At 64.0% G+C, this 55,166-nt stretch carries 60 protein-coding genes and 1 pseudogene (1 of these 61 running past the window's edge); 28 read left to right on the plus strand and 33 right to left on the minus strand.

Translation table 11 applies throughout. The features are described 5' to 3' along the window. Window positions 1-311, plus strand: a 311-nt coding sequence (locus tag MTX35_RS22715) for a cytochrome c biogenesis protein ResB (RefSeq protein WP_243597143.1), incomplete at its 5' end; no start/stop codon positions are given. Between the two features lie 4 nt (window positions 312-315). After that, a complete protein-coding gene (ccsB, locus tag MTX35_RS22720) occupies window positions 316-1,278 on the plus strand; it encodes a c-type cytochrome biogenesis protein CcsB (protein WP_032373342.1) in 963 nt (320 codons plus the stop codon). A gap of 6 nt (window positions 1,279-1,284) precedes the next feature. On the opposite strand, the pseudogene MTX35_RS22725 reads toward ccsB (MTX35_RS22720), so the two are convergent. The 3 genes and pseudogenes from MTX35_RS22725 to MTX35_RS22735 form a co-directional block, all read right to left on the minus strand. Next, window positions 1,285-1,584 (minus strand): annotated as a pseudogene (locus MTX35_RS22725) (DUF3703 domain-containing protein). Between the two features lie 48 nt (window positions 1,585-1,632). Continuing rightward, on the minus strand, window positions 1,633-3,840 hold the full coding sequence (locus tag MTX35_RS22730) for a cation-translocating P-type ATPase (protein WP_032373341.1): 2,208 nt from the start codon (window positions 3,838-3,840) through the stop codon (window positions 1,633-1,635). Continuing rightward, window positions 3,833-4,231, minus strand: coding sequence for a metalloregulator ArsR/SmtB family transcription factor (locus MTX35_RS22735; RefSeq protein ID WP_032373340.1), 399 nt, complete (start codon window positions 4,229-4,231; stop codon window positions 3,833-3,835). Before MTX35_RS22735 ends, MTX35_RS22730 begins: the two co-directional genes overlap by 8 nt. 136 nt (window positions 4,232-4,367) lie before the next feature. Between MTX35_RS22735 and MTX35_RS22740 the strand changes: the two genes are divergently transcribed. The 6 genes from MTX35_RS22740 to MTX35_RS22765 all read left to right on the plus strand — a co-directional run bounded on the left by MTX35_RS22740 (window position 4,368) and on the right by MTX35_RS22765 (window position 9,176). Next, window positions 4,368-5,027, plus strand: coding sequence for a thioredoxin (locus MTX35_RS22740; protein WP_008720127.1), 660 nt, complete (start codon window positions 4,368-4,370; stop codon window positions 5,025-5,027). Then, a complete protein-coding gene (locus MTX35_RS22745) occupies window positions 5,002-5,637 on the plus strand; it encodes a vitamin K epoxide reductase family protein (protein ID WP_008720128.1) in 636 nt (211 codons plus the stop codon). The genes MTX35_RS22740 and MTX35_RS22745 overlap by 26 nt, the downstream gene beginning before the upstream one ends. A gap of 55 nt (window positions 5,638-5,692) precedes the next feature. Beyond that, on the plus strand, window positions 5,693-6,322 hold the full coding sequence (locus tag MTX35_RS22750) for a TlpA disulfide reductase family protein (RefSeq protein WP_008720130.1): 630 nt from the start codon (window positions 5,693-5,695) through the stop codon (window positions 6,320-6,322). Next, complete coding sequence (locus tag MTX35_RS22755) at window positions 6,319-6,951, plus strand: TlpA disulfide reductase family protein (RefSeq protein WP_080733221.1); 633 nt, start codon at window positions 6,319-6,321, stop codon at window positions 6,949-6,951. Before MTX35_RS22750 ends, MTX35_RS22755 begins: the two co-directional genes overlap by 4 nt. Then, the gene (locus MTX35_RS22760) at window positions 6,948-7,835 is read left to right on the plus strand and encodes a cytochrome c biogenesis CcdA family protein (protein WP_032373339.1); all 888 of its coding nucleotides are present in this window, start codon (window positions 6,948-6,950) and stop codon (window positions 7,833-7,835) included. The genes MTX35_RS22755 and MTX35_RS22760 overlap by 4 nt, the downstream gene beginning before the upstream one ends. Window positions 7,836-7,934: 99 nt before the next feature. Continuing rightward, a complete protein-coding gene (locus MTX35_RS22765) occupies window positions 7,935-9,176 on the plus strand; it encodes an Nramp family divalent metal transporter (protein WP_008720147.1) in 1,242 nt (413 codons plus the stop codon). Window positions 9,177-9,281: 105 nt separating this feature from the next. On the opposite strand, the gene MTX35_RS22770 is transcribed toward MTX35_RS22765, so the two are convergent. Next, window positions 9,282-9,728, minus strand: coding sequence for a VOC family protein (locus MTX35_RS22770; RefSeq protein WP_197077431.1), 447 nt, complete (start codon window positions 9,726-9,728; stop codon window positions 9,282-9,284). 215 nt (window positions 9,729-9,943) lie between these two features. Here MTX35_RS22770 and MTX35_RS22775 point away from each other — a divergent pair, with 215 nt between their 5' ends. Continuing rightward, window positions 9,944-10,504 (plus strand): recombinase family protein, encoded by a 561-nt coding sequence (locus MTX35_RS22775; RefSeq protein ID WP_094642704.1) that lies wholly within the window; start codon window positions 9,944-9,946, stop codon window positions 10,502-10,504. Window positions 10,505-10,640: 136 nt separating this feature from the next. Here MTX35_RS22775 and MTX35_RS22780 read toward each other — a convergent pair whose 3' ends face one another. Beyond that, window positions 10,641-11,105 (minus strand): DUF5956 family protein, encoded by a 465-nt coding sequence (locus tag MTX35_RS22780; RefSeq protein ID WP_032373337.1) that lies wholly within the window; start codon window positions 11,103-11,105, stop codon window positions 10,641-10,643. Window positions 11,106-11,180: 75 nt separating this feature from the next. Next, a complete protein-coding gene (locus tag MTX35_RS22785; protein ID WP_032373336.1) occupies window positions 11,181-11,687 on the minus strand; it encodes a hypothetical protein in 507 nt (168 codons plus the stop codon). A 342-nt stretch (window positions 11,688-12,029) separates the two neighbouring features. On the opposite strand from MTX35_RS22785, the gene MTX35_RS22790 reads away from it, so the two are divergent. The 3 genes from MTX35_RS22790 (at window position 12,030) to ccsB (MTX35_RS22800) (ending at window position 16,175) form a co-directional block, all read left to right on the plus strand. After that, a complete protein-coding gene (locus MTX35_RS22790) occupies window positions 12,030-13,127 on the plus strand; it encodes an IS110 family transposase (protein WP_032375655.1) in 1,098 nt (365 codons plus the stop codon). A gap of 419 nt (window positions 13,128-13,546) precedes the next feature. Continuing rightward, window positions 13,547-15,199: a cytochrome c biogenesis protein ResB gene (locus MTX35_RS22795; protein ID WP_052061714.1), complete on the plus strand. Its 1,653-nt coding sequence runs from the start codon at window positions 13,547-13,549 to the stop codon at window positions 15,197-15,199. A gap of 4 nt (window positions 15,200-15,203) precedes the next feature. Then, the gene (ccsB, locus tag MTX35_RS22800) at window positions 15,204-16,175 is read left to right on the plus strand and encodes a c-type cytochrome biogenesis protein CcsB (RefSeq protein WP_032375699.1); all 972 of its coding nucleotides are present in this window, start codon (window positions 15,204-15,206) and stop codon (window positions 16,173-16,175) included. Between the two features lie 9 nt (window positions 16,176-16,184). Here the strand turns inward: ccsB (MTX35_RS22800) and MTX35_RS22805 are convergent, their stop codons facing one another. Continuing rightward, the gene (locus MTX35_RS22805; RefSeq protein ID WP_080733457.1) at window positions 16,185-16,316 is read right to left on the minus strand and encodes a DUF3703 domain-containing protein; all 132 of its coding nucleotides are present in this window, start codon (window positions 16,314-16,316) and stop codon (window positions 16,185-16,187) included. Between the two features lie 154 nt (window positions 16,317-16,470). On the opposite strand from MTX35_RS22805, the gene MTX35_RS22810 reads away from it, so the two are divergent. Both MTX35_RS22810 and MTX35_RS22815 read left to right on the plus strand, forming a co-directional pair. Then, the gene (locus tag MTX35_RS22810) at window positions 16,471-17,103 is read left to right on the plus strand and encodes a TlpA disulfide reductase family protein (RefSeq protein ID WP_080736598.1); all 633 of its coding nucleotides are present in this window, start codon (window positions 16,471-16,473) and stop codon (window positions 17,101-17,103) included. Continuing rightward, window positions 17,100-17,921, plus strand: a complete 822-nt coding sequence (locus tag MTX35_RS22815; protein WP_032375700.1) for a cytochrome c biogenesis CcdA family protein — start codon at window positions 17,100-17,102, stop codon at window positions 17,919-17,921. The genes MTX35_RS22810 and MTX35_RS22815 overlap by 4 nt, the downstream gene beginning before the upstream one ends. A 316-nt stretch (window positions 17,922-18,237) precedes the next feature. On the opposite strand, the gene MTX35_RS22820 is transcribed toward MTX35_RS22815, so the two are convergent. From MTX35_RS22820 to MTX35_RS26110, 3 genes are all read right to left on the minus strand, one after another. Next, window positions 18,238-18,810, minus strand: a complete 573-nt coding sequence (locus tag MTX35_RS22820) for a DUF305 domain-containing protein (RefSeq protein ID WP_306303528.1) — start codon at window positions 18,808-18,810, stop codon at window positions 18,238-18,240. Between the two features lie 190 nt (window positions 18,811-19,000). Then, a complete protein-coding gene (locus MTX35_RS26305; protein ID WP_353852273.1) occupies window positions 19,001-19,519 on the minus strand; it encodes a DUF6153 family protein in 519 nt (172 codons plus the stop codon). Between the two features lie 4 nt (window positions 19,520-19,523). Continuing rightward, window positions 19,524-20,471, minus strand: a complete 948-nt coding sequence (locus MTX35_RS26110; RefSeq protein ID WP_243597144.1) for an NlpC/P60 family protein — start codon at window positions 20,469-20,471, stop codon at window positions 19,524-19,526. A gap of 401 nt (window positions 20,472-20,872) precedes the next feature. On the opposite strand from MTX35_RS26110, the gene MTX35_RS22830 reads away from it, so the two are divergent. Continuing rightward, a complete protein-coding gene (locus tag MTX35_RS22830; RefSeq protein WP_176457804.1) occupies window positions 20,873-21,376 on the plus strand; it encodes a hypothetical protein in 504 nt (167 codons plus the stop codon). A 16-nt stretch (window positions 21,377-21,392) separates the two neighbouring features. On the opposite strand, the gene MTX35_RS22835 is transcribed toward MTX35_RS22830, so the two are convergent. The 6 genes from MTX35_RS22835 to MTX35_RS22860 all read right to left on the minus strand — a co-directional run bounded on the left by MTX35_RS22835 (window position 21,393) and on the right by MTX35_RS22860 (window position 25,639). Further along, the gene (locus tag MTX35_RS22835; protein WP_045841173.1) at window positions 21,393-22,121 is read right to left on the minus strand and encodes a TVP38/TMEM64 family protein; all 729 of its coding nucleotides are present in this window, start codon (window positions 22,119-22,121) and stop codon (window positions 21,393-21,395) included. An 86-nt stretch (window positions 22,122-22,207) separates the two neighbouring features. Further along, window positions 22,208-22,546, minus strand: coding sequence for a metal-sensitive transcriptional regulator (locus MTX35_RS22840; protein WP_032375786.1), 339 nt, complete (start codon window positions 22,544-22,546; stop codon window positions 22,208-22,210). 23 nt (window positions 22,547-22,569) lie between these two features. Continuing rightward, a complete protein-coding gene (locus tag MTX35_RS22845; RefSeq protein WP_155288777.1) occupies window positions 22,570-22,737 on the minus strand; it encodes a hypothetical protein in 168 nt (55 codons plus the stop codon). A 108-nt stretch (window positions 22,738-22,845) separates the two neighbouring features. Continuing rightward, window positions 22,846-25,110, minus strand: coding sequence for a cation-translocating P-type ATPase (locus tag MTX35_RS22850; RefSeq protein ID WP_032375703.1), 2,265 nt, complete (start codon window positions 25,108-25,110; stop codon window positions 22,846-22,848). 29 nt (window positions 25,111-25,139) lie between these two features. Next, entirely contained in the window at window positions 25,140-25,403 is a 264-nt protein-coding gene (locus tag MTX35_RS22855; protein ID WP_032375704.1) for a hypothetical protein, read from the minus strand. A 32-nt stretch (window positions 25,404-25,435) separates the two neighbouring features. Then, a complete protein-coding gene (locus MTX35_RS22860) occupies window positions 25,436-25,639 on the minus strand; it encodes a heavy-metal-associated domain-containing protein (protein ID WP_032375705.1) in 204 nt (67 codons plus the stop codon). Between the two features lie 403 nt (window positions 25,640-26,042). Between MTX35_RS22860 and MTX35_RS22865 the strand changes: the two genes are divergently transcribed. Then, window positions 26,043-26,282: a DUF4396 domain-containing protein gene (locus MTX35_RS22865; RefSeq protein ID WP_032375706.1), complete on the plus strand. Its 240-nt coding sequence runs from the start codon at window positions 26,043-26,045 to the stop codon at window positions 26,280-26,282. Between the two features lie 147 nt (window positions 26,283-26,429). Here the strand turns inward: MTX35_RS22865 and MTX35_RS22870 are convergent, their stop codons facing one another. The 4 genes from MTX35_RS22870 to MTX35_RS22885 all read right to left on the minus strand — a co-directional run bounded on the left by MTX35_RS22870 (window position 26,430) and on the right by MTX35_RS22885 (window position 29,617). Continuing rightward, window positions 26,430-27,719 carry an MFS transporter gene (locus tag MTX35_RS22870; RefSeq protein ID WP_032375707.1) on the minus strand — a complete coding sequence of 430 codons (1,290 nt, stop codon included), beginning with the start codon at window positions 27,717-27,719 and terminating at the stop codon, window positions 26,430-26,432. Further along, complete coding sequence (locus MTX35_RS22875) at window positions 27,716-28,846, minus strand: PLP-dependent cysteine synthase family protein (protein WP_094642698.1); 1,131 nt, start codon at window positions 28,844-28,846, stop codon at window positions 27,716-27,718. Before MTX35_RS22875 ends, MTX35_RS22870 begins: the two co-directional genes overlap by 4 nt. 104 nt (window positions 28,847-28,950) lie before the next feature. Further along, the gene (locus MTX35_RS22880; RefSeq protein WP_243597145.1) at window positions 28,951-29,370 is read right to left on the minus strand and encodes a hypothetical protein; all 420 of its coding nucleotides are present in this window, start codon (window positions 29,368-29,370) and stop codon (window positions 28,951-28,953) included. Window positions 29,371-29,416: 46 nt separating this feature from the next. After that, window positions 29,417-29,617 (minus strand): hypothetical protein, encoded by a 201-nt coding sequence (locus tag MTX35_RS22885; RefSeq protein WP_141215005.1) that lies wholly within the window; start codon window positions 29,615-29,617, stop codon window positions 29,417-29,419. A 242-nt stretch (window positions 29,618-29,859) separates the two neighbouring features. Here MTX35_RS22885 and lnt point away from each other — a divergent pair, with 242 nt between their 5' ends. After that, complete coding sequence (gene lnt / locus MTX35_RS22890) at window positions 29,860-31,455, plus strand: apolipoprotein N-acyltransferase (protein ID WP_373454000.1); 1,596 nt, start codon at window positions 29,860-29,862, stop codon at window positions 31,453-31,455. Between the two features lie 163 nt (window positions 31,456-31,618). Continuing rightward, a complete protein-coding gene (locus MTX35_RS22895; RefSeq protein WP_243597146.1) occupies window positions 31,619-32,404 on the plus strand; it encodes a M23 family metallopeptidase in 786 nt (261 codons plus the stop codon). A gap of 201 nt (window positions 32,405-32,605) precedes the next feature. Here the strand turns inward: MTX35_RS22895 and MTX35_RS22900 are convergent, their stop codons facing one another. Together MTX35_RS22900 and MTX35_RS22905 are read right to left on the minus strand one after the other, a co-directional pair. After that, window positions 32,606-33,370 (minus strand): M23 family metallopeptidase, encoded by a 765-nt coding sequence (locus MTX35_RS22900; RefSeq protein WP_094648452.1) that lies wholly within the window; start codon window positions 33,368-33,370, stop codon window positions 32,606-32,608. Window positions 33,371-33,461: 91 nt separating this feature from the next. Further along, complete coding sequence (locus tag MTX35_RS22905) at window positions 33,462-33,785, minus strand: hypothetical protein (protein ID WP_149408140.1); 324 nt, start codon at window positions 33,783-33,785, stop codon at window positions 33,462-33,464. Between the two features lie 458 nt (window positions 33,786-34,243). On the opposite strand from MTX35_RS22905, the gene MTX35_RS22910 reads away from it, so the two are divergent. The 4 genes from MTX35_RS22910 (at window position 34,244) to MTX35_RS26115 (ending at window position 37,904) form a co-directional block, all read left to right on the plus strand. Then, window positions 34,244-34,870, plus strand: coding sequence for a TlpA disulfide reductase family protein (locus MTX35_RS22910; protein ID WP_032375710.1), 627 nt, complete (start codon window positions 34,244-34,246; stop codon window positions 34,868-34,870). Window positions 34,871-34,967: 97 nt separating this feature from the next. Beyond that, the gene (locus MTX35_RS22915) at window positions 34,968-36,467 is read left to right on the plus strand and encodes a multicopper oxidase family protein (RefSeq protein ID WP_094662170.1); all 1,500 of its coding nucleotides are present in this window, start codon (window positions 34,968-34,970) and stop codon (window positions 36,465-36,467) included. Window positions 36,468-36,588: 121 nt separating this feature from the next. Further along, the gene (locus MTX35_RS22920) at window positions 36,589-36,945 is read left to right on the plus strand and encodes a BlaI/MecI/CopY family transcriptional regulator (protein WP_032375711.1); all 357 of its coding nucleotides are present in this window, start codon (window positions 36,589-36,591) and stop codon (window positions 36,943-36,945) included. After that, window positions 36,942-37,904 (plus strand): M56 family metallopeptidase, encoded by a 963-nt coding sequence (locus MTX35_RS26115; protein ID WP_243597147.1) that lies wholly within the window; start codon window positions 36,942-36,944, stop codon window positions 37,902-37,904. Before MTX35_RS22920 ends, MTX35_RS26115 begins: the two co-directional genes overlap by 4 nt. A 54-nt stretch (window positions 37,905-37,958) precedes the next feature. On the opposite strand, the gene MTX35_RS22930 is transcribed toward MTX35_RS26115, so the two are convergent. From MTX35_RS22930 to MTX35_RS26120, 3 genes are all read right to left on the minus strand, one after another. Beyond that, window positions 37,959-38,222, minus strand: a complete 264-nt coding sequence (locus MTX35_RS22930) for a hypothetical protein (RefSeq protein WP_243597148.1) — start codon at window positions 38,220-38,222, stop codon at window positions 37,959-37,961. Between the two features lie 346 nt (window positions 38,223-38,568). Beyond that, window positions 38,569-38,895, minus strand: a complete 327-nt coding sequence (locus MTX35_RS22935) for a rhodanese-like domain-containing protein (RefSeq protein ID WP_243597149.1) — start codon at window positions 38,893-38,895, stop codon at window positions 38,569-38,571. A 167-nt stretch (window positions 38,896-39,062) separates the two neighbouring features. After that, window positions 39,063-40,358 (minus strand): prolipoprotein diacylglyceryl transferase family protein, encoded by a 1,296-nt coding sequence (locus MTX35_RS26120; protein WP_243597150.1) that lies wholly within the window; start codon window positions 40,356-40,358, stop codon window positions 39,063-39,065. Between the two features lie 296 nt (window positions 40,359-40,654). Between MTX35_RS26120 and MTX35_RS22945 the strand changes: the two genes are divergently transcribed. Both MTX35_RS22945 and MTX35_RS22950 read left to right on the plus strand, forming a co-directional pair. After that, window positions 40,655-40,906, plus strand: a complete 252-nt coding sequence (locus MTX35_RS22945) for a hypothetical protein (RefSeq protein ID WP_032401334.1) — start codon at window positions 40,655-40,657, stop codon at window positions 40,904-40,906. 956 nt (window positions 40,907-41,862) lie between these two features. Then, window positions 41,863-44,058 carry a heavy metal translocating P-type ATPase gene (locus tag MTX35_RS22950; RefSeq protein WP_032401336.1) on the plus strand — a complete coding sequence of 732 codons (2,196 nt, stop codon included), beginning with the start codon at window positions 41,863-41,865 and terminating at the stop codon, window positions 44,056-44,058. A 106-nt stretch (window positions 44,059-44,164) separates the two neighbouring features. Here the strand turns inward: MTX35_RS22950 and MTX35_RS22955 are convergent, their stop codons facing one another. From MTX35_RS22955 to MTX35_RS22990, 8 genes are all read right to left on the minus strand, one after another. Beyond that, window positions 44,165-44,809, minus strand: a complete 645-nt coding sequence (locus MTX35_RS22955) for a DUF305 domain-containing protein (RefSeq protein WP_008720034.1) — start codon at window positions 44,807-44,809, stop codon at window positions 44,165-44,167. An 85-nt stretch (window positions 44,810-44,894) separates the two neighbouring features. Further along, window positions 44,895-45,317, minus strand: coding sequence for a DUF6153 family protein (locus tag MTX35_RS22960; protein ID WP_027494146.1), 423 nt, complete (start codon window positions 45,315-45,317; stop codon window positions 44,895-44,897). A gap of 73 nt (window positions 45,318-45,390) precedes the next feature. Next, window positions 45,391-46,752, minus strand: a complete 1,362-nt coding sequence (locus tag MTX35_RS22965) for a rhodanese-like domain-containing protein (RefSeq protein ID WP_094686195.1) — start codon at window positions 46,750-46,752, stop codon at window positions 45,391-45,393. A 57-nt stretch (window positions 46,753-46,809) separates the two neighbouring features. Then, entirely contained in the window at window positions 46,810-47,079 is a 270-nt protein-coding gene (locus MTX35_RS22970; RefSeq protein ID WP_027494148.1) for a metal-sensitive transcriptional regulator, read from the minus strand. A gap of 79 nt (window positions 47,080-47,158) precedes the next feature. Then, window positions 47,159-47,932, minus strand: coding sequence for a sulfite exporter TauE/SafE family protein (locus MTX35_RS22975; protein WP_179277853.1), 774 nt, complete (start codon window positions 47,930-47,932; stop codon window positions 47,159-47,161). Continuing rightward, on the minus strand, window positions 47,932-48,351 hold the full coding sequence (locus MTX35_RS22980; RefSeq protein ID WP_094686196.1) for a DUF302 domain-containing protein: 420 nt from the start codon (window positions 48,349-48,351) through the stop codon (window positions 47,932-47,934). Before MTX35_RS22980 ends, MTX35_RS22975 begins: the two co-directional genes overlap by 1 nt. A 42-nt stretch (window positions 48,352-48,393) precedes the next feature. Continuing rightward, window positions 48,394-48,645: a YgaP-like transmembrane domain gene (locus MTX35_RS22985; RefSeq protein ID WP_027494151.1), complete on the minus strand. Its 252-nt coding sequence runs from the start codon at window positions 48,643-48,645 to the stop codon at window positions 48,394-48,396. 28 nt (window positions 48,646-48,673) lie between these two features. Beyond that, window positions 48,674-50,830 carry an MMPL family transporter gene (locus MTX35_RS22990; RefSeq protein ID WP_374230349.1) on the minus strand — a complete coding sequence of 719 codons (2,157 nt, stop codon included), beginning with the start codon at window positions 50,828-50,830 and terminating at the stop codon, window positions 48,674-48,676. Between the two features lie 603 nt (window positions 50,831-51,433). On the opposite strand from MTX35_RS22990, the gene MTX35_RS22995 reads away from it, so the two are divergent. The 4 genes from MTX35_RS22995 to MTX35_RS23010 all read left to right on the plus strand — a co-directional run. Then, window positions 51,434-52,054, plus strand: coding sequence for a recombinase family protein (locus MTX35_RS22995; protein WP_032390479.1), 621 nt, complete (start codon window positions 51,434-51,436; stop codon window positions 52,052-52,054). Window positions 52,055-52,512: 458 nt separating this feature from the next. Further along, entirely contained in the window at window positions 52,513-53,451 is a 939-nt protein-coding gene (locus tag MTX35_RS23000) for a DUF2637 domain-containing protein (protein WP_243597151.1), read from the plus strand. A gap of 227 nt (window positions 53,452-53,678) precedes the next feature. Next, window positions 53,679-54,491 (plus strand): hypothetical protein, encoded by an 813-nt coding sequence (locus MTX35_RS23005; RefSeq protein ID WP_243597152.1) that lies wholly within the window; start codon window positions 53,679-53,681, stop codon window positions 54,489-54,491. A gap of 181 nt (window positions 54,492-54,672) precedes the next feature. Continuing rightward, window positions 54,673-55,166, plus strand: the 5' portion of a protein-coding gene (locus tag MTX35_RS23010) for a hypothetical protein (RefSeq protein ID WP_243597153.1). Its footprint extends 319 nt past the window's final position; 494 of the gene's 813 nt are visible here — the first part of the coding sequence; it begins with the start codon at window positions 54,673-54,675; its stop codon lies beyond the right edge, outside the window.

Consider the following 55,166-nt stretch of genomic DNA (forward strand, 5'->3'; position numbering starts at 1 on the left):
ACGGCACCGTCGTCCGGTTCGACGGTGCCAAGGAATTCGCGAACCTCCAGGTCGGATACGACCCCGCGCAGCGGTGGGTGCTCGTGTTCGCGGTCACGATGATGACCGGACTACTGGTGTCCCTGGTCATCACACGTCGCCGTGTCTGGTTCCGGGTCCACCCCGGCGAGCGCGGTCTCTCGCCAGTGGACATGGGTGGCCTGGCTCGCACCGATCACGCCGGCTGGGGACCGGAATTCCAGACCCTTCGGTTGAAGATCTGGCCGCACACGCAGAGCCCGTCCGAGAACCACGACAGAGAAACGGTGTAGCACCATGCCGATCGACGACACCCTCGCCCGGTGGAGCGACATCAGCTTCGAGACCGCCTTCGTGGTCTATCTCCTCGCCGCGATCGCATTCCTCGCACAGCTCGCAACGACCCGTAGCGCGGAACTGCACAATACGGAGCGACTTCGTGCTCGGATCATTGCTGCCACGTCGACGACGCCCGGACGCATTCCCGACGCACCCCGGCGAGTTCCATCCGAACGTTTCGGGCGTAGCGGACTCGGGCTGGTGATGGTGGCACTGACCCTGCATATCGGGTCGATCATCCTTCGCGGGATCGCCACCGGCAGGCCGCCGTGGGGCAACATGTACGAATTCGTCTCGGTCACCTGCGCAGCAGGTGTAGTCGCTGCACTGGTGGTGCTGCGCTCGACGCAGCTACGCACCCTGTGGTTGTTCGTTCTGGTGCCGACGTTGATCCTGCTGTTCGTCGCCGGCACCGTGCTGTACGCCGACGCAGCACCGGTGGTACCGGCACTGCAGTCGTACTGGCTGCCGGTGCACGTCTCCATCGTCTCGCTCGGCAGCGGGGTGTTCCTGATCTCCGGGGTTGCGAGCATACTGTTCCTGATCCGCATGAAGCATCCCGAGGACTCGGGCAGCCGCGTGAGCCGGATCGCAGCCCGCCTGCCCTCCGCGCAGACACTGGACATCGTGGCCTACAAGACCACGATCTTCGCCTTCCCGCTCTTCGGCGTCGGCGTCATCCTCGGCGCTATCTGGGCCGAAGCCGCGTGGGGCCGGTTCTGGGGCTGGGATCCGAAAGAAACGGTCTCCTTCATCACCTGGATCGTCTACGCCTCCTACCTGCACGCCCGCGCCACCAGCGGGTGGCGCAACACCCGCGCAGCATGGATCAACATCGCCGGATTCGTGGCGATGCTGTTCAATCTGTTCATCATCAACATGGTCGTCTCCGGCCTGCACTCCTACGCAGGCCTGAACTGATGACCGCTATCTGCCTCTCAGCGCGTCCGTACGGTCCTGCGGAATGGGCATCGGCGACATCGGTCCCGCCTCGACCCGGCCGGTGTTACCGGCCGGGTATCGCCCCGACCACGATCCTGGAGCAGCGATCACGATCCGGATCACCTGACCCCAGGATTCGCGCCGATCATGTTCTACCGCCGCAGCTTTCACCATCGCGGCGTGGTTGAGAGCATGCAATCACGGATAGTGCTGCGAGAGGATGTGTGTTCGTTCGAGGTGGTGCCAGCGCACCTCTGTTGTCGATGCCGCTGCTGCTGGGGTCATGTCGATCCCGTAGAGCCTGCATGCAGTCCGATCACCGCCCGCAGGTCTCTACCTTCCCTGACCGAGTTCGCTTCGCGCGGGAGTCGATGTGCAGCAGGTACATCCATCCGAGCACCCGGAGCTGCTGCCGTCGTCTGCTCCGATCGCCGAGGGTGACGGTGCGGTGGTGGCGGCCAGTAGGTTCCCAGATGCGAGAGGCGCAGCGTTCCTCGGCGTCGGGGCCGGAGCGCAGCAGGCATCCTCGAAGGCCGCTGCGGGTGCGATCGTGACATTGAGGGCACCGGATGCCGTAGGCGGTGGGACGAACCCGTCCAACGGTGTGGTGCGGGCGGCACGAATCGCATTGGCGATCACCAGGACTTCGGCGAGTTCGTGGACGAGCACCACAGTCGCCAAACCGAGGACGCCGGTGGCAGCCAGTGGGACGAGCACGCCGATGATCGCGATCGACAGGGCGATGTTCTGGACCATGATGCCGCGGGCATGCCGAGCGTGGGCCAGCACCTGCGGTAGATGCCGGAGGTCTTCCCCCATGAGGGCAACATCGGCGGTCTCGATGGCAACGTCGGTTCCCATTGCGCCCATGGCGATACCGACATCTGCGGTCGCCAAGGCGGGAGCGTCGTTGATGCCGTCGCCGACCATGGCAATCTTGCGTCCGGCCGCGATGTCGGCGAGCAGGGCCGCTTTGTCCTCGGGCAGTAGTTCGGCGTGGACGGCGGTGATACCCGCCTGGGTCGCCAGGGCCTGCGCAGTGAGTGCGTTGTCGCCGGTGAGCATCGCAGTGTCGATACCGAGCGCGGTGAGTTGGCGGACAGCCTCGGCGGCCTCGGGCCGCAGTTCGTCGCGGACGGCGATCGCAGCGATCAGGACTCCGGCGCGTTCGACGAGAACGACTGTGGCACCGCTGCTTTGGAGACGAGCGACGTCGGCGCGGAACTCCTCGGAGCTGGGGTGGGTGTCGAACCAGCTCGGTTTCCCGAGCCTGATCGCGGCTCCGTCGAGGGTGCCGGTCAGGCCGTGTCCGGCGATGGCAGTGACATCATCGGCTGCCGCGACGGTCGATACGGAAGCGAGGATGGCGCGGGCGAGTGGATGCTCGCTGCGCGCTTCGAGCGCAGCAGCAACGGCCAGCGCGGCGTCGCGGCCGATTCCCGCAGCGGTGACGACGTCGACGACCTCCGGTCGTCCTGCGGTGAGGGTGCCGGTCTTGTCCACGGCGACGACGCGGATGCGGCCCAGCTCTTCTACTGCTGCACCGCCTTTGATCAATGCCCCGTTGCGGCTCGCAGCCCCGATCGCCGCCACCACCGACAGCGGCACCGAGATGGCCAACGCGCACGGTGATGCCGCGACCAGGACCACCAGTGCGCGTTCGAGCCACAACATGGGGTCACCGAGCACCGCACCGACGCCGGCGACGAGGGCGGCGAGAATCATGATCGAAGGCACGAGGGGACGTGCGATCCGGTCCGCGAGCCGCTGGCCGGCCCCTTTGCGGTCCTGGGCCTGTTCGACGATGCGGACGATGCGCGCAAGCGAACTCTCCGATGCCGGCGCGGTGACGGTGATCTCGATGGCTCCGCCGCCGTTGATGGCACCGGCATGCACCTCGTCGCCGACACCGGCTTCGATGGGCACGGACTCGCCGGTGATCGCGGACACGTCCAGATTCGTCGAACCGCGTGCGATGGTGCCGTCCGTGGCAGCTCGCTCGCCCGGTCGCAGCACCATGGTGTCCCCGATCACGACATCGTCGGGGGGCAGGGCCTGCTCGGTTCCACCGCGCAGGACCGACACTGTCGGCGGCACCAAGGACAGAAGTGCGCGTAGTCCGCGGCGGGTCTTGGTGACCGCGTACTCCTCGAGTCCCTCGGCGACGGAAAACAGGATGCCGAGCATCGCGGCCTCGGGGATCTGGCCCAATGCGATGGCACCGAGGAGCGCGATCGTCATCAGCGTGCCGACACCGATGCGGCCGTGTCGCAGATTTCTCACCGTCGCGGGAACGAAGGTGACGGCCGCGATCGCGGCAGCGATCAGACCGCCGACGGTCGCGACCGCATCGGCACCCGTTCGACCGAGCAACCACGATGCGGCGAGGATGATCGCGGCTACCGATGCGAGTTGCAGCTCGCGGACCTGCCACAACCTCTGGGGTACGTCGGTCGGAGCCGGACCTGCCGTGCCCGTACCGTCGGCGGCCGGTTCGGTGGTCGGCGCAGCGGGGGTCGGTCCGCAGCACGCGTCAGCCATGATCGACCCCGGTGAGATCAGCGGTGGCCGAGGCGGTGGCCAGTGGCTCGGTCAGTATCGAGAGCAGTCGGGCGCCGCGATCGGTGAGCGAATACATGACCAACTTTCCCTCTCTGTTCGATGTGACGGCGTCCGCGGCTTTGAGTTTGCGGAGATGGTGGGAGACCAGCTTCTGGCTCTGTCCCACGATCCACGCAACATCGCAGCCGCACATCTGCCCGCCGGCGTTCAACGCGAGCGCGATGGTCAGTCGGGTGGGGTCACCGAAAGCTCGGGCAGCGTCGGCGACCGGTTCGATATCGCCGAGAGCAGGCAAGGCTGCGCGCACCCTCTCGGCGTGAGGGAGGTCCATACACAACAGATCGCACGAGTCCAAAGGTTCCAAGGCCATGGGCACAATCTAACAATCATGCGATCGTCAGGGAAGACCTTTCGGTCGACGTTCGTACGATTGTTAGTCTCACAACGGGTCGAAACGCCCATATCGGGCCCGTTGATCAGTCCGAACGAGTCGAGAAGGTAGTTGTATGAGCCGAGCGTTGAAGATTTCCCTGTCCCTGGTGGTCGTGTTCGCCGCCGCGTTGGCTGTATTTCTGGTGGTGGACCGATCGGGCACGCCGGATGCTGCCGCCGCCGAGCAGGCCGCCGCCGACCCTGCCTCGATCGCGGTGCGCGAGAACAGTCATCGGTTGAACTCGGTGCCCGACGGCCGGGTCACGTTCGTGGAGTTCCTCGACTTCGAGTGCGAGGCCTGCCGGTCTGTCTACCCAGCGATCGAACAATTGCGTGAGGAGTACGGCGACCGGGTGAGCTTCGTGGCCCGCTACTTTCCCATCGCCTCGCACTTCAATGCCGAACGCGCCGCACGCGCTGTCGAAGCCGCAGCACAGCAGGGCGGCTTCGAGGACATGTATCAGCGCATGTACGAGACGCAGGCGCAGTGGGGCGAACAGCAGGTTCCGCAGGACGAGTTGTTTCGGAGCTTCGCCGTCGAGCAAGGACTCGACATGAGCGCCTTCGATGCCGCTTACACCGACCCTGCGACGCTCGAACGCATCGAGGCCGACGTCGCCGACGGGATCGCGCTCGGCGTCCAGGGCACCCCGACGTTCTTCCTCAACGGCACCAAGATCGAACCCACCACCTACGGAGACCTCACCGATGCCCTCGACGCTGCACTCGGCTGACCGCGCAGCCGCTCTCACCCGACGCAGCGGACCGTTCGCCCGAAGCCTGCCCTGGCTGCTGCTGGTAGGAGGCGTGATCGGACTGGCCGCCGCGTTCGTACTCACGGTAGAGAAGTTCGCCCTTGCGCTCGATCCCGCCTACGCCCCGACCTGCAGTATCAATCCGGTACTCAACTGCGGATCGGTGATGGACACCCCGCAGGCGTCTGCGTTCGGATTTCCCAATTCCCTTCTCGGGATCGCGGGCTTCGCCGTCGTGGCGGCAGTGGGTGCCGCCCTGCTCGCCGGAGCCGTGTTCGCGCAGTGGTTCTGGAGTGCACTGCAGGTCGGTGTCACTGCTGCTGCGGTCTTCGTGCACTGGCTGATCGTGCAGAGCCTCTACGACATCGGCGCGCTGTGCCCGTACTGCATGGCGGTGTGGGCGGTCACCGTACCGATCTTCTGGTACGTCACGCTGCGCAACCTCGACCGCGGGGCTCCGAGTGCGGGCCGGCGGCAGTGGGCGGGAGTGTTGATGCGCAATCACTCGATTGCGCTGACCGTGTGGTTTCTCGTCCTCATCGCCCTGATCGCGCAGCGTTTCTGGTCGTACTGGTCCACGCTCCTATGATCCGCGACGTACCGTTCGCCCCTCTGCCGATCTCTCGAGAAAGAAGGTCACGGCGATGACGCGCGGCTGGTCGATCGTCATGCTCGTCGTTGTCGTTGCATCGATCGTCGCACTGTGGCCCCGCTCCGGTGGCGTCGAGGGCGGCCCATCCGACGTCATCGCCAACAATGTCGCGCCGGTCGGACCCGAACCCACACTGTCCCGCCCGCCGGATGACGCGGCACGAGCAACAGCGCTACCGCTGTGTCCGCAGCCGGTGCCACACGAAGGTGGGCCGCTGGCGGGAGTGATGGCGCGCTGCATCGGCAGTGCCGACGATGTCGATCTCGTCGACGTTCTCGGCAGCGAGGTGACGCTGATCAACCTGTGGGCATCCTGGTGCGGCCCGTGCCGCACCGAGATGCCCGTAGTCGATGCCTACGCCGCAGAACCCGACGCGATCCCAGTCATCGGAATCAACGTCGAGGACCGACCCGCGGACGCGGCCGCGCTGCTCACGCAACTGGGCATCCGCTATCCGAACTACATCGACGGCGGCAGCGTCCAGGACGCGCTCTCGGCACCGCCGGTCCTTCCCCTGAGTTTTCTCGTCCGCCCGGACGGAACGATCGAGCGCATCACCGACCCGACAGTGTTCGAGACGACAGACCAGATCCGCACTGCAATAAAGGACTTCACCTCATGACACGTTTCCTACCCGTGTGGGTCGGTACTCGACGACAAGGCGGCACGCCCACCGCGGCAATCGGATCGATTCTTGCCGTCGTACTACTGATCTCCGGATGCTCCGCTGGTGCCGACGCTGCACCGTCCGGCGGGAGCTTCGACTTCGTCGCGCCCGGTGGCCGAACCGACATCGTCTACGACCCTCCCGAAACACGCGGAACCATAGGCGAGCTCGCCGGCCCCGATCTGATGGAGGAGGGCAAGACGACCGCTCTGGCGGACTACGACGGAAAGGTCGTCGTGATCAATCTCTGGGGTCAATGGTGTGGCCCCTGCCGCGGCGAAGCCGACGACCTCGAAGAGGTCTACGAGGCCACCCGTGAGCGCGGTGTGCAGTTCCTCGGTATCAATGTCCGAGATCCGCAGAAGGACAAAGCGCAGGACTTCGTGGTCGACAACAACGTCACTTACCCTTCGATCTACGACCCCTCGATGCGGACGCTGATCGCCCTCGGCGGGAACTATCCGACCAGCGTCATTCCCTCGACGCTGGTACTCGATCGCCAGCACCGGGTGGCCGCGGTCTTCATGCGAGCCCTGCTCACCGAAGACCTGCTTCCCGTCGTCGAACGGATAGCCGCGGAATGACGACTCTTCTCGCCCAAGACATCGGGTCGACGTTCCAGAACGCGGCATCGAGTGGGCCCCTACTGCTGGCGATCGCGGCATGCATGCTCGCCGGGTTGGTCTCGTTCGCCTCACCGTGCGTGGTGCCGCTGGTGCCGGGATACCTGTCCTACCTGGCAGGCATCGCCGGCGCCGACGCCCAATCAGCCCGCGACGCCCAATCAGCCCGCGGCACCCAATCGGCCTGCGAGGCTCAGTCAGCCGATGCCCGGACACCCAGCACCGCGACCGCCGGTACGTCGTCGACGGGTCTCGTGAATCGCTGGCGTGTGGCCGGTGCAGCGTCGTTGTTCGTCGCCGGGTTCACCATCGTCTTCGTCCTCGCCACAGCCTCGGTCTTCGGAGTCATCGGCACCTTGCGCATCAACGAGCAAGTACTCCAACGCGTGGGCGGGGTCATCACGATCATCATGGGTGCGGCGTTCATCGGGTTGATACCCGCACTGCAACGCGACACCCGATTCGCACCCCGGCAGATCTCGTCCCTTGCAGGAGCGCCGCTGCTCGGTGGGGTGTTCGCGCTCGGCTGGACGCCGTGCCTGGGTCCGACCCTTGCCGGCGTGCTGTCCGTGGCGGCAGGCACCGAAGGTGCAACCGCAGCCCGCGGGGTCACTCTCATCGTCGCGTACTGCCTGGGACTCGGCCTACCGTTCGTCGTTCTTGCGTTCGGTTCGAGTTCGGCGATGCGCGGTGTGGGGTGGCTTCGGAGGAACTCTCAGAGGATCAAGGTGGCGGGCGGTGTCATCATGATCGCCGTCGGCATCGCACTGCTGACCGGGGTGTGGGGGTTGTTCATCGCCTGGATCCGCAACGAATTCGTCAGTGCAGTGATCCTGCCCATCTGATCGTGATGTCGCCGAACCGCCACGCCGCATTGCATTGTTCGGGAGGCCGAACTATATTTTCAGGGTTCTGACATATTGTTGGTGCCGGAGGGTGTGGTCATGTCTGTGCTGCAGCGCCGATCGTCTCGGCCGCCCTCGAGGTTTCGGTCTGGCCTCGTTCTGCTCGGTCCTGCTTTCGTCGCCGCGATCGCCTACGTCGACCCCGGCAATGTCGCCTCCAACGTCAGCGCCGGCGCGCAGTTCGGGTACCTGCTGGTCTGGGTGATCGTCGCCGCGAACGTGATGGCCGGCCTCGTGCAGTTCCTCTCCGCCAAACTCGGCATCGTCACCGGAATGACACTGCCCGAAGTGGTCCGCGAGAAGTCGAGCAAGAGTGTGCGACTGGCATATTGGGGGCAAGCAGAAGTGGTCGCCATGGCGACCGACCTCGCAGAGATCGTCGGCGGTGCGATCGCTCTTTACTTGCTCTTCGACCTGCCGCTCCTGATCGGCGGCCTCATCACCGGAGCCGTATCGATGATCTTGTTGCTGGTCCAGGATCGCCGGGGCCAGCGCCCGTTCGAGTTCGTGATTCTCGGTCTACTCGGTGTCATCGCCGTCGGATTTCTTGCCAGCGTCGTCGTGGAACCGCCATCGTTCACCGCCGCTGCCGCCGGGTTGATTCCGCGGTTCGACGGCGCGGAAAGCGTATTGATAGCCGCCGCTATGCTCGGTGCGACGATCATGCCGCACGCGGTCTATCTGCACTCCGGCCTTGCACGTGACCGGCACGGACACCCCGAGGCAGGGCCTGTCCGGCAGCGGTTGTTGCGGATCACCCGGATCGATGTCGGGTTGGCGATGCTGCTGGCCGGTGCAGTGAACATGTCGATGCTGCTGTTGGCGGCCTCGACGCTGGGAGGCCGAGAGGGCGTCGATTCCATCGAAGGAGCTCACACAGCAGTAGGAGACACTCTGGGGCCGGTGGTAGCGCTGCTGTTCGCGGTGGGCCTGCTGGCCTCGGGCCTGGCATCGACATCGGTCGGGGCATACGCCGGCGCGATGATCATGGACGGCCTACTACGTCAGCGCATTCCGATTCTGGTGCGACGACTGGTGACACTTGTTCCCGCACTGGCAATTCTGGCCGCGGGGGTCGACCCCAGTCGGGCACTGGTCGTCTCACAAGTCGTCCTGTCCTTCGGTATTCCGTTCGCGCTCATTCCCTTGGTGCGGTTCACCTCGGACCGCATCCTGATGGGCGGCGATGTCAATCACCGGATCACGGCATACGCGGCATGGCTCATCGCGGGAATCGTCGTCGCACTCAATGTCGCGTTGATCTATCTGACCGTCGCCTGACTGCGCGCGGGTGGACAAGTCCAGCATGCGCTTATTTCAGGACGATGACCACGCGTAGCGCGTCGACGGACGTCCGGGTCATCGAGTTTCTGCTCGAGGGTGCGGTCAGGGTGCGCCGTTGCCTGCCGTGGTGGGCTCGTGTTGGCTTTTTTCATCGGTATGGAAAGTGATCAGATTGCCGTCGGTGTCGACAGCTGCGAACTCCGTCGTTCCCCAGTCCGTCGAGACGGGACGACCCGCGTCTGCGGGATGGAGCACTCCCGCGCGGGACATCTCGGCGTAAAGGTCGTTGATCTCGTCCACGGCGATGCGGCAGCTGGCTGTGCCGGCAAGGAACGTCTCGGCTCCGCTGCATACCGGCCATGCCGCAGGGTCTGAACGGGTATTCCAGCTGTCGTCGTCGGCGGCCCACAAGTGGATCTCGACGTCGTCGCGGGTAAGTCTCGCGAAAGTCGGGTCGGTGTACCGGGTCGTGAAGCCGAACGCGCGGACGTATATCTCTACAGCGGTGTCGATGTCTCGTACCGGCAGCGCAGGTACCACTTTCGACATGCCCATAGGCAACACTAACGCCGACGAGCCGGAGTAGGAGCCGAACCCACATCAATTGCTGGCGCTCAGTGCATTCGACTTCTGACACAGTGAACGCGACTCCTGAAACTGACAGGATCGATATCGAGACTCAATCGTGATGTGTCTCAGAAACCTGTCTCAAGCTCTGACGCGCCGCCTGTGCCTTGTCGGCCGTTTCTGAGACAGTCATCCTCGTGAGCGCCGTTTTGGGATACATGAGGGTCTCGACCACCGATCAGTCGCTGGATCTACAGAGAGACGCACTGACAGCCGCCGGCTGCTTCCGCATCTGGGAAGAGGTCGCATCCGGAGCAGACAAAGACCGACCTCAGTTGCAGCTGCTCCTCGAGAGCGTGCGCGCCGGCGACGTCGTCGCAGTATGGCGACTCGATCGACTCGGCCGCTCACTGAGCCACCTCATCGAAACCGTCAACCTCATCGAAACCAAAGGTGCAACACTGCGCAGCATCACCGAAGGCATCGACACCTCGACAGTCGGAGGACGCCTGACCTACAACATCTTCGGCTCCCTCGCCGAATTCGAACGAGACCTCGTCAAAGAACGCACCATGGCCGGCCTCGCAGCCGCACGAGCCCGCGGCCGCATCGGTGGCCAACCAGCCAAGATCGACGCCGACAAAGCTCGTCACATCCGCAGAATGCTCGACGACGGCACACCCAAAACCGAAATCGCATCAGTACTCGGAATCGGCCGCGCCACCCTCTACCGGCACCTCAGTTCGCCTGCGGGTTAAGCGATTAGCTCCCATCACGGTGTACGTCCGGCCCCGGGTTCCTTTGGCGAGACACTTCCACCGGGTACACCAAAACGGCGACAGGAGGGGTCGCACGTCCTCTGTCTCTGCCAAGGAAAATTGGCGGCTCGCAAGGTCAGGACCGGAACAAATTTCCGTACAGCTGTGCAATGGATTCGAAGACTTCTACGGGATCCACATAATTGTTCTTGTCTCGTAACGCGTCTTCGAGGGCATCTTCGTTCACGATGTTGTCGGGGACCAGCACGTGCCACTTGTAACCCCGCGGTTGTGGACGAACTCCTGCCGAGGCCAAGTATGCATTGATGTCCTCGTTCTGTGCACGCAAATCTTCTTCAGTGAAGGCCTCGAACCAAACTTCCTGCGGGTCACCGGTTGCCTGGTGACCGCGTGACACTTTCACGGGCGGATGCAGCGCCGCTGGATACGACGTCCGAAAGCATCGGCCCGGACCCGCAGCCCAGGCAGTCAACGCCCCATGACCGTTGGCGACGAGCGGTACGTATCGACCCGTGGGCAGACCTTCAGGTATTTCACCCTCGTCATCCGCGACCGGGTAATCGCCCCAGTATTGAGCCATACCGTCTCCTTTAGGCTGAAACGAACTCTGGCCTCGGCCGCCGAAGCGCCGAGGCCAGAGGCGACGATCAAGATGCTAACCGATCTGGAACGACCCGATGGGGTCCCCGGTCTGTGACAGCAGGGGAATCGTCCGGGGAGCTGGCGTCGCGGCAGCGTCGACTACCGAACCAACCAAATCGTCCGACCTGACGTACCCCAGCTCACCATCGGTACCGATGGCGCTGACCAGGTCAGGGAGTTCAGCATCTGCCTGCGCGGCCTCGCCGGTTCCGTAGCTCTCACCGTCCGGATTTGTTCCTTGTGCGCGCGCAGCGTCGCCGTCTGCGCGAGGTGCAGCCAGGGCAGCGGGGGCAGGGTACTGGAGGGGGTCGGACGGGAAGGTGACGTACTCCGACATGTTTCCACCGGACGGCCACACCGCCACGAATCCATGACTGTTGTAGAAGCCGGGTCCGCAGTCTCGAGTGGACGTAGCGGTCTGAGAACTCGTGTTGAACAGGTTGAACTGGTAGTCCGTCGCCGAGCACAACGCACCCTCCCGGAAGAGGCGGGCTTTGGAGCCGATAACACCCTGCGGCACAGTGCTTCCGAAGGCCGTGTAAACACGCGTCGACGCTTTGGGAACTCCGGCGTTGTTCCTGACTTGTCATTGGTCGACATATTCGAGCGCGAACGGAATCAATGCAGAATGCACCGAATGCGTTCTCTACCAACAGGTCTGCAGCAATCCGCCTCGGTTGCAGACCGGCCGGTTTTACCTACCCTAGCGGCAAAGTTGCCGATTACGCTAGCGCAAGTAATGAAACGGTCAAAAGTATTGAATCGAGTCGAATCATAGACGGTATGGAGGTCTTGGCTGGGGCCCCTCCGCATGTAAGCGTGGGTTGCCGACAGGAGTGGGTCCTGGCCGGTAGAGCCACAGATGTGGGAGGCCCCAGTGAAGAATCATCGTACGAGTGTTGGTTTGGATGTGCACGCACGATCGGTGGTGGCGTGCGGTTTGGATGGCGAGACGGGCGAGTTGTTCGAGCGTCGCATGTCGCCTGATCACAAAGAAATCCTGGAGTGGATTCGTTCGCTGCCAGGACTGGTGCATGTCGTCTACGAGGCGGGCCCGACCGGTTTCGGTCTGGCCCGTTTTCTGTTGGCCGCCGGTGTCGATTGTGTGGTGGCGGCACCGTCGAAAATTCAGCGTCCCCCTGGTGACCGCATCAAGACCGATGCCCGTGATGCCCGGCATTTGGCTCGGTTGCTTCATTTGAGTTCTATTGTGCCGGTTCTGATTCCGAGTACCGAGCAGGAGTCCGCTCGTGATCTGGTGCGAGCAAGGGAGGACTGCCGCGGCGATCTGGTGTCCGCACAGCATCGCCTGACACATGTGCTGCTGCGTCAAGGGATCATCTACAGCGGCGGCAAACCCTGGACCGCAGCCCACGATCTGTGGTTACGTCGCCAGCGGTTCGATTCACGTGCACTGCAGATCACCTACGACACCGCCTACGAGACCGTCATCGCCACCACCGAACGCCGGAATCGTCTCGATACCGCCATCGCGGACATGGCTGCGCATTCGTCGTTCACTCCGGTGGTGACCCGGCTGGGGTGCCTTCGTGGGGTGGCGACGTTGACAGCGTTCGGTTTGGCGACGGAGATCGGTGAGTGGGACCGGTTGACCGGCCGCTCGATCGGTGCGTTCGTCGGGTTGATCCCGACCGAGCATTCTTCCGGTGAATCCCGGTCGCAGGGCGGTGTCAGCAAAACCGGCAATGCTCACGTACGCCGACTGCTGGTCGAGGCTGCCTGGCATCATCGCAAGCCGTATCGGCCGGGGCGTGAACTGGTGGCACGGTGGAAGGCGTCGACTCCCAAAGCCAAAGCGCGAGGACATCAAGCGAACCGGCGGCTGCACGCACGGTGGGAACATTTCGACGAACGCGGTAAACGTGCGGTGGTCGCCAATGCCGGGATCGCACGAGAGCTGGCCGGCTGGTGCTGGTCGTTGGCCACGCTCGAGGAATGACTGAAGCTCCGACGCCGAAGTAGCGATCTGCGTCGGGATAGATGTCCGGAATGAACGGTCGACGACGATGTGGGATGTGGCCGAGCGTCTGGGAGTGACCCGCTAGCCGCCTATGAGCAATCCTCAACTGCGCGTTGGGATCACGCTCGACTCATAGACTTGCGATCCACTCCAGCCGAAACAGTCCGTCCTGCGGTAACCAACCCGCGTATATGAGAGTTGACGACGCGTCGAACACTACGACACGCTCACCTCCCACTCGCATCGATCACCATCCCGGCAACAGGAAGCGGTGGCACACACGACGGTGCGTGCCACCGCTTCACCATGCCGTCGTTGACAGGCCGACCTCCATATGAGGCGACTACCGCACACAACTGCACACGGCCCATCAACTACTATGTTGCATAGTAATTGAGATGCAATCGTCGAAAGGGTGTGGCGGTGTGACAGCTGATCAAACCCCGGCGCTCACATCGCAGGGACGGTTACGCAGAGCAATCGCTGCGGTGCGCAACAGGTGGCGGCAACTGACCTCGATGCGAACGGCACTGGTGCTGCTGTTTTTGCTCGCTATCGCAGCAATCCCAGGCGCCCTGCTGCCACAGCGCAATCTCAACACCCAGGCGGTTGATTCCTACATCGCAGCGCGCCCGGCTCTCGGGGCCGTCATGGACACGCTGGAATTGTTCGACGTATTCGGAAGCTTCTGGTTCACCGCCATCTACGTCCTACTGTTTGTGTCGTTGATCGGCTGCCTGACTCCCCGAATGATCGAACACGGTAAAGCCCTTCGCGCACAGCCAGTTCGCGTACCCCGAAACCTTTCGCGACTACCGCTTCATCATTCGGGCGCTCTCGCCGGTAGCCCGAAAACCGTCATCGACGACATCGCGCCCCACTTGAGAGGGTGGCGTACTGCCGTTAGGCCCGAGCCCGATGGGGCGCTCACCCTCTCCGCCGAGAAGGGCTATACCCGCGAAGCGGGAAACCTACTTTTTCATTTCTCGCTGATCGGTCTGCTCGCGGCCATCGCCATCGGCAAGCTCTTCGGTTACGAAGGATCGGTCATCGTCATCGCCGACAACGGGCCCGGTTTCTGCAACACCTCGCCCGCCATCTACGACTCCTTCCGGGCCGGCAACAGCACCGACGGAACCGGGCTGGAGCCGTTCTGCATCAGAGTCAAGGACTTCAACGCCGACTACCTTGAGAACGGCCAGGCAGAGATGTTCACCTCGAACATCTCCTACCAGTCCGCCGACGACATCGCCGCAGACACCTGGCGCGACTATCAACTCAAAGTCAACGAACCCCTCCGGCTCGGAGATGAACGCATCTACCTCACCGGCCACGGATACGCCCCGGAATTCACCGTGACCTTCCCCGACGGTCAGAGTCGAACCGAGGCCCTGCAGTTCCGGCCCGACGACGCCACCACGTTCCTGAGTAGCGGGGCGTTGCGTTTCGATCCACCCGGCGGGACCTATGCCACCGCCGATGAGCGACGCCGCGGCCAGATCGCCATCGAAGGCCTCTTCGCTCCCACTGCGCAATTCAACGGAACCCTGCTCTCCTCCCGCTTCCCGGACTTGGTCGATCCTGCTGTGGCAGTGGATATCTACAAAGGAGATACCGGCCTCGACACCGGCATACCCCAGTCGATCTTCTCCCTGGACCAGGAGATGATCAACCAGGGCCGACTTGTCAAGCAGGATCGGGTGAACCTGCGTCCCGGTGAATCGACGACCCTCACCGACGGCACCAACATTCGATTCAACGGCGCCAAGGAGTTCGCCAACCTGCAGGTCGGATACGACCCCGCACAGTTGTGGGTGCTCGTGTTCGCGATCACGATGATGACCGGACTGTTGGTCTCGCTGGTGATCAAGCGACGTCGAGTCTGGTTCCGTGTACTCCCGGCCGAAACAGGCCGATCGAGCGTGGAGATGGGCGGGCTCGCCCGTACCGATCACGCCGGATGGGGACCCGAATTCGAGACCCTCCGCACCGAAATCTGGACGCCGCGGACAAAGAACCACTCCGAGACCCTCGATACAGAAACGGTGTAGCGCCATGCCGATCGACGACAACCTCGCCCGCTGGAGCGACATCAGTTTCGAGACCGCCTTCGTGGTCTACCTTCTCGCCGCGATCCTGTTCATCGCACAACTCGCAACGACACGAACAGCGACTCTGAGCCGGGCCTCGAGTCTGCATCCGCAACTGATCGCAGCGACATCATCGACACCGGGATACGTGCCGGTCCCCGAGCGAAGAGCCCCGTCCGAACGCCTGGGCCGCACGGGACTCGCCCTGGTAATGCTCGCACTCACTTTGCATATCGGGTCGATCGTCCTGCGCGGGATCGCCACTGGCCGCCCGCCGTGGGGAAACATGTACGAATTCGTCTCCGTCACATGCGCGGCCGGCATACTTGCCGGACTGATCGTGCTGCGCTCGGAGCAACTGCGCACACTATGGTTGTTCGTCCTCGTGCCGACCTTGATCCTGCTCTTCATTGCCGGAACTGTGCTCTATGCCAACGCGGCGCCCGTCGTACCAGCCTTGCAGTCGTATTGGCTCCCCGTGCACGTCTCCGTCGTCTCGCTCGGCAGCGGGGTGTTCCTGATCTCCGGTGCAGCCAGCACATTGTTCCTGATCCGGATCCGATATCCCAACAACAACGCCGTCCCCGACAGCAGAGTGGGCCGGATCGTCGCTCGTCTCCCCTCGGCGCACTCGCTCGACGTGCTGGCGTACAAGACCACCATCTTCGCGTTTCCCCTGTTCGGAATCGGTGTCATCCTCGGCGCGATCTGGGCCGAGGCCGCGTGGGGTCGGTTCTGGGGCTGGGACCCGAAAGAGACGGTCTCATTCATCGCGTGGATCATCTACGCCGCGTACCTGCACGCCCGGGCCACCAGCGGGTGGCGTGACACCCGGGCCGCGTGGATCAACATCGCCGGATTCGTGGCCATGCTGTTCAACCTGTTCATCATCAACATGGTGGTCTCCGGACTGCATTCGTACGCGGGTTTGAACTGATGTCGCCTGCTAGCCGCCGCCCTGTGCTTCGGCGAGGTCATGCGGCACCGGTCGCGTCAATCCCGCGTCGACCCGGCCGGTGTTGCCGACCGGGTATCGACCGGACCAGGATCCAGGAGCCACGACCACGATCCGAATCAACTGACTGCCTCGTGTCCGTAGTGCATTCCGGAGAGGGAAGTCACAGTGCCCCGAGCTTCGTCACCGGCCAAGACTGGGGCATCGACCGCGTCACCGATCCCACGATGTTCGAGACATCGGCGCAGATCCGTACTGCAGCAAAGGCGTCGACTTCATGAGACTCGGCCGCCCTACGGGGGCTCGCACACGCGAACAGAGCAGTCTGCCCGCCACGGCAACGGCATCCATCCTTGCCGTTGTACTCCTGGTCTCCGGATGTTCCGCAGGCGCCGACGCCGTGCCCTCCGGAGGTAGCTTCGATTTCGTTGCACCCGGTGGTCAAACCGACATCGTCTACGATCCCCCCGAAACGCGCGGAACCATCGGTGAACTCGCCGGACCCGATCTGATGGAGGAAGGTAAGAACACCGCTCTGTCGGACTATGACGGCGAGGTGGTCGTGATCAATCTCTGGGGTCAGTGGTGCGGCCCCTGCCGCGGCGAAGCCGACGACCTCGAAGAGGTCTACGAAGCAACCCGCGAGCGCGGTGTGCAGTTCCTCGGTATCAATGTTCGAGATCCGCAGAAGGACAAAGCGCAGGACTTCGTTGTCGACAACAATGTCTCCTACGCCTCGATCTACGACCCCTCGATGCGGACGCTGATCGCCCTCGGCGGGAACTACCCGACCAGCGTGATTCCCTCGACGCTGGTACTCGATCGAGAGCACCGGGTGGCGGCAGTGTTCATGCGTGCCCTCCTCGCCGAAGACCTGCTCCCTGTCGTCGAACGGATAGCAGACGAATGACTGTTCTTCTTGCCCAAGGCGGCGTTGGCTCGACGTTCCAAAATCTGGCATCGAGCGGACCTCTGGTACTGGCGATCGCCGCATGTATGCTCGCCGGGCTGGTCTCGTTCGCGTCACCGTGCGTGGTGCCCCTGGTGCCGGGCTACCTGTCGTACCTGGCGGGCATCGCAGGTGCCGACGTGCCGTCGCTCGCCGCCGCCTCGACTGGTGAAGCACCGCCGAAGCTGGCAAGCCGCTGGCGCGTGGCAGGTGCAGCGGGGTTGTTCGTCGCCGGCTTCACCATCGTCTTCGTCCTCGCCACCGCCTCGATTTTCGGGGTCATCGGCACCCTGCGCATCAACGAACAGGTGCTTCAGCAGGTCGGCGGTGCCATCACGATCATCATGGGCTTGACGTTCATCGGGTTCATTCCCGCATTCCAACGCGACACTCGATTCGCGCCGCAAACCATCTCGTCTCTTGCTGGAGCGCCGCTGCTCGGTGGCGTGTTCGCGCTCGGCTGGACGCCGTGCCTTGGCCCCACGCTCGCCGGGGTGTTGTCCGTTGCCGCTGGCACTGAAGGCGCAACCGCAGCGCGCGGCGTCACTCTCATCGTCGCCTACTGTCTGGGACTCGGTCTACCGTTCGTGGTCCTCGCGTTCGGCTCGAGTTCGGCGATGCGCGGTGTCGGCTGGCTACGGCGGAACTCGCAGAGAATCAAAGTGGCAGGCGGAGTGATCATGATCGCCGTCGGTGTCGCCCTGCTGACGGGGGTGTGGGGTCTGTTCATTGCCTGGATACGCAATGAATTCGTCAGTTCGGTTGTATTACCCATCTGAGAAGGAAACCGAGCAGCCGCACGTGCAAGACCACGCCTCCCCAACTGCCAGTGCCGGTGGTATCGAACCCACTCTCTGTCGACGGCGCGCCCCCGCCGGGCCGCGACGACCCGATCCGAGAGCCGCCCCCTGTCCCTACCGCGGATCTGCGTGTCCCAAGGACCCCGCAGGCGGGTGCATCAGCAGGGGAGGGCATGTTTCCGGGGCCGTGTTGATCGGTGTGGCAGCTAAAAGGGCCAGGTCCTTCGAAACCGAAGGGCGGGGCTCGGTATTAGCCGAGCCCCGCCCTACGGTTGATAGTTCCCAGAATTGAGAGTTACTGGGCGAGCAAACTTTCCATTGTGGAGATTTCGCTCTGCTGCGCATCGATGATTGTGGAGGCAAGCTCCTTGGCATCAGCATTGGAGCCGTCGGCCAACTCGATCTGAGCCATCTCGATTGCCCCCTTGTGGTGCTCGATCATCATGGTGAGCCACATGGAGTCGAACTCCGCTCCGTTAGCGGCCGACAACATGTCCATGTCTTCCTGGCTCATCATGCCGGTCATGCCACCGCTCCCCATGTCCATACCGCCCATGTCCATTCCGCCCATGTCCATTCCGCCCATGTCGGCGGACGCTGCGGGCTGTCCCCATGCGGTGAGCAGGGCATTCATCTGCTCCATCTCCGGTGCTTGAGCTGCTTCGATGGCCTGGGCCAGCTCGATGACCTGAGCATTCTCGGTTCGGCCGTCGACAAGTGAAGCCATCTCCACCGCTTGTGCATGGTGGGGGTACATCCCTTCGACGAACGTGACATCGGCATCGTTGAATTCGGCCGATGCTTCGGCGGAATTCTCGGAGGACGACGAGGCCGGTGTATCGCTGCTCGACATGCCGGGCATGTTCATTTCGCCGTCGTTACTGCTGCAGCCAGCGAGAACTGCGGCGGCGACAGCGGAAGCCGCCGTTATCGCGATCGTGAAACGGGTAGATCGATTCGAACGCATAACAAACTCCTGAAATTATGGTGGGGTGGTTCGGATCGACAGGCACACTGACCCGTCGACATCTGTGTCTCACACAACGGTGAGTCACCTGTCAGATCCGAAGCACAGACAATTCGGAGAGAGTGAAAATGGTCCAGGGCGGCGGGTGCCCGGTTCGACGACGAACTGCCGACAGCCGCGCAGCGTGGACGAGAGAACCGGCGAAGCCCACAACGATTGCCCGTAAGACGGCCAACGCCGCGACAGCACCGATGATAGCCAGACACAGATGCATGACCGAGCTGTGATCGCCACAGCCGTTCCCGCAGTGTGCTGCGGAACCACTCTCCGATGCTGTCGCAGATGATGCTCCCGAATGCTCGTCGACGGCAGGTGGAGCGCTCACCGTCGAGGTCATCGAGTGTTCGCCGATACTCGTCGCCGTTGCGAACGACATCGGCGCAGAATGCATGAGAAGGACTCCGAACAGCACTATCGAAGCGCAAACAGCACCTAGGAGCCACTTCTGGTTCATAGGTTCCGTGGCTGAAGTCCTCACCGGTTCGATCTTACCGGTCTGCCACACGGGCATCCGGTCTCCTCGCAGTCGCGGCGTCCGGACCGTGGACATCGAATCAGGTGGCGATGGGCCGGTTGATTGCGGTCACTTCATCCCAGGGAACGGGCGCGACTTTGACGACGTCGCCGCCGGTGGGGGCGTTGACGTATTTCCCGTCGCCGATGTAGATCCCGATGTGTCCGATCGGTGAGTAGAGAGAGATGAAGTCACCCGGTTGCACTGATTCGCGGGAGACAGGTGTGCCCGCTCGTGCTTGGTCTGCGGCCACGCGTGGAACGGTCAGTCCCAGTTGTTTGTAGGCGAAGTAGATCAGTCCGGAGCAATCGAAGGACCCCGGCCCGGTAGCTCCCCAGGAATAGGGTTTGCCGAGTTGGTCGAGGACGATGCGCATCGCCTCCGCTGATGTTCCACTCGCAGCCGAGACGGCGGCGGGTAGCTCGGAAGGATTCGTGGTGCCGGGGCTGACGATGGCAGCTCGATCCGCATCGGTGAGGGCGGCGAATTGGTCGGTGATTTTGGCGATCTGATCGGCCAGGTCGGTCTGGCGTTGCTCGAGGTCGCGTTGTGTACGTGCGGCGTCCGCCTCGGCTACCGCAGCGGACGCCTGTGCTTGCCGGGCTTGTTCGAGCTGGTCTCGCGCTTCGTCGTCGATCTGTGTCGAGTCGGCGAGTGCAGCGGCTCGATCGGCGAGGATCCGGTCCAACAACACCATCTGATCGAGTAGTTGCTGTGGGCTGTCCGCGACCAGAACGGCCCCGAGAGGGGATTGCGGTACACCTTTGTACGCGGCGTCGACAGCTGTGGCCAGTGCTCGACGGTTGGCAGATGCGGCCACTTCGGCTTCCCGAGCCGCCGCCGAGGTCTCGTGGGCGAATTGAACTGCGGTACTCAGTTCGCCGCGGCGACGATCGAGGGTGTCCTGCGCGGCGTACATGCTCTCGGTGAGAGTGAAGGCGGTCGCATTGAGTTCAGCGAGTTGTCGTACGGCTTCGGATGCGTTCACCGGGGGTGCAGCAGGGTCCGCCGAAGCTGGAGCATTTACCGAAAATGCCGCGGCAACAACGATGATCGAGGCGATCAGGGTAGCGCGGACACGCCGCGTCGGGCCTGAAAAAGAATGCACAGAAGAAATCCTCTGGGGTCGGTGTGGGTTCCCTGCGTCACCAGCGAAGGAAACGGAGCGCGGCGAGAGCCGCATGGGACTGTGTCCGGCCTCGCCGGTCACCATTGTCGGGTATCGGCAGTCGTAGACGGTTCCTCACGGTCGGCTGAGGCTCGCGTCGACGCTCGACGCCTGTGCCGTATGGGCGGCGAGTCGGCGTCGATTGACGCCGACTCACCGCACCTGCAAACTACTATCATTCATAGTAGATGGTGGGGTGGTATCCGCTGACCGGGAGAGGGATGACGACTGTGACGATGCGTGACTGGCCGGCGCGGCGTTGGGTGGCCGCGTTACTGGGCGCGACGGTGGCCGCGCTGGTCGTGGCGATCCCCACCGGGATCATCCACACTGCGTTCTACGTTCGAATGACCCCGGTGTTGTGGTGGAACTATCCGGTGTGGATTGCCACCGCAGTTCTCAGTGGCCTCATTCTTGCGACATACGTGAGCACTGGGCTGGCGTCGTCGGTTTCTTCCCGTGTAGGGGTCAGTGCGAATGCGTTGTCGTTGTTGGCAGTCGGATGTCCGATATGCAACAAACTGGTAGTGGTGGCGGTCGGGGTGAGCGGTGCTCTGGATCTATGGGCACCCGTGCAGCCCGTAATCGGAGTGATGTCGGTGGGGGTGATGGTGTGGGCTCTTCGACTGCGAATCCGCGGGGAACGCGCGTGCCCTACTTCTCGCGTAGGTCAGGAGTTCGGCAACTCCGCTGGCTTTGGCGGTGCAGGCGCAGCAAAATTGTAGGATTTCTCGCCACGTCCTATCCGCGGTCCGGCAGCAACAGACGACGAAGGCGACCGCTTCTCGATGCGCCATCTGCGGTGTTGGGCTGTGCCTGCGACACCGGCAGGCGGGCGTCGGCCAGCAATCCTGCCACCCCGGCGGCCACGCAGGCCGACGTCACCACTATCAATGCCGGATTCGTTCGCCCGGTCAAAGCGTCCCCGAACAGCACCGCGGCGATCGTACCGGGCAGAATCCCCACGACAGTGGCCGTCGTGTAGGGCAGCAGGCGCACCGCGGAGAGTCCGGAGCAGTAGTTGACCAGGGCGAACGGTGCCGGGGCAATGAGCCGCAAGGACCCGACGGCCAGCCACCCCCGCCGAGCCAACCGGGCATCGATGGACTTGACCGCAGGATTCGTCAGCCGCTCCTGCACCGCGGTGCGCCCGAGCGCGCGCACCAGCAGCAACGCCAGCACAGCGCTGACAGTTGTGGCGGCGATCGTGACGGCGACCCCGGTGGCGGGACCGAACAACAGTCCGGCGCTGAGGGTGAACACCGTGCGCGGTACCGGGGCAATCGTCAACACCGCCTGGGTCAGAAAGAACACCACCACGAACGACGGGCCCATCGACTCCGCCCACTCGCGCACCACAATGATCGACGGGCGGGGTACGAGGGCGGCAGCCACTGCCAGTATTGCCAGCGCTGCCACGGTGGCGAGGACTCGGCGATCGCGCAGAATCGCCGATACGGTTTCGGTCATGACGGTCTCTGCCTGCGCCGCCTCGCCGAGGTTTCCGACAAGCACGCGGGAGTGGACGGCGAGGAATGGCTTCGCACTGCCGGTGCTCAGGAGCGGACGAGCCGTGAGATCGCGTCGGTGGCCTCTTTGATCTTCGCGTCGGCTTGGGGACCGCCGGCGATGGCGGCGTCGACCACGCAGTGGCTGATGTGAGCTTCGAGCAGGCCCATGGCCACCGCCTGCAAGGCTTTGGTCATCGCCGAGACCTGGGTGAGGATGTCGATGCAGTACTTGTCTTCCTCGACCATGCGCTGCAGTCCTCGGGCCTGGCCTTCGATGCGCTTGAGGCGTTTGAGGTAGGCGTCCTTTTCGGTGATGTAGCCGTGCGCGGCGTGATCATGGCCGTCGGTCTCGGCGGGTGCCTGCGCGGCCGCGGGAGTGGCCATGGTGTCCTCCTGGAATCCGAGTGTCATGCCGAGCATCCTCGATTATGCCCGCCCGGGGTATGGCGCGAGAGGGTCGGTCCGTCGAGTCGTCGCTGGGCCGCCGCCGCAGCGCACATCACCGCGCAGCGGGCCACCGCTCGGGTCGCCGGGTGCCGGGTGATCTGCACCAAGGTCGTTGTCACGAAGGACATGGCCCTCTCCTTTCGTAGGCTGCATCGGGGTTGTAGCGGTGGGGTGGGGTGGCGCGCCTGCATGCCACGCCCACCCCAGCCTTTTGGGTGCTTGTTCTACCCGCGCGGTTATCCGGTGAGGGACTTGAACCGGCGCAACCGCAAGCTGTTGCTGACCACGAACACCGACGAGAACGCCATCGCTGCACCGGCCAGCATCGGATTGAGCAGCCCGGCCGCAGCCAAGGGGAGGGCGGCCACGTTGTAGGCGAACGCCCAGAACAAGTTGCCCTTGATGGTGCCCAACGTTCGGCGGGACAGGCGGATAGCATCCGCTGCTGCGCGCAGATCACCGCGCACCAACGTCAGATCGCTGGCTTCGATCGCAACGTCGGTACCGGTGCCCATCGCCAGACCGAGGTCGGCCTGCGCCAACGCGGCGGCGTCGTTCACGCCGTCGCCGACCATCGCCACTACCTTGCCCTGCTCCTGCAGCCTTTTGACGACGTCCACCTTGTCTGCGGGCAGCACCTCCGCGATCACTTCGTGGATGCCGACCTGGTCGGCGATGGCACGCGCGGCGGCTGCGTTGTCGCCGGTGAGCATGATCGGCGTCAAACCCAGGCCCCGCAGCTGCTCGATCGCCTCGGCGGAGGTGGGTTTGACCGCGTCGGCGACGACCAGTACTCCGCGAGCCCGACCGTCCCAACCGACTGCGACGGCGGTCTTGCCCTCGGATTCGGCTGCACGCATCGCACTTTCGAGTTCGTCCGGCAGCTGCTGCGCCCGGTCGGCGAGGAGGCGGGCCCGTCCGACGATCATTGCGTGGTCGTCGACTATGCCCTGCACCCCGAGGCCTTCGATATTTATAAACTGCTCCACCGGTGGCAGGGCTCCGACCTTCTCGCGGGCACCTTTGGCGATGGCCTGGGCGATGGGGTGCTCGGACGAATCTTCGAGTGCACCGGCCAGGCGCAGCACCTGCGCGGTGTCCTCGCCGTCGGCGGTGATCACGTCGAGCAGAGTCATCTTGCCGGTGGTGACGGTGCCGGTCTTGTCGAGTACCACGGTGTCGACACGGCGGGTCGATTCGAGCACTTCGGGACCCTTGATCAGGATGCCGAGCTGAGCGCCGCGGCCGGTGCCGACCATCAGCGCGGTCGGGGTGGCCAGGCCGAGGGCACACGGGCAGGCGATGATCAGGACGGCGACGGCTGCGGTGAACGCGGCCGCGATCCCACCGCCGGTGCCGATCCAGAAGCCGAGTGTCGCCGCGGCAAGGGCGATCACGATCGGGACGAAGACTCCGGAGATCTTGTCGGCCAGACGCTGAGCTTGGGCTTTACCGGTCTGAGCGTCTTCGACGAGTTTCGCCATCTGTGCGAGCTGGGTGTCCGAGCCGATGCGGGTCGCCCGGACCACGATTCGGCCACCGACGTTGACCGTCGCGCCGACGACCAGATCATCGGGTCCTACCTCGACGGGCACGGATTCGCCGGTCAACATCGAATTGTCGACCGCGGAAGAGCCGTCGGCGACCACGCCGTCGGTGGCGATCTTCTCCCCGGGGCGGACGACGAACTCGTCACCGACGATGAGTTGATCGGTGGGGATGCGCTGTTCGACACCCTCGCGCAGGACGGAGACTTCCTTGGCACCGAGCTCGAGCAGGGCACGCAGGGCGGCACCGGCGCGTCGCTTGGAGCGTGCTTCGAAGTAGCGGCCGGCGAGGATGAAGGTGGTGACTCCGGCTGCGGCCTCGAGGTAGATGTTGCCGGCCCCGTCGGAGCGGGAGATGGTCAGCTCGAACGGGTGTGTCATGCCGGCCGTTCCGGCGGTGCCCCAGAACAGGGCATACAACGACCACCCCAGTGCTGCGATGGTGCCCATCGAGATCAGGGTGTCCATCGTTGAGGTGGCGTGCCGCAGATTGGTGAAGGCGGCCTTGTGGAACGGCCATGCCCCCCACACCACCACGGGTGCGGCGAGGGTCAGGGAAAGCCACTGCCAGTTGGTGAACTGCAGTACCGGAACCATGGCCATCGCGATCACCGGCACGCTGAGCACCAGCGATATGAGCAGGCGTTGGCGCAGCGAGGCGGTGGGGTCGATCTCGGCTGGCCCGGCCGCGTCGGGGTCGGTGGAGGAGGCGGCGGGCGCGGGGACCGTGGCGGTGTAGCCGGCCTGCTCGACGGTGCCCACGAGATCCTCGGTCGAGACATCACCGACGTAGTCGACGCGTGCTTTTTCGGTGGCGTAGTTCACCGTCGCGGTGACACCGTCGAGCTTGTTGAGCTTTTTCTCGATCCGGTTCGCGCAGGAGGCGCAGGTCATACCACTGATGTCGAGTTCGACCCGGCCGTCGGCGGTGGGGTGGTGCGTGACGGGATTCATCGTCGCTCCTCTCGGGGTGTGGTGGTGTGTCAGTGTCCGTGCCCGGCGGGCATCGGCTCCGAGGCGGCGGGCACCGCGGCGTATCTGCTGTCGGTGACCATCAATCCTCCAGGTCTCTGATTGGCGACGGGCCCGCCCGCAGTGGACACCGCGGCGGCGTCGTGAGTCGAGGTGTCGTGTGTGTCGGGTGGTGCGGCACCTTCGGGGCCGAAGGCGTCCCCGGCTCCGAAGGCGAGCCCGAAGACCGCGGCTAGGGCGATGGTGAATCCGACGAACTTCGATGATGCGTTCATCGTGCGAATCTCCTGTCCGGGTCTGGTGTCGATCAGGAGGCGAGCTGGTAGCCGGCCTCGTCGACTGCGTGGGCGATGGCCGTCTGCTCGATCGGGGTGTCCGAGTCGATATCGACTCGGCCGCTCGCGAGGTCGACATTCACGGCGGTCACACCGGGGATGCCGCTGATCTCCTCTCGGACCGAGGAGACGCAGTGCCCGCAGGTCATTCCGGTGACGGTGACGGTGGTGTTCATCGATGCCCTTCTTTCTTCGATTCGGAATGTGATCGAGGTCGTCGCGACCCACTTACAGATTTACCATACCCCCCTACGGTATGCAACGAGATGTGCCGCACCGGTGCTACGGCATGACCCTGGGCACTGACCGGAACACCGCCCTCGGATGCGGGAGCGGCACCCAGAATCGAACGTCGCACCAGAGCCTGCATCGGCGGGCGTCCTCGACTCCGGCTACTACGAACGCGGATTACGCGCGCGCAGAGATGCCCACAATCTTCTCGATGATGTCGCTTCCGTCCTTGCCGACGTCGAATCTCGTGCGGACAGAGTGTTCTTTGGGTGATGATCATCGTCATCGCCATACTGGCCACGATCATGCTCTTCGTATACGAGCGTTCGGCCATCACACCGGTAGTCGGTGCGCAGGCAATCCATTCGGCGTTCTGTCCTGGCTGCGGTCGGCGTCGCTGCGTTGACCGTACTGGCGTTCGACCTCGGGATGGGTGGTTGGATGCTGCTGCTGTACTACACCGAGACCATGCCACCGGCCACCGATGCTGCGTTCTGGATGCTCATGCAAATCGGTATCGTCCTCGGGGTGGTCACGGGTTACCCCGTCGTCCGTCGCCTCCAACGTCACCGCAGTACCCCCGCCTGAGGTGTGGGTGGCCCGCATTCGTGTGAATGCGGGCCACCGGTCGGTGGATAGTCGTGAACGGTGCCGCGTCGATACCCTCGTGTTCGGCAATCATCGTCGAGGTCTCGGGTGTGGGCAATGCAGGCCACTTCTCGGCGTGCACTGCCGCTAGCCGGTGGCCGGTACCTCGCCGCTTTCGGTCACCGTGGTCTCGGTGGGGGGTGGGGTGAGCCGGTCGGATCGATCGAGCGCATAGAGAGCGGCCACAGATGCCGCCCCGACCAGGGTCAGTATCGCCCAGATCAGTGCACCCAGATGCGCGTCGCTGAGAAGCCCGAAGACGGCTCCTGTACCCAGGTTGCCGAGCAGGATGCCGACCCCGACGATGGTGTTGTAGAACCCGTAATGGGTGGCCACCAGCTTCCCGCCCGACAGGGTCACCACCGTGTCCATCTCGAACGGAAACACCGCGGCGGTGCCGACCGCCAACAGTGCAGCGGTGAACACCAGGGCACCGGCGGCGGCCCACCCGCCCAGCGCGGCCGGGCTCGGCAGCACGATCAGCGGGAGGAACGCCAGCGCCATGATTGCCATACCGACCACCACGCTTCGCCCCGAACCCCACCTGCGGGACAACCAGGACGTGATCCGGAACTGCCCGGCGATCGCGACCACGCCGGAGACCACGAACAACGAGGTCACCAGAGCGGTGTCGGACCTGCCGTTACCGACTACCACCGCAGCCTGCAGCGGCAGCGCAAGATAGATCTGGAACGAAAGCACGTAGGATCCGATCATCGCCAGCGCGAACAGCACGAAGGGTCGGTTGGCCATCACCACCCGCCAGTCCTCGAGTACCGATGTCGTGGCCCCGGTCGTCTCGGCCCGGTGCGCGGGGAGCGTCCAAATCTGCACGATCGTCAGAACAGCAAAAATCGCGGCCGCTGCCAGTGAGGTGACTCGGAAGTCGAGGGTGGTCAGAGCGAGACCGATCAACGGGCCCAGCAGAATCCCGGCCTGATAGAACACGTTGAACACCGCGAACGCCTCGACCCGCCGTGGCCCTGCGTCGGCGGCCAGATACGCCCGCACGGCCGGGTTGAACAGCGCACCGGCGAACCCGGTCGCGGCCGAGGCGAGCAGGATCGCCGGCAGCGATTCCACGGCCGCGAGCAGTACGAAACCGGCAACTCGCAGCAGGCAGCCGGCGACGATCAGGGGTTTGTATCCGAGGCGGTCGGCGAGGGTGCCGCCGAGCAGGAACATCCCTTGCTGGGAGAAGTTCCGCATCCCCAGCACCAGCCCGACCGCCCACGCCGCCAGGCCCAGGGAACCGGCCAGATACCCGGCCAGGTACGGCATCAGCATGTAGAAACCGACGTTGATGGAGAACTGGTTGACCATCAACACCTGGCTGGGCCGGTCGAAGCTACGGAACTTGGTCAGAAAAGTTTTCATCGAACGCTCTCGGTGGGATCGACGACGGTGGGATCGACGACGGTGGCGCACCGCGTCCACGACGTCACAGTCTCATCGGTGGGGTGGGCGATGGTCGTCGGCTCGGTCGGCGGGTCAACGTCGAGCAGGCCGTGCTCGGTGCAGTAGTCGTCGTTGTAGATGGTGTCGAAGTAGCGCTGCGGTCCGTCGGGGAAGACGGCCGCGACCCGGGTCTCCGGCGGGCTGGTGCGAGCGATCCAGCCGGCCGCGAGGGCGACGGCCCCGACGCTCCAGCCGCCGCTGGCGTGGTGCGTCGCCGCCAGGGTGCGGCACGACCACACCGCTTCGTGCGGGGCCACCCAGTGCACCTCGTCGAAGGCGGGATAGTCGATGTTGTCGGGATAGATGCTCGAACCCAACCCGCGCATGAGCCGAGTGCTGGCGGGTTGCCCGAAGATCGTCGATCCGATGGTGTCGACACCGACCAGTTTCAGGTCGGGGCAGAACTGCCGGAGCACCCGGGCCACCCCGGCGGAGTGCCCTCCGGTGCCCACCGAGCAAACCAAGGTGTCGACGCGTCCGAGCTGGGCGATGAGTTCGTGAGCGAGCGACTCGTACGCCTCGACATTGTCCGGGTTGGTGTACTGATCCGGGCACCACGACCCTGGATGTGTATCGAGGAGCTCACGGACCTTCTCACGCCGGGCCTGCTGCCAGCCGCCGTCGGGGTGCGGTGTGGTGACCAGTTCGACGCGGGCACCGTACGCGGCGAGCATCCGGTGCACGATCGGTTCCAGTCCCGGGTCGGTGACGAGGGTGACGGGGTGGTGATGGGTGATCCCGGCCAGGGCCAAACCCAGGCCGAGGGTTCCGCTGGTGGATTCGATGATCATCGAACCGGGAGCGAGGTCGCCGCGGGCCTTTGCTTTCTCGACCATGTGCAGCGCGGGGCGGTCTTTCATCCCGCCGGGATTGCTGCCTTCGAGTTTCGCCCAGAAACCGCGGCCGGAGTCCGCGAACGGTTCACCGATCCACAGAACGGGCGTGTTGCCGACCATCGTGCTCGGTTCCGGGCAGTTCTTGGCGGTCGCCAACATGTGGCCGGCGGAGGACGGTGGCACGAGTGTGGAGCGAACAGCACTGTTCATGAGTAATCCCTGTATGTGACCTGCGAGGGCGCAGTAAGTGAGTGATGGGCAGCACGAACTGGGCCATGAGAAGAGGAGTCCTCGGATGGCCCGCGGGCTGCTGATCAGCACCTGTTGATACAGAGTTCGTTCAAGACGGTTCGGCCGTGCCGGATCGGAATGGGTAGATCCGGTGGGGCTCGCGGGTTGCGCGGGGCAGACATCGCCACCAACACCACAGCGAAGGCCATCGCTGCGACCGCGGCGATGGTCGATGGGCGGGGCGGGTTGTCGGATCGGGGCATTGCGATGACGGTGTTCGTATCGTGCGCCATGTGGGGCGATCCGACGTCGATGTGCGCGTGGTTCGGGGAGAGTTCCGCGGCGGCCTGAGACGAGGACGAAACGATGTGTACGCCGTCGCTGTGATGGTCCTGTTCCCAGGCGATGCCGCATTGAGCGATGGTGTGAGCCAACAAATACAGGACAGCGGCGACTGCGATAACCGTCCGCAGGCGCGGCGGGCCCAGCGCAGAGATTCTCACAACGCCTCGACGGTAGCAGCCGGAAACTGGGTTGGCCCAAACCCATTCAGGGTGCCCCTGATGTGCCGCCGCCGAATCGGGCGGTCACACCGCCCGCCCGCAGGCACCACATGTTTCTGGTCACGTCGAACACGGCCAGGACGATCGGGGCGGTGATCATGATGGCCGCCAGAGCAGATGCACCCGCATATGTCGGCGTGCTGCGGCGCGGTAGAAGCCAGTCTCCATCCCGGGGTCCAGCACGCATCTTGTGCGAGCCGAGGGTGGTCCGTGCACCGGTCGATGCCCGGCCACGAAGGGCACCGCGAAGGACAAAGGGCACAGCGAAGGTGCGCGGTCGATATCCCGGGGTATGCATCGACGTCGCAGAGGCGCGGTGTCGGCGGGGGAGCCGGTCCGGGCTCACCGCTGTTACTACTATCGTGCATAGTAGCAACCGAGGGTGGTCAGGTGGCGCTATGCCGTACATGAGAAAAGAGCCATGCAGGCATGCTCGATATCGAGTCCAGCGCAACAACAATGAACCGTCACCGACGAACCCGACGTCGTGCGTTCACCGCGATAGCAGGCAGGTCATCGTCCGCGGTATCTGCTGGTGTGCTGTTGTACGCGGGCTTTCCACCTCGGTCGCTGTGGTTCCTCGCGCCGCTGGGTATCGGGGTTCTTGTTCTCGTCATCCGCGGCCGTTCCATCCGGGCGGCATTCTTCTACGGGTATCTGTCGGGGCTTGCGTTCTTTCTGCCCCTTCTGCCCTGGGTGGGCGTCTACGTCGGCGCCCCGCCGTGGCTGGCGCTCGCGGCGATCCAAGCGATAGCAGTGGCACTGTTCTGCGCTGCAGCGGCCGCAGTGTCCGGGTTGCGCTTCGAAGCGCTGTGGATCGCCGCGATCTGGACCGCCACCGAAGGTCTGCGCGCACGGATTCCGTTCGGGGGATTTCCGTGGGGGAGATTAGCTTTCGCCCAAGCAGACGGCCCTCTGCTCTCGCTTGCCGCGTTCGCCGGTGCGCCCGGTGTATCTTTCGCAGTCGCAGTGATCGGCGCGGCACTGGCAAGTGTGGTCCGCCAGGTACGCTCGCCGACGTCGCGATTCGCAGTCGGATCGGTGGCCACTGTAGTGATCGTGCCGGCTCTGGCTTTCGCGCTCACTCCCGCTGGCGACGCAGGCGCAGCGCGTGCGACGGTCGCCGTTGTGCAAGGCAACGTTCCGCGGTTGGGTCTGGACTTCAACTCGCAACGTCGAGCAGTTCTCGACAATCACATCGAGCGAACAAGGCAACTCGGGGACGACATCACCGTCGGCAGTGTGCCCGCTCCCGACCTGGTGATCTGGCCGGAGAATGCATCCGATATCGATCCGCTGCGCAATGCCGACGCCACTGCCGGGATCGACGCTGCAGCGCGGTCGGTCGGGGTGCCGATTCTGGTCGGTGCGGTCCTTGGCAACGACGACGGCACCTCGACGAATACCTCGATCGTGTGGGATCCGGTACTCGGACCGGGGGAGCGACACGACAAACGCAAACTTGTTCCTTTCGGAGAGTATCTCCCGATGCGATCTGTGATGACGGCGTTGTCCTCGTACGCCTCGCAGGCCGGTAACTTCGTTCCCGGGTCGGGCGACGGTGTCGTCGATATCGCCGGAATTCCGACGGCCGTCGCCACGTGTTACGAGGTCGCGTTCGATGACCTGGTCACCGAGTCCGTGCGTGCGGGGGCGCAGCTGATCACGGTCCCCACCAACAATGCGACGTTCGGGCGCACCGACATGACCTACCAGCAGTTGGCGATGTCGCGGCTGCGGGCGGTCGAGCACAACAGGACTGTTCTCGTTGCGGCGACCAGTGGGGTCAGTGCCGTCATCGACCCACAGGGGAAGGTCGCAGATCGTTCGGGCTTGTTCACTGCGCAGACGTTGGTCGCTGATGTTGCCCTGGAAACGAGATCGACGTGGGCGACAAAGCTGGGACCGCTTCCGGAGTACGCCGCGGTCGTTCTTGCTGTCGTGGGGTGTGCTCTCGCATGGAGAAGGCAGCGTTCGCCGGCCGATGGTCTCCGACCGTCGACGTCCGGTGCTACCGCGCTGTGAGGCACGAAACCACTGCGGGGGACATCGAACTACTAACCATGATAGTAATTACCCCACTCGTCGTGTATCTTTTCGTTATCGCGTCGTGATCCGTTCGATACATCAGTGAGGTGCGCACGTCGATGATTACGCCTCGCTCCATTCGATTACCGAGGACTCTGCTGTGGCACAACACCGTATGACCCGCATGACCGACCGACGTCGACAGTTGATGGACTGTGACGTGCAGGGAGTGGCGGTGACGCCGAGAGGGCGGCATCGCGCTCGGGCGCGCGCCACCGAGCGCCGCGGCAGTGTCGCTGTCGGTATTGCGGTGGCAGCGGGCGCTCTGGTCACGGCGGGTGCCCAATATGCGAGTCCCGCACAGGCGCAGGCAGTCCCCGTGCACGAAGCGACACCGATGCAGGACCCGGTGGCCGAATACTTGCCTCAGATCCTCGCCATACCGGAGATCTCCAATATCAACGATGCGATCGAGCAGTTGGCGAAGGGGCAACGAAGGGCAGAGGAGAGCGCTGCGCGTGATGCAGCGGCGCTGCGACCACTCGTCGTTCGTCCGGTCGCCGGGACCCTGACCTCGGATTTCGGTCCACGATGGGGGACTACGCACACCGGGCTCGACATCGCCAACGCTATCGGAACTCCCGTCTACGCGGCAGCCGACGCTACCGTGCTCGACTCCGGTCCTGCAGACGGATTCGGCCTCTGGGTACGTCTTCAACATGACGATGGAACGACAACGGTCTACGGGCACATCGATCAAACCTTGGTGACAGTGGGGCAACGAGTACAAGCCGGTGAGCAGATCGCCACCGTCGGCAATCGTGGCCAATCGACCGGGCCTCACCTGCATTTCGAGGTCGTCGACGCGGCGGGGAGCAAGGTCGATCCTCAGGAGTGGCTCGCCTCTCGGGGTGTCGCGCTGTCCGACGCGGCTGTTCGGTCGTAGGCCCCCGTTTCACCTCTCGGGCTCGCAGTAGGTACGGCGAACTTACCGGAATGCGGGCGATCGTACTGCGCTCCCGCTGAACATGTCGAGGCACCGAGGGTTCAGGTCCGATGGTGAAAACGAGACCGCAGAGACGCATCCGAAGTCAGTGCAACAGTGCGGAATTCGTTCCCATCGGCGGGCCGTGCGGTCGAGGCTCGGCTACGAGTCACGATCCGAACCGGTGATGGTGGCTCCGCGTTCCGCGAGCCAGGGTCTGGGGTCGACCTTGTTGCCGGCGGGTGTGTCGACCTCGAAGTGCAGATGTGGACCGGTGGAGATACCCCGGTTTCCTACCGTCGCAATTTCTTCACCAGCAGTGACGCGTTGACCTACGGTCACGAGGTTGTCGTTGTTGTGCCCGTAGGTCGTTACGGTGCCGTCATCGTGGCGTATACGCACCCAGAGTCCGAAGCCCTGGGCCGGTCCCGCGCTGATCACCTCGCCGTCCGCAACGGCGACGATCGGTGTACCGGTGGAGTTGGCGATGTCGATTCCTTGATGGGCGCGGCCGTCGCCGAAGGTCGAGGTCAACGTTCCTGTTGTCGGCGCACGATACTTTCCGTTGCTCGACCCTGTTGTGCCGGTAGGGGATTGCGGGGCGGCCGACGAATGATCGCCCGCCTCGGGTGTCGTGGTTTCGGGTGTCGTTGTTTCAGATGACGTGCCGGGTGCCGACGTTTCAGGCACAGTGGCGTCGGGTTCGAGCGCGGGCAGTTCGGGCGTCGCCGAGTCGGCCGACTCGGCGGCCGACTCGGGGTCCTGAGTGTCCTGGGTGCCTTGGGCGGTCGGTTGTTCGGTCGAGGGCTCGGCGTTCGACCTGCCGGGTGGGACCGCCGCATGTGCGCGCGACGAGGTGTGCGGGGTGGCCGGATCGTGGGGAGTCTCGGCGGCCGCGAGTGTGGATGCAAGTGTGGCGACGTCCATCGACGACACCAGTCGGGGGAGAACTGTGGGGTCGATGTCGTCGATCGGCGCGAGACAGGGGATCAGTCGCGAAAGGGCTCCCGTTGGTCCGTCAGCTGTATCGGTTGGCTCCGATCGTGCCCACGAGGCAGGAGACGATGCGGCTCTGTGGGCCGGCCAGGTCGTCGAGAGCACCGTTGGCGCGAATCTCGCGTAGTGCGCCGACGACGAGATCGAGGACCTCCTGTTGGACGTGCGGGTCCGATTGGGCCTGCGCGGGGAAGGCAGGCGGCGGCGCAGCCGGATCGGCGTCCGGGGCTGCAGACGCCGTGGGTGCCAGCGCGAGGATGCCTCCCACGAACGCGGTACCGACGAGGATGCGAGTACCCCACCGAGTTCGGTGCGCCATGTACGAGGACGAGGGTAGAGGTCTCATGTCGGTGGTCCTCCTGGACGGCAACTGCATACCTGGCAGTAATTCAGGTCGCCTTCGAGTCAAGGCGACACGCCGCATCACTATTACACTCTTTCCGCACAAGCACCATCAGTCACAGTGAATTACATCGGTAACATTCGCACCCTGCGACCCATTTCGATCGTCGGGTTGTTTCTCGGGAGCCGGGGTTCATGTACGTAATATCTTCTGCGCCAGAAGGACTCGGCGTCGCTGGACGGCCTTCATCGTGCGCCTCGATGGGGGCGGTCGTCTTCGGCGAACGGCCGGAGAGCTGTGTGCTGGCACTGTGAGGCCCGAGGGTGAAGGGGGCCGCGAAAGCGTTGACGGCGTGCAGGATCCACGTTGCTACTATCGAAGATAGTAGATCGTGTAGTATGACGCTGACAGACCGGAAGACATCGTCGAGGTGAACGAGACAGAGGTGCAGGGTGCAGCGGGTGACGACACGCTGGTCCCTACTTGCGATCATCGTCATCGTGACAGTTGTTGGAGCGCTGGCATTGTGGTCTCGAGATCCCTCGACCCAGTCGGTGGGGTCCGCAGGATCGGCACCTCACGTCGAGGACGAGGATCTCCCGTCGGCAGTGATCGCTACCCGTGCTGCCCTCGAGCCGTGCCCGACCTCGTCGCCGGTTCCGTCCCCCGTAACTGGCGAGCTCGTCGGTACGTCCGCACGATGCTTGGGAACGTCGGACTTATCCGATCTGGGGACCTCCCTGGCTGGGCAACCCACATTGCTCAATGTCTGGGCGTCGTGGTGCGGTCCGTGTAGACAGGAGATTCCGGTTCTGGCCCAGTACGCCGCAGAACCGGATGCGGTTCGGGTCGTCGGTCTCAACGTCCAAGACGATGCCGATGCGGCATTGAGCCTGCTCACCGAGCTGGGAGTGCACTATCCCTCGTTCGATCAGGCCGACGCGGCGTTGCAGACACTTGACGCGCCCCCTGTCCTGCCCCTGAGTTTCTTGGTCCAGAGCGATGGAACGATCGAGCGCATCACCTCGACGCCGGTGTTCTACGACCCGAGTCAGGTGCGGGAGGCGGTAACAGCGCTTGTGCGCTGATCTCAGCACGAGCACGAGCACGAGCACCAGCACCAGCAACGCGGCGAGGATCGAACGCCCGCCGGCGGACGGACTTCTACAGAATTGGGAGATGTGTATGACCGGGCAGCGGGCAGGTGCGTTCTCGCTCACGCGCCGCAACTTTCTCGCGCTGAGCGCGGCCGGAACGAGTGCCGTCGTGTTGGGGGCATGCGGCAATGGCTCGTCCGCAACAGCAGTCGTCGGACCGGACTCCGATGTGGTGGGACAGGCCGAGGACGCGCGCCGCTCGGCTACCGGCAGACAAGTCGATATTTCCTTGAGTGCTCAGCCCAGCACGATCGACCTCGGCGGAGTGCAGGTACAGACCTGGACTTTCGGCGACAGACTCCCCGGTGCCGAGATTCGCCTGAGCCGAGGTGATGTGTTGCGCGCACAGCTCGACAACCGCCTCGAGCAGGAGACGACGATCCATTGGCACGGAATCGCCTTGCGCAACGACATGGACGGAGTGCCGGGCCTGACTCAGCCGGCTGTGGCTTCCGGTGACTCGTTCGGCTACGACTTCACCGTGCCCGACGCGGGCACGTACTTCTTTCACCCTCACGTCGGTACCCAACTCGACAGAGGACTGTATGCACCGCTGATCGTCGAGGACCCCGCCGACGGCTCGGACTACGACCTCGAAGCCGTCCTGGTCCTCGACGACTGGCTCGACGGGGTAGCCGGCGACCCCGATCGAGAACTCGAACGGCTGCGCAGCGAGGGCATGTCGATGGGCGGCATGTCGATGAGCGCGCCCACCGCCCAGTCGCCTCTCGGTGGCGACACCGGCGACGTGAGCTACCCGTACTACCTGATCAACGGCAAGATCGGGGCCGATCCCATCGTGCTCGGCGGACGGCCGGGCCAGCGGCTGCGCCTGCGCATCATCAACGCAGCTGCCGACACGGCCTTCCGTTTCGCAGTGGGGGGGCATCCTCTCACTGTTACTCACAGCGACGGATTTCCGGTTCAGCCCGAGCAGGCGCAATGCTTGTTGATAGGGATGGGAGAGCGTTACGACGCAATCATCACCTTGCAGGACGGGGCGTTTCCGATTGTCGCCGCCGCGGAAGGTAAGGACGGGAGCGGGTTCGCTGTGTTGCGTACCGGGCCAGGCGCCGCGCCGCAGTCCTCAGTCCGGCCTGCCGAACTCTCTGCAGCCCCGGTGATGGCTGATCGACTGAGGTCGCTCGATACGGTCCGCTTGTCCGCACGCGAGCCGGATCGCACGTACGACATCGCTCTCGGGATGGAGATGGGCGGGTACACCTGGACGCTCAACGGTGAGACGTACGAGCAGCACACCCCCCTCGACGTTCGCGAAGGCGAAAGAGTACGACTTCGCTTCGTCAACGCCACCACGATGTTTCATCCCATGCATCTGCACGGACACACCTTCGAGGTTGTCAACGGTGCCGGATCAGGCCCCCGGAAGGACACCTCGCTGGTCTTGCCGAACCAAACTGTCGAAGTCGACTTCGACACCGACAATCCCGGCCAGTGGCTTCTGCACTGCCACAACCTCTATCACGGGGAAGCGGGAATGATGACATCGGTGTCCTACCTGGCGTGAGCCTACGGCCGCATTCGTATTCGAGGCATGCAAACCTCTCGGACCAGGGTGCTCGCTACCGAAGGATCACGTAGCTGGCTCGTTCGACGGGATAGAGTGAACACGCGCCTAGGAGGCACTCATGCAGGGTTTGGGAGAGCTCGAAGCTCTGGTGATGGACGTGGTGTGGAATACCAGCGCCGCAGTCCGGGTTCGTGATGTCATCGATCAACTCGAGGACGGTCGAGAACCGGCGTACACCACGATTCAGACGGTGCTCGACAATTTGCACCGTAAAGGCTGGGTACACCGACAACGCAACGGACGGGCATATTGGTACGAAGCCACCCGAAGCAGGGAAGAAGCCGCCTCCGACGCCTTGCGAATACTTCTCGAATCGACCGGCGACCCGACGAGCGTGCTGCTGCACTTCGCCCGCGGCGCTTCCGATGACGAATCGAAGGTGCTCACCCGCGGTCTGAAAGAGCGTCAGAGGTGACTGCCGTACTCCTGTGGGCCCTCGGTGGGCTGTTGGTTGCGGCTGCCGCGCCATTGCTGATGAGGTCGATGATCGACAGAGGTATCGATGCGCACGTCACGCTCTTGACGTGGTCGGCGCTCGTTGTGGGCACCTTGGTCAGCATTGCGGTACCGGTCGTGCTCAGTGCGATCCCCAGTCATGGGGGCGTGACGACCCTGGTCGACATCGCACACCAATGCTGGCTCGCCCTTCAGGGCGACATACCTGCCCGCGTCGAGGCCATCGTCGGGGTTGTCGGGATTGCGATGTTGGGCTGCGGCGCAGTCCGCTGGATCGTCCACCTGAGGCGCGCAGTGTGTGAGCGACGGCGAGTGTACGAGCGGCACATCGATCTGCTGCGCATCATCGCTGGAGGCGTCGGGTTTTCCGGTTCGAATCAACCCGCGTCGACCTTGTGGCTTCCGTTGGACAGTCCTCTCGCGTACAGCGTCGCGGGACGACCGGCGATGGTCGTGGCCAGCGAGGGGCTGCGTACGCAGTTGACGCCTGCTGAAGTCGAGGCGGTCCTCGCACACGAACGTGCACACATCGATGGCCGGCATCATCTGCTCGTAGGCATTGCCGAGTCGGTGGCCTATGCGTTTCCGTGGCTGCCGATCATGCGGCAGTCCCCTGCACTCGTGCGAGCTCTCGTCGAACTCGACGCGGACGCTCGGGCAGCACGCTCGCACGGGCGAGACCCGGTGCGGCGCGCTCTGACTTCTCTTCGCCCGCACCCTGTTCCCCTGCCCGCCCTCGGTATGGTGTCGGACGCGACCGCTGTACGGCTCGAGCGTCTCGCGGTCGAGCGAACGACCCCACGTGCTTCCTTCCGGTGGGCGCGTGCGTTCGCCGCGTGCACCGCCGTCGCCCTGCCTGCGTTACCAGTAGTGGCCCTGCTGGCGGCCATGACGTTGGCGTCCTGCGCGGTGGGATGAGACGAACTGCGGCACTGGCGATCACGTTCGCTTGCCCGCCGTACTCGCCCTCTGCTATCCGGTGCGGGTAGCGATCATCATGAAACCGATGAGTGCGAGGATCATCGCCATCGGATAGCCGACCGCGAGATCCTGCCATCCGGTGCTCGGAAGAAATCGAAGCTGCCCGAGATGGGTGATGACGTGGGTCGACCCGATCACTACACCCGCTGTCAGTACCACCCAGCCCCGACCTTGACGGCGGCGTTCACGCTTGTACTCCTCGGTGTAGAGCGCCCGCGTCCTCCGGCGGCCGCCGTCTCGTTTTTGGCCTGTCATCGCGCGCCTGCACGTCCACACGCTATTGCTCGTGAGCGAGTTGGCCGACGGAGCCGAAGCACCGCCGAGAAGGCATTCCGCAAGCGGCGGCATCCCTGCGCTGGTAGCGCTGAGCGGGACAGCATGCGCGAGAGGTTCTGATTCGGCGGTACGGGGAGGGGGCCCGTTCGACTCCGTTGCGCCCGGTGGCAAACCGATATCGACTACTTCCCGGCAGTAGCGGGACCATCGGCGAATTGTCCGGTCCCGACCTGGTAAACCCTGACCAAGACGATCTCGGCATTCGATTTCATCGGACACGTTCTGGTGATCAACCTCCGGGGTCGGCACTGCGGAAGGTGATTGATCATTCTTCGATGGTTCGTCCGGTGTGTCGCCACGCGAGCATGCCGCCTTGTAGTTCGACGACATCGGTGTAGCCGAGAGCGGCCAGGTCTTTCGCCGCGGTGGCGCTCATTGTCCCGGTACGGCAGTAGATCGCCAGCGGTGTGGTCCGGTCGGGCGGCAACGTCGCGGCCTGTTGTCGGATCTGGTCGAAGGGAAGGCTCGAGTCGGTTCCAGGGAGCTGGCCCTCGTTGGGGGTATGGACGTTGATCGTGACTCGGCCGGGATCGGCGATTGCGGCGGCGAAGTCAGCGGGATCGAGCAGTTCTGCCCGTGTAGCAACGGGCATTGACGCGGTGGGCTCAGTGGCCTCGCCGCCGGTACATCCAGCGAGTGCAAGGACGAGGACAGTCAGTATCGATGCCGGACTACGGAGCGTCGATCGGGACACCGAATGCGGTGCCATCGCATCGAGGTGATCACCGAAAGGCACACGCATAAAAATACGTTCGGTGATCACGAGAGCACCTGCGACGCTGCGAGGACGCCGATGAGGACCGCGCAGCAGATGAGCGAGACAGTGAGTCGGCCTCGACGAGTGTGCGCGTCCACTCGAAACAGAAACAGGCCTTGCCGGACCAATGTGTATGCGGCAATACTCCCCAGGAAGACCAGCCCTCCGACGGGAAGGTCGACCTGAAGTACCGCGGCGAGCGCAACTCCCGCGATCAACAGGGCTGCAGCGGCCTCGTAGAGCTGAACCGGAATCCTCCTCGTCGCCAGGGTGCGATCGGACGAAAACAGGCCCCACCGAGATCGAGTCGGACGCCCCGAACAGCAGCCCGCCAAGAAGCATCCCGGACGACCGATCGCCATGCCGAGAAACAATCCCGGGGTGGTTGCATCCAGGACTGCGCCGACGTCCATACCCCCGAGTGCTCCGCCGATGACCAAGGTGCCGAGCGAAACGAGGAGGAAGCCTTGTATGCACGCTCCTGCGCGGATGAAAGTAGATATCGGTCGACGGTGCAAGATCAAGTACCAAACCTTGGCACCGATATATCCCAAAACGCAACTCAGAGCTGAAATTGCAACAGCAGCAGCAACATTGGCATCCATGCGTGAGAGCAGGAATCCCTGAACAATCAATGCAACCACCGCTCCCGCGGCTACCAACGCCGGCCAACTCCACACCCGCACAGCGGGACCGTATGTCAGTAGCGCAGTGCGCGCGGTGAGCACAGAGTTCTGCTGCCGTTCGCTACTGTCTGCGCCCCCGTCGATGCGTCGCGCACTCACCTCCCACTCCCCGCTGGCAATGCCCTGAATACGGGTGGTCGCGGCGAACCGGCCTCCAGCGGCAGGACGTGATTTCACGACCAGAGTCCGATCGAAACCGACCTTCTCGGTCGATGCATGGCCCTCGACTTCCACCCGCGATCCAGTGAAGCGAATCGCCACGTCGTGGCTGGGCTCGGCATCGGCCCCGCCGACACCCCAGTACGTCACCGCAAGCCCCAGCGGCTCGACCTGGGAAATCTCATCGGTACAACTGGTGGCTGGTGAGCGCTTGGGTGCGTAACTCTGCGGTGCGGGCGCAACAGCTTCAGGCGTGCGGGCACGTGGGCGCTCCGGCGGCGCTGCAGTATCGATCGTCGGTTCTGCGGCCTGGGCCGACGCTCGCGGTGGGGTAGTGGAGGCCGGCGCGAAAGCCCGGGCGACAGTGGGATGGAGTGCACCGCTGCCGGGCGAGTGGCCCCTGCTTCGAAGATAATCGGCGGCGGCGACGCTGACCGCAGAATGTGGGGCCACCGCTGAGAGGGGATGCCTTGGCTGGGGCTCAGTACGTATGGCACCGGGGTGGGGAGCCGGTGGGCCGCCCCCGGATCGTGTCGCCGTGGTTCGTCGTTTGTGCGCTTTCGATCGCGACTTGCTGGATTTCTTTCCCACAGGTTGCCTCCATCATCGCCTGTCCGGGCGACGGCGTCTCGACAGCAGTCAACTACTATGCTCGATAGTAGCTGAACTACTAAGCGTTATAGTAGGAGCTGCGGGATGACCACACTCCGCAGGTCAGCAGGTGGCTGGTGCGAGAGTGAGGAGCAGCAATGATGAATATGGGCACCATGAGTGGCGGATGGACGATGATGGCAGGAATGGCCGCGTTCTGGCTGGTCGTGATCGCTCTGTTGATCTGGGGTGCGGTTCGGCTGATGTCCGCTCGCCCGCAATCGGGGGAGGACGCGCAGGAAATCCTCGATCGTAGATTCGCGGCCGGGGAGATAGATCGAGATTTCTATCGCGCAGCGGTCGCAGAATTGGCGACCGCTGCGCTGCGCAAGCGTGCCGACACTCGGTAAAGAGCAACTGCGGTGTGACGGGCAGGCATTTTCACCGCATGTGACCGAGTTTGCGGACTGGATATGTCGGTGCGCGCCGGCTGGCCGGTAGGGCAGGGCTCGCCCGGGGCCGGTGAGCGGCAACTGTCGGCGCGTTCGAAGGCGCACCGAAACGATCAGATCGAAAGTGGAACCGAACGTGAGTGATACACCCATCTACGACTTACTCAACGCTACATCGGCGTCGCCGCAGCCCCATGGTGAACGAGACAGTATCGCTCCACCGTCCGATCTGCGGCGTCAGCGATCGACCGAACGAGCAGTTCCGCGATCTTCGAGAGTCGACACGCGGGCTCGCCATGCGCGCCGTGACATGGCGTAATTCGCCCTGCCCTGCCTCCAGTCGGTGAGAAGACTCGTAACGGAAATCGCAGCGAACGCCGATGATCCACGCGCGTGTGCAGGTACGCCCGTCGCTGTAAGGCTCAGCTGTGCCGCGGATGCATGCGCCCCTTGACCGAATCGGTATCGACATCCATGCCCGTCCGTGAGCATGACAGCGACCGCGGGTGCACCTGGTGGCCAGCCGACTGGCGCTCACGCGTTGACAACACCCTGACGGTTCTTCCCAATGAGATCAGGAAGGGGTATGGTTCGACTTGATCGACATATACCCCTATGGGGTATATGTTGTCCGAGATGTCGAAAGCTACGCATGATCATCACGCACTGTCAGTTACGCCGGTATCGATGTACGGCCACTGTGAGTCGTCGGTCCGCAACGACGTCAACGCCGTGATCGGAATGGACACTGTCGCGTTATCGGCGGCGGCAGGGACATTCACGGTCACCAGTGCAGCCGCGCTCGTCCAGGCGCAGATCATTGTCGCCCTCGACGCCGAATACACAGCCGAACCAGAACCCACGAGTTCATGGGATGAATGGATATCGAACTCGATGGATGAGAGGACTGCACGATGAACGATCACACACACTCCGACGTCGACTCCGCGCGGACGGATCCGCCGAACAGACTGCAGCACAGCGGGCATGAAGAAGGACCCGAAATGCACACGGACGGGGCAGAGAAGGCGACTCCGCAGTCGGACCACGACACCGGCGGGCACAACGCAGAGCACGGCGGGCACACCGGTCACGGTGATCACGTCGGTATGTTTCGTCGCCTGTTCTGGGTCATGCTGGTCCTTGCCGTTCCGGTGATCGTTGCCTCGAACATGTTCGCGATGCTCCTCGGCTACTCATTGCCCGACGCAGCGTGGATTGCCTGGGTCTCTCCGGTGTTCGGAACGGTGATGTACGCCTGGGGCGGGTCTCCGTTCCTCTCCGGAGCAGTCAGCGAAATCCGTTCCCGTGCACCGGGAATGATGCTGCTCATCGCCCTCGCGATCACCGTCGCATTCATTGCGTCGATGGGAGCGAGCCTCGGCCTGCTCGATCATCAGCTCGACTTCTGGTGGGAACTGGCCCTGCTGATCGTGATCATGCTGCTCGGGCACTGGATCGAGATGAGATCACTCGCCCAGACCACCTCCGCTCTGGACTCGTTGGCGGCGTTGCTCCCGGATGTCGCCGAACGCGTCGAGGGCGACGATGTGGTGCCGGTGCCCCCGTCCGAGCTGCAGCTCGGTGATGTCGTTGTCGTCCGCCCCGGCGGCCGCGTACCGGCGGACGGCACCATCGTCTCCGGATCGGCGAGCATGGACGAATCGATGATCACCGGGGAATCACGCACCGTCCGCCGCAGCGACGGCGATCAAGTCGTCGCCGGCACTGTCGCCACCGACTCAGGTCTGCGCGTCCAGGTCACTGCAGTAGGGGAGGACACCGCCCTCGCCGGCATCGGCCGCTTGGTCGCCGACGCCCAGAACTCGACCTCGCGCGCTCAGCGCATCGCGGACACCGCCGCTGGCTGGCTGTTCTGGTTCGCTCTCGGTGCCGCGATCATCACCGCTGCGGTGTGGACTCTGGTCGGGATGCCCGACGACGCCGTCATCCGCACCATCACCGTGTTGGTCATCGCCTGCCCGCACGCACTCGGACTCGCGATCCCGCTGGTGGTCTCCATCGCCACCGAACGTGCCGCCCGCGGCGGGGTTCTGGTCAAGGACCGGCTCGCACTCGAAACCATGCGCACGGTGGACACCGTGCTGTTCGACAAGACCGGGACCCTCACCAAGGGTGAACCCACCGTCACCGCAGTCGAGGTGACCGGCGGGCGCACCGCCGACAACGTTCTCGCGCTGGCCGCTGCCGCAGAAGCAGATTCCGAACATCCACTCGCCCGTGCCATCGTCGAGGCCGCACGCGCGCGGAACCTGACGGTCCCGGCTGCAGCCGGCTTTCAGTCGTCCCCCGCCGTCGGGGTCGCAGCCGACGTCGACGGCGTCCGGATCCAGGTCGGCGGGCCGGCACTGCTCGAGCAGGAACACGGATCCGAACTCGCTGTCGCCGACCGGTGGCGCGGGGACGGGGCGATCATCCTGCACGTCCTCGCCGACGGGGCCGTGATCGGTGCCCTCGCGCTCGCCGATGAGATCCGGTCCGAGTCACGCACTGCGGTAGACGCGCTGCACGCGCGAGGAATCGCGGTCGTGATGATCACCGGTGATGCCGACGCCGTCGCGAAGTCCGTCGCCACCGAGCTCGGTGTGGACCGCTACTTCGCCGGGGTGAAACCGGAAGACAAGTCGCACAACGTCGCTGAACTCCAGAGCGAAGGCCGTACGGTGGCGATGGTCGGCGACGGAGTCAACGACGCCCCGGCTCTGGCGCAGGCCGATGTCGGTATCGCGATCGGGGCCGGCACCGACGTCGCAATCGCATCGGCCGGAGTGATCCTCGCCAGCGACGACCCGAGGTCGGTGTTGTCGGTGATCGAACTCTCGCGCGCCTCGTACCGAAAGATGAAGCAAAACCTCTGGTGGGCAGCGGGATACAACCTCATCTCGGTTCCGCTCGCGGCAGGAGTGCTCGCGCCGGTCGGGTTCGTGCTGCCGATGTCGATCGGCGCGATCCTGATGTCGCTGTCGACGATCATCGTCGCTGCGAACGCACAATTACTGCGTCGACTCGACCTCACACCCGACACCATCACCGGAGCGGTGAACGAGGGGAGTTCCAACCCTCCGTCGCAGCGCACACCGTCACTGTGAGAGCTGATCTCGTACCGGGAACGCAGCCCTGACAATTGTGGAACGTTGATGGCCGCACCTTCTCCGCCGGAGAGGATGCGGCCATCGTTGTCTATAGCGGGCCGGGTCAGCCGAGCAGCCGCTGCATGGTGTCGATTTCCTGCTGCTGGGTGGCGACGATGGTGCGGGCCATCTCCAGGGCGTCAGGATTGGAACCGTCTGCGATTTCGGTGTTGGCCATCTCGATGGCGCCGGTGTGGTGGGCGATCATCATCGTCAACCACTGGCGGTCGAATTCCGGTCCCGACGCTGCCATCAACGCGTCCATGTCCTGAGCGGTCATCATGCCGCTGCCGGAGCTGTGGTCCATCCCGCCCATGTCACCCATGTCACCCATGTCACCCCTGTCCATGTCGGGCATGGGCTGGCCCCACTCGGTGAGCCAGGTGGTCATCTGGTCCATCTCGGGCTGTTGCGCGGCGGCGATCGCCGATGCCAGCGACAGCACCTCCGGGTTGTCGGTGCGGCCGTTCGCCATGTCGGCCATCTCGACTGCTTGGGCGTGATGCGGGTACATCATCTGCGCGAACATCACGTCGGCATCGTTGAACTCTGCGGACGCGCTTGCTTGGGCCGAGGACATCGGTGCCGAGGACATCGATCCCATCGCATGGCCGTCCATCGACGAATCGGCCGCGTTGTCGCTACAGCCGACGACGAGGAACGCGCTCGCGGCGGCAGCAGCGATCGAGGCAATGACTTTGGTACGCATGAGGAAACTCCTTGCAAGAGTGGGTAGTGCAGAGAATTGGATGTCGTTCGATCCGCCGACAGACACGCGTCTGCCGGGCTCCCTGTCACACTCGCAAGGTCACCGATCTGTCCAACTCCCATAACGTCCACGGCGGCGCACGCTCAAGCGTGGAGTCGGCCCGTCCAATGATCCGGTTCACCGATGTCGGCGCCAGGTCGAGGGCTGCGCTCATCGCCGGGACCGTCAGCGCGGGCCACGACACCGTCGTGCCGACGCAGGGATGCATCATCTGGTGCCCCGACGGGCAGTCATGTTCCCCGGTCATCACCGGAACCGTGGCGTCCGTGTGGGACGGTGCTGCGAACGAGGCATGGCCGCCGCTCATCGATGTGGACATCGAGCCGGTCACGGGCATCGACATCGGTGTCACCGAATGCATCAACAGGACACCGAACACCGTCAGTGCAATCAGTAAAGCTGCCGTCGGAGCTGTGCCCCGTCGACCGTGCCGATTCACTGAGTGCATGCGGCCGATGATACCAACATATACCCCCTGGGGGTACGCCTGTCTCGTCGCGTTCGGTCGTCGAAGCATTTCGTCATGTCTTCGAGGTGTCGAGTCCGAGATCTGTTGCGCGGTTGTAGTCGTCGTCGATGAGCACCACGCTGCGATGTTCCCGGTCGAGTAGTGAGGCCGCGATCGAGGCGCGATAGCCGGAGGCGCAGTGCACCCACACTTTGCCGTCGGGAACTTCTGCGAGTCGGTGCGGCAGTTCGTGGAGGGGAATGTTGATCGCACCGGGGATGTGGCCGTCCGCGTATTCGGACTGTTGACGGGTGTCGAGCACTGCAATGTCCGAGTCCTCTGCGGCGAGTCCGGCGAAGTCGGACACTTCGTAGGACCGTACGCGCCCGTCGCTGGCGAGCGAATGAATCTCTCCGACAGCGGAGCCGGAGGGGTGGTCGATGCCGATACGTGCCAACTCCCTTGTGGCCTCGTCGATTTGATCGGATGTGTCGCCGATCAAGGTCAGCGGCGCACCCCACTGGTAGAGCCAGCCGAGGTAGGTGACGAATGTCGTCGACAGCTCGAAGCCGAGGGAACCGTCGAGATGTCCGGCAGCGAAGGCGGTGCGTGCGCGGAGGTCGACGACCCATTGTCCGTCGTCGATGCGGCGGCGTAGTTCGTCGGGGTCGACGGGTTCTGGGGTGGACAGGTCGATCGGTGCGGGGCCTTCGGTGTTGATGACGCCCATGTGGGCGTAGTACGCGGGGTAGGCCGACAGTCCTGCGATCAACTCGTCGACGTAGGTTTGTTCGTCCTGGGTCAGCGCGGGATTGGACTGTTGCTGTTCACCGATGGTCGACGAGTCGCCGCTGGTGGGGGTCGCGGAGCAGAAGCTACCGAATCCGTGGGTGGGGTAGACCTCGACGTCGGCGGGGAGTTCGGCGGCGATTCGACGGACCGAGTGGAACTGGGCATGGGTGAGCTCGTCGGTGTGTTCGGAGCCGAGTAGGTCGGTGCGGCCGGTGGATCCGTAGAGCATCGAGCCGCCGGTGAAGATCGCGATCGGTTCGTCTCCGAGTTGCAGTACGTAGCTGACGTGATGATGTGTATGGCCCGGGGTGTGCATGACCTGAAACGTCGCCGATCCCGCGTCGACGACATCGCCGTCCCCCACTGCCCGTCGCTCGAATTCGACCGGGTCACCCTCGGGCACAACGTATTCGGCTCCGGTGGCGCGTGCGAGTTCGAGTCCGCCGGTGACGTAGTCGTTGTGGATGTGGGTTTCGAGTACGTGGGTGATGGTGGCGTTCTTCTCCGTGGCCAGTGCCAGGACGCGGTCGATGTCACGTTGGGGATCGATCACGACGGCGATGCCGTCGTGGCTGATCAGGTAGCTGCGGTCGCCGAGGCTCGACGTTTCGATGATGGCGATGTCTGGATCGGTGGTGCTCACGGGGTACTCCTACGGTGTAATCGGGTCGGCCTCGTTTCTGACGTGAAACGTCCTCGTTCAGGCCAGTGCGAGGAAGAGCTTTTCCAGTTCTGCTTCGGTCATGGGCTCTTTGTTGTCTGCGGTGTCGCCGGTCATGCATTCACGAAGGCCGGTGGCCACGATCTTGAATCCGGCTTTGTCGAGGGCGCGGGAGACGGCGGCGAGTTGAGTGACGACGTCTTTGCAGTCGCGTCCGTTCTCGATCATGCCGATCACACCGGCGAGTTGGCCGTGTGCGCGGCGCAGACGGTTGAGTACCAATGCGATGCTGTCTTCGTCGCCGATCATTGCGGTCTCCTGAGGGTGTGTGATGGTGGTAGTCCTTCCAGATTACCCCCGGGGGCATCGGTTCGGTGTGTGCAGTCGGTCATGAAAGAACGAGGGTGTCGACAAGTACATAGCCCGCGACGGCGAACACCAGGTAGGCGAACCACGTGCGCAGCTTGTCGGTGTCGATGCGTGTGCTCAGTTTTCCGGCGACCAGCGAGCCTGCGATCGCCGCACCGGCGAACGCGGCTGTCAGTGGCCAGTTCCCGCCGAGCCCGTCGGCCTGAGCGATCAGTCCGGCGGCGGAGTTGGCGACGATGACCACCAGCGACGTTCCGACAGCGACACTCATCTCGATTCCCAGCAACAGCACCAGAGCGGGGATGATCAGAAATCCTCCGCCGACGCCGAACAGTCCGGTGAGGACACCGACCCCGAACCCGGTCGGTATGGACCGTGGTGCGCATCGCCGCCAATCGATCCCGGAACTTCCTGTCTTGCAAGCGGTTCCGACATCGTCGGTGCTGCGCAGCATCCGCGCCCCGGCGATGATCATGACGATCGCGAAGCCGATCATCACTGCGGCCTCGGGCAGATGCCTGCCCAGGACGCTGCCGACCAGCGTGCCGACGATACCGGTGGCCGCGAAGATCGCCGCCAGTCGCCATTCGACGAGCTTCGCCCGCACCTTGGGGATGGCCCCGGTCGCCGAGGCGACACCGATCACCAGCAACGATGTCGGTATCGCCTCCGACAGGTCCATTCCCAGGGCGTAGACGAGAACCGGGACGGCGACGATCGACCCACCGCCGCCGAGGAGACCGAGCAGGATGCCGACGGCGACGCCGAGGACCAGGGCCAGCGTCAGGGTCATCAGCTGTGTGCTGTGTCCTGGCCACCGAGTGCGTCGATGGCGGCCTGGAGCTTGGTGGTGGCCTCCGCCGCGACGTCGGAGAGTGCTGGTTCGCCTGTCGCTTGTACCATGATGTCGGGGTTCATGGCTTCGACGATGATCGATCCGGGTGCGCTCGTGTCGGCGCGGACGACGACATTGCACGGCAGCAGCAACCCGATCTGGCGCATGACTCCGACGGCGCGGTGCGCGAGGGTGGGATTGCAGGCACCGAGGATCAGATACTGCTCCATGTCCTCGTCGAGTTTGGCCTTCAACGTGGCCTGCATGTCGATTTCGGTGAGAACACCGAATCCCTGATCTGCGAGGGAGGCTTTGACGGCGTCGACTGCGGTGTCGAAGTCGGTGTCGGTCAGAGTGGTCGAGAGTGCGATGTTCATAAGGGAAGTTCCTTTCGGTCGTCGAACTGCGGTGATCTGGGCCTACCCGATTCGGGGCTGGCGAATACTCGGCACGCCCACCCTGGTGAGAAGCGCGCTGGCCGGGCACCAGCCGACCGCTGCGTAAAGGGCGAGGTTCGCGGCAGCGAACGCGCTGAGCAGTCGCCACTGCGGTGCGTGGAGTTCGCCGAGGGCCAGGCCGGTGGCGGTGACGCCGGCGGCGAGGGCGGGGACGATACGTTCGATCGGCCAGCCCGCGAACGCGGACGAGCGAGTGGTGTTCGGATCGATCATGATTGCTCCGTTCGGGTTGTAAGGGTGGTCAGTGCGAGAAGCTGATCGAGGGCAACACCTTGCGCAGCCAGGCCGGTGACCACCATGCGGCGTGTCCGCTCAAACGCAGCAGGACCGGCAGCAGGATCAGCCTGATCAAGAAGGCGTCGAGCAGTACCGCGACGCCGAGGATGATGCCCATCTCCTTCGGTGGGAGCGGATCGGAGAGTGCGAAGGTGAAGAACACTGCGACCATGACCGCGGCGGCGGCGAAGATGACCCGGCCGGAGTGGGCGAGGCCGTCGACCTGAGCGGCTTTCGGGTCCCCGGTCTTCTCGTAGTGCTCTTTCGCGGTGGCGAGCAGGAACACGGTGTAGTCCATGGCGATGGCGAAGATCATCGCGAAGAAGAACACCGGACCCCAGCCGTCGAGGAAGCCTTGCGGGGTGAATCCGAGCAGTGATGCGCCGTGCCCGTCCTGGAAGATCAGTTTCGCGACCCCGAACGCTGCGGCGGTCGAGAGCAGACTGACGGCGGTGCCGAGGATCGCGATCAGGGGTGCTTGGAGTGCGACGAGCAGCAGGATGAAACCGAGCGCCAGAATGATGCCGATCACCAGCGGTAGGTAGTCGTTCAGTGCTTGCTGTAGATCGAGGTTCTCCGCTGGGGCACCGCCGACCAACGCCGACTCCGGGAGTTCGGCGCGCAGGTCACCGAGGATGGTGCCCATTCTCTCGTCCGAGGGGTCAACGGTGGGAAGTGCTTGTAGCAGTGAGTAGTTTGAGCCGTCCGCGGCAGGCTGGGGCGGGGTGACCATCGAGATTCCGTCGACGGTAGTGGCTGCGGTGGCGGTCGCGGCGGCATCCGCGGACGGGACGACGATCTGCAGTGCGCCGGGTGCGCCGTCACCGAACTGGGCCTGGACGAGCTCGTAGCCCTGGCGAACCGGTGCGTCTTCGGGGACGACGGAGATCGAGGGCATTGCCACTTTCAGTCCGAGGACCGGAAGGGCCAGCGCAATGAGGATGCCGACGGACACCAGAGCGAACGGCCAGGGGTGCTTGTGGAGCAGTTCACCCCAGGCTGCGAATTTCGGGGAGCGGTGCTGCTGACGCTTGGCGTAGGGCAAGGATGCGGCGTTGACCTTGGAGCCGAGTGCACCCAGGGTTGCGGGGAGCAGGGTCATGGTGGCGATCAGCACGAACGTCACTGCGAGCATGATGCCGACGGCCATGGTGCGCACCGCCGGTGCGGGAACGAGCAGGACGGCCGAGAGGCTCACCAGGACGGTCAGTCCGGACAGGACCACGGCTTTGCCTGCGGTGTCCATGGTTTCGGCGACCGCGGCACGCGGATCGGCGTTGCGCAGTGCGTCGCGGAACCTGGCGACGATGAACAGGGCGTAGTCGATTCCGAGGGCGAGGGCGAACATCATCGCGAAGTTCATCGCCCACACCGAGATCGGCGTGACGCCGTTGAGCAGAACAAGTCCGCCTGCGGATGCGACCAGGCCGGCGACGGTGAGTAGCAGCGGCAATCCCGCGGCGACGAGAGAGCCGAACGCGAGCACCATGATCGCCAAAGTGACCGGCCAGGAGAACAATTCGGCCTGGATCATGGCGTCGTGGTTGGCTTTGTTGAAGTCCGACCACAGTGCTGACGACCCGGTGGGGTAGATCTCGATACCGTTGCCGGACAGTGCGGTCAGCTCGCCTTTGACCTCGTCGACGGCTTTGACCATGTCGTCGGTACTCGTGTCTGCGCCGGCGATGAGGATGCCGGTGTGACGGTCGGGGCTGATGGTCATGCCCGGCTGGGGGGCGACGATCTCGCCGAAGCGGGTGTCGCTGTCGAACACAGCCGCGACGTCGGTGAGTGTCTGCTGCATCGCCGGGTCTTCGATCGAGGCGGTGTCGGAGTGAACGACGACCTGCACTGCTGCAGAGGAGTTGCCGCCGAAATGCTGCTGGGCGAGTTCGCGTACCTGGACGGATTCGGATCCGTTGGCCTGCCAGCCGGCCCCGGCCAACGACGAAAACACCGTTGGTGCAGCTGATCCAAGGGCGATTAGGGTGATCAGCCAGATACCGAACACCCAGCGGCGACGCGTGACCATCGCGCTCCCCAGGCGGCCGAGTGCGCCAGGTGCAGGTGGCCGGTCACGGTCGTGTCGGTCGGTAGCCGCCGCGGTAGCGGGCACGGACATAGCATTCTCCTAAATACGGGTGGGGGTATATGACAAGGCCACGAAGGCCCAAAAGCTTCCTCGAAGACTTAAAGGTGAGGTGTCAGCGATGAAACAGGGAGTGAAAAAAGCCGGTGCGCCTAGCTGGATCGGGTGCCTCGCTCGACGAGCAGGTGCACTGCTGCGGCCGTGGGACATTCTTCATGACGCTGTCGATGTGGCGCCCGCAGCCGGCCCAGGTGGTCTTACCGCATGTCGGGCATGCGACGGGGTAGCACATGGCAATCCTTCCTGGCGGGGTGTACCTACTGTTGCACATACCTAGGGGGGTATGCAAGTACCCCTAGGGGTATAAATCATCGATGCGAGGGTGATGAATGGGAAGGTTCACCGCCGCGGGCGAAAGGGGAACGTTCGCATTTCGTGTAGGAAGACCGCGACTGCTCGAGACGGACTACAGGTCTACCTTTAACAGTGGCTGTATGACACCCACTTCTGAACAAGTGCAGCTGACTTCTGAAACTGACAATTCGATCGACGCTCGGACCAGCCTGTCGGTGTCCTGGTAGATAGTGTTGGAAGTAATCCCAGTTTGATCGCAGATTCCGAGACGAAGGGCTCCAGGTGGACGAAAACCTCATCGGGTACGCCCGGTGCTCCACGCGAGGACAGGATCTACGAGCGCAGCGCACAGCCCTTCGCAAGATGGGCGTCGACACCGGCAACATCTACACCGACCGCGGATACACCGGTCGCAACCGGGAACGTCCCGGCCTCACCGAAGCCCTCGCGGCAGTGGGGGAGGGGGACACCTTGGTGGTCACCAAACTGGACAGACTCGGTCGATCGGTCACGGACCTGAACGCCATCGTCACTGAGCTCGACGCAAAAGGTGCACGGTTGATCTACGGTGGCCAGGTCTACAGCCCTGGTGATCCGTCGAGCAAGATGTTCTTCACCGTCCTCGGTGCGATGGCCGAGTTCGAGGCCGACCTGACCCGCGCACGCACCCGTGAGGGCGTCGCGATCGCCAAAGAGCAGGGCCGGATGACCGGACGCAAGCCCAAACTCACTGCACTGCAACACGAACGCATCCTCAAGGACTACGAATCCGGCGAGTTCGGTGCCGTGAAACTCATGGAGCTGTACGGCCTGAGCCGATCAGCTGTCTACGCCGCCCTCATTCGGGCCCGCGAGCAACGCGACGGAGCACCCACACCCCGCGCTACAACTGCCAGGAGCTGACACACAATGAGCACCGACGCCAATCTCCACACCATCGACACGATCGGTGGCGCTCAGTTCGGCCTCGCCGCCGAGGCGACTTCATGACCGCCGAACGGGTGGTCGCACGATGCGCCTGGTGCGACCAGTGGCACTCCGAGACTCCAGCGAATTTGGTGCCGGCCGATCCGGTCTATCACGACGAGTGCCGCCCAGCCGGCGTGCACGGCTGGACCGCCGCCGATGCTAAGGCTGCTGGCACTGCTCGGCCCAGTCGATAGACCCTGTACACCGAAGTGGTTGTAATGCAATGACTTCGGCCGCGACGTCCATTTCCCGATCGCGCAACAAGAAGCGCAGAGATCTGCGGATCTCCTCGCGCACGTGTGGCCACACCGAATACATCATCCGACCGCGAAGGCCCCGGCAGTGCTCCAACACCGCCGGGGCCGGTCGATCACAGAACGGACCTGCGATCAATGAACAACGCTAATACCCACCCTGATCAGAACACCACCGAGGACACCCGCGAGATTCACCCTGCTGTCATCACCTGGGCGCTCGTCATCGGATTGATCGTCGCCTTTGCGGTTACCGCGTCCAGTTTCAAGTTGAGCTTCACTACCCTTCTCGACTTGGGGTCCATGGCCGGGCTACGCGATTCCGCGTGGGTCATACCGGTAGTGCTCGACGGACCGATCCTGGCGGCCAGCATCTTCCGTATCGCGCTGTCCCAGCACACAGACCGCGCCACCGTTCGCGGCCGCCGATTCATCATCGCCGTCTTTGCCCTCGCTGGAGTGGCCAGCATGGCAGGAAACGCCTACCACGCCGTCCTCACCGTCACCGACCTAAATGCGGCCGTCGCTGCCATGATGGGTGCCCTCGCTCCGCTGATGGTGATGACCATGGGCGAGATGATGTCCGTCGCCATCAGTGCTCCCCGTCGACGCATCATCACCGCGGCACCGGTTGCAGGCGATAATGCTTCGATCGGGCCGGCCTCCATCGCCGCCACACAGGACCCGGCCGTCGAGCGCCCTGCATCGCGGCCTTTCGAGGCTATGGGAGTGGAGGAAGACTTGGACAACGGCCTGCTCAAGCCTGCCGTGTGGACCAGTGTCCATCTCTACCTCGCGAACCCCGACTGGTCATTCAGTGATATCGCACGCCACCTCGAGCTCCACACCTCGACTGTCTCGCGGCACATCAAGACCTGGACTCAGGTACAGCAGAACATCGCCGCCGAACGCAGCACCGCAGCCCCCACCGTCGCAGCTGACCAGGCGCACAGCGCCACCACCGATGTCGATGGCGACCATAGCGCCGACGAAGCCATCGAAGCGGGTTCGGGGTACGACGCGGACGATTACGACTCGATAGCTGCCGGTCGTGACTACGCGGGCGCGACGCGGTGACCGAAGAGCGCTCCGCCAGAACAATTGCCGACGTACTGAACTGAGCGGCAACAGAATTCACGCCTGACTCGGTGATCGCGATACCTGCCCACTTGCGGGCGGCGTCTGTAAGTGTCCCGTTGGATTGTGTGACCCGTTGTGGGAGTGAGAGATCGTCGTGTCGTGCGTTTGCGTCGATGGGGCCCGACTCGATGCGATGTACCGCCCGTGCGTCCTATAGTGCGGACATGACGCGAGAACTGCCCGACGGGGAATCGTTGTTGATCCGCACAGACTTCTCCGACAACGCCCGGTGGAGTGACACTGTCGAGGCGGCGACGCAGCCGACAGATGAGGGGTTTGTCGCCGGTTTGACCGTGGTCGACGACGCGGAGTTCGACCGACTCACGCTCGGCGAGTTGGCCGTGATCATCGGGTCCCCACCGCCGTACTACGTGTTTCTCGCCGACGCTGCGACGATCACCGATCCGGAACACGCGATCCTTGCCGTGGACACCGCAGACGGTTCGTCGGGCTACCCTAGTTTCCGGGTGCATCCGTCGCAGATGGCGTCGGTGGAGAACAACCTGTCGTTGGCGAACATGGACTTCGAGGACTTCTCGTCGGCGGTCGGTGCGGATGGGGTGTTTCGCGGATTCGAGCCACCGGCTACGACGCGCACTCCATCCACGGCAGCACTGCTCGACGCCATCGAGCAGTCCTCGCTGTCGCCGGAGGCGATCGAGGTGTACCGCGCCTCGCTGGAGCAGTGGCCTCGACCGGATGTGGACGGGAACTACATCCCGGACGTCGCAGTGGGTCAGGCCGAGTTGGTCGGTCAGCAGCAACGCAACGAGTACCGGTACAACTCGTGGGTGATCGGACTGGAGGAGTCGATCGCGGCCCTCGCCGGTGGCGGCGCAGCCATCGGATTCGCCATCGTCGCCGCGAGTATTCGCGATCGCGTCGGTGGTTACTGCAGTGCGTGGGTAGACCCTGTCACCCTGGCACCGGTCGCGATTCTGGCGACGGGGCATCCGCCGCAGCGGACGCGCACCTGAGCGAGGCGGCCGCTCTCAAAGTGCTTTCGGCGACAACACCGCTCCGGTAACGCCGGTCCTGGTGACTGCTGCGCGCTATCACCGAACACTATTCGGGGCGAGCACCGTAGGAGCACTGCCACTCGCATCACGGTATGCCGGGGTCGACCCGCATCACCACTATCGAAGAACGGGAAGAGACATGGACGCCGAACAGGCGCGGTACGAGGTCACCGAGATCAAGGTGATCCGGGGTGCTGAGTCGAAAATAATCGCAGGTAAGCAGCAGGAAGGTTGGGAGCTGGTCGACCGACAGGATGGCATCCTGCGAACCACCTTGACCTTCCGTCGGCCAAAGCCGAAGCCCCCCTGGCGATTGTGGGCCGCACTGGGAGGGGTCGGGGTCATCCTGGCGGGCATCATCACCGTCGGGGCGCTCACGGAGGATGACGATGCGTCCACGACCGACGCCGCAGCGGCCTCGAGCGCCGAACAATCCTCTCCGCAGCCTGATCCGGAACAGGAAGCGGAACTTTCCCCGGCTGACCCGATGATTTGCGATACAACGGGAATCGAACTGTTTCCCGAACCATGCAAGTTCGGGCAGACCGCGATCTACAGCAGGAAGGTGCGATCGGGCCAGGTCCAGCTGGAGATCACAGTGGGCGCACCGGTCGAGTTCATCATGAGTGAAGA

It is taken from the genome of Rhodococcus sp. ARC_M12 (genome assembly GCF_022810385.1).
GTDB classification, from domain to species: domain Bacteria; phylum Actinomycetota; class Actinomycetes; order Mycobacteriales; family Mycobacteriaceae; genus Rhodococcoides; species Rhodococcoides navarretei.

Coding starts and splice junctions, on each gene's coding strand:
- ccsB (WP_032373342.1), top strand. CDS start 316: ATGCCGATCGACGACACCCTCGCCCGGTGGAGCGACATCAGCTTCGAG.
- MTX35_RS22730 (WP_032373341.1), bottom strand. CDS start 3,840: ATGGCTGACGCGTGCTGCGGACCGACCCCCGCTGCGCCGACCACCGAA.
- MTX35_RS22735 (WP_032373340.1), bottom strand. CDS start 4,231: ATGGCCTTGGAACCTTTGGACTCGTGCGATCTGTTGTGTATGGACCTC.
- MTX35_RS22740 (WP_008720127.1), top strand. CDS start 4,368: ATGAGCCGAGCGTTGAAGATTTCCCTGTCCCTGGTGGTCGTGTTCGCC.
- MTX35_RS22745 (WP_008720128.1), top strand. CDS start 5,002: ATGCCCTCGACGCTGCACTCGGCTGACCGCGCAGCCGCTCTCACCCGA.
- MTX35_RS22750 (WP_008720130.1), top strand. CDS start 5,693: ATGACGCGCGGCTGGTCGATCGTCATGCTCGTCGTTGTCGTTGCATCG.
- MTX35_RS22755 (WP_080733221.1), top strand. CDS start 6,319: ATGACACGTTTCCTACCCGTGTGGGTCGGTACTCGACGACAAGGCGGC.
- MTX35_RS22760 (WP_032373339.1), top strand. CDS start 6,948: ATGACGACTCTTCTCGCCCAAGACATCGGGTCGACGTTCCAGAACGCG.
- MTX35_RS22765 (WP_008720147.1), top strand. CDS start 7,935: ATGTCTGTGCTGCAGCGCCGATCGTCTCGGCCGCCCTCGAGGTTTCGG.
- MTX35_RS22770 (WP_197077431.1), bottom strand. CDS start 9,728: ATGTCGAAAGTGGTACCTGCGCTGCCGGTACGAGACATCGACACCGCT.
- MTX35_RS22780 (WP_032373337.1), bottom strand. CDS start 11,105: ATGGCTCAATACTGGGGCGATTACCCGGTCGCGGATGACGAGGGTGAA.
- MTX35_RS22790 (WP_032375655.1), top strand. CDS start 12,030: ATGTGGGAGGCCCCAGTGAAGAATCATCGTACGAGTGTTGGTTTGGAT.
- MTX35_RS22795 (WP_052061714.1), top strand. CDS start 13,547: ATGCAATCGTCGAAAGGGTGTGGCGGTGTGACAGCTGATCAAACCCCG.
- ccsB (WP_032375699.1), top strand. CDS start 15,204: ATGCCGATCGACGACAACCTCGCCCGCTGGAGCGACATCAGTTTCGAG.
- MTX35_RS22810 (WP_080736598.1), top strand. CDS start 16,471: ATGAGACTCGGCCGCCCTACGGGGGCTCGCACACGCGAACAGAGCAGT.
- MTX35_RS22815 (WP_032375700.1), top strand. CDS start 17,100: ATGACTGTTCTTCTTGCCCAAGGCGGCGTTGGCTCGACGTTCCAAAAT.
- MTX35_RS22820 (WP_306303528.1), bottom strand. CDS start 18,810: ATGAACATGCCCGGCATGTCGAGCAGCGATACACCGGCCTCGTCGTCC.
- MTX35_RS26305 (WP_353852273.1), bottom strand. CDS start 19,519: ATGTCCACGGTCCGGACGCCGCGACTGCGAGGAGACCGGATGCCCGTG.
- MTX35_RS22830 (WP_176457804.1), top strand. CDS start 20,873: ATGACGACTGTGACGATGCGTGACTGGCCGGCGCGGCGTTGGGTGGCC.
- MTX35_RS22835 (WP_045841173.1), bottom strand. CDS start 22,121: ATGACCGAAACCGTATCGGCGATTCTGCGCGATCGCCGAGTCCTCGCC.
- MTX35_RS22840 (WP_032375786.1), bottom strand. CDS start 22,546: ATGGCCACTCCCGCGGCCGCGCAGGCACCCGCCGAGACCGACGGCCAT.
- MTX35_RS22845 (WP_155288777.1), bottom strand. CDS start 22,737: ATGTCCTTCGTGACAACGACCTTGGTGCAGATCACCCGGCACCCGGCG.
- MTX35_RS22850 (WP_032375703.1), bottom strand. CDS start 25,110: ATGAATCCCGTCACGCACCACCCCACCGCCGACGGCCGGGTCGAACTC.
- MTX35_RS22855 (WP_032375704.1), bottom strand. CDS start 25,403: ATGAACGCATCATCGAAGTTCGTCGGATTCACCATCGCCCTAGCCGCG.
- MTX35_RS22860 (WP_032375705.1), bottom strand. CDS start 25,639: ATGAACACCACCGTCACCGTCACCGGAATGACCTGCGGGCACTGCGTC.
- MTX35_RS22870 (WP_032375707.1), bottom strand. CDS start 27,719: ATGAAAACTTTTCTGACCAAGTTCCGTAGCTTCGACCGGCCCAGCCAG.
- MTX35_RS22875 (WP_094642698.1), bottom strand. CDS start 28,846: ATGAACAGTGCTGTTCGCTCCACACTCGTGCCACCGTCCTCCGCCGGC.
- MTX35_RS22885 (WP_141215005.1), bottom strand. CDS start 29,617: ATGCGTGCTGGACCCCGGGATGGAGACTGGCTTCTACCGCGCCGCAGC.
- lnt (WP_373454000.1), top strand. CDS start 29,860: ATGCTCGATATCGAGTCCAGCGCAACAACAATGAACCGTCACCGACGA.
- MTX35_RS22900 (WP_094648452.1), bottom strand. CDS start 33,370: ATGGACGTCGCCACACTTGCATCCACACTCGCGGCCGCCGAGACTCCC.
- MTX35_RS22905 (WP_149408140.1), bottom strand. CDS start 33,785: ATGAGACCTCTACCCTCGTCCTCGTACATGGCGCACCGAACTCGGTGG.
- MTX35_RS22915 (WP_094662170.1), top strand. CDS start 34,968: ATGACCGGGCAGCGGGCAGGTGCGTTCTCGCTCACGCGCCGCAACTTT.
- MTX35_RS22920 (WP_032375711.1), top strand. CDS start 36,589: ATGCAGGGTTTGGGAGAGCTCGAAGCTCTGGTGATGGACGTGGTGTGG.
- MTX35_RS22930 (WP_243597148.1), bottom strand. CDS start 38,222: ATGACAGGCCAAAAACGAGACGGCGGCCGCCGGAGGACGCGGGCGCTC.
- MTX35_RS22935 (WP_243597149.1), bottom strand. CDS start 38,895: ATGCCCGTTGCTACACGGGCAGAACTGCTCGATCCCGCTGACTTCGCC.
- MTX35_RS22945 (WP_032401334.1), top strand. CDS start 40,655: ATGATGAATATGGGCACCATGAGTGGCGGATGGACGATGATGGCAGGA.
- MTX35_RS22950 (WP_032401336.1), top strand. CDS start 41,863: ATGAACGATCACACACACTCCGACGTCGACTCCGCGCGGACGGATCCG.
- MTX35_RS22955 (WP_008720034.1), bottom strand. CDS start 44,809: ATGCGTACCAAAGTCATTGCCTCGATCGCTGCTGCCGCCGCGAGCGCG.
- MTX35_RS22960 (WP_027494146.1), bottom strand. CDS start 45,317: ATGCACTCAGTGAATCGGCACGGTCGACGGGGCACAGCTCCGACGGCA.
- MTX35_RS22970 (WP_027494148.1), bottom strand. CDS start 47,079: ATGATCGGCGACGAAGACAGCATCGCATTGGTACTCAACCGTCTGCGC.
- MTX35_RS22975 (WP_179277853.1), bottom strand. CDS start 47,932: ATGACCCTGACGCTGGCCCTGGTCCTCGGCGTCGCCGTCGGCATCCTG.
- MTX35_RS22980 (WP_094686196.1), bottom strand. CDS start 48,351: ATGAACATCGCACTCTCGACCACTCTGACCGACACCGACTTCGACACC.
- MTX35_RS22985 (WP_027494151.1), bottom strand. CDS start 48,645: ATGATCGATCCGAACACCACTCGCTCGTCCGCGTTCGCGGGCTGGCCG.
- MTX35_RS22990 (WP_374230349.1), bottom strand. CDS start 50,830: ATGTCCGTGCCCGCTACCGCGGCGGCTACCGACCGACACGACCGTGAC.
- MTX35_RS23000 (WP_243597151.1), top strand. CDS start 52,513: ATGAACAACGCTAATACCCACCCTGATCAGAACACCACCGAGGACACC.
- MTX35_RS23005 (WP_243597152.1), top strand. CDS start 53,679: ATGACGCGAGAACTGCCCGACGGGGAATCGTTGTTGATCCGCACAGAC.